The organism is Megasphaera massiliensis (assembly GCF_036305205.1).
Classification (GTDB): domain Bacteria; phylum Bacillota; class Negativicutes; order Veillonellales; family Megasphaeraceae; genus Megasphaera; species Megasphaera massiliensis.
Genome location: NZ_JAXIXE010000005.1, coordinates 1 through 57,671, shown reverse-complemented (window position 1 = coordinate 57,671; position 57,671 = coordinate 1). Strand labels below are relative to the sequence as shown.

At 52.3% G+C, this 57,671-nt stretch carries 48 protein-coding genes and 1 pseudogene (1 of these 49 running past the window's edge); 16 read left to right on the top strand and 33 right to left on the bottom strand.

Features of this window, described 5'->3' with window-relative positions; genetic code table 11:
- Nucleotides 1-927 carry the 3' end of an anaerobic carbon-monoxide dehydrogenase catalytic subunit gene (cooS, locus tag UCI88_RS00855; RefSeq protein WP_256180010.1) on the top strand. It extends 1,260 nt beyond the left edge of the window, so only the last 927 of its 2,187 coding nucleotides appear in the window; the start codon falls outside the window, past its left edge; its stop codon occupies nucleotides 925-927.
- Between the two features lie 114 nt (nucleotides 928-1,041).
- On the opposite strand, the gene UCI88_RS00850 is transcribed toward cooS, so the two are convergent.
- The 5 genes from UCI88_RS00850 to glpK form a co-directional block, all read right to left on the bottom strand.
- Nucleotides 1,042-1,404: a DUF1667 domain-containing protein gene (locus tag UCI88_RS00850; RefSeq protein ID WP_256180012.1), complete on the bottom strand. Its 363-nt coding sequence runs from the start codon at nucleotides 1,402-1,404 to the stop codon at nucleotides 1,042-1,044.
- A 1-nt stretch (nucleotide 1,405) separates the two neighbouring features.
- Nucleotides 1,406-2,674, bottom strand: a complete 1,269-nt coding sequence (locus tag UCI88_RS00845; RefSeq protein ID WP_225068472.1) for an NAD(P)/FAD-dependent oxidoreductase — start codon at nucleotides 2,672-2,674, stop codon at nucleotides 1,406-1,408.
- Entirely contained in the window at nucleotides 2,674-4,134 is a 1,461-nt protein-coding gene (locus UCI88_RS00840) for an NAD(P)/FAD-dependent oxidoreductase (protein WP_256180018.1), read from the bottom strand. Before UCI88_RS00840 ends, UCI88_RS00845 begins: the two co-directional genes overlap by 1 nt.
- Nucleotides 4,135-4,395: 261 nt before the next feature.
- The gene (locus UCI88_RS00835; protein ID WP_083122350.1) at nucleotides 4,396-5,127 is read right to left on the bottom strand and encodes an MIP/aquaporin family protein; all 732 of its coding nucleotides are present in this window, start codon (nucleotides 5,125-5,127) and stop codon (nucleotides 4,396-4,398) included.
- A 17-nt stretch (nucleotides 5,128-5,144) separates the two neighbouring features.
- Nucleotides 5,145-6,650 (bottom strand): glycerol kinase GlpK, encoded by a 1,506-nt coding sequence (gene glpK, locus UCI88_RS00830; protein ID WP_065360249.1) that lies wholly within the window; start codon nucleotides 6,648-6,650, stop codon nucleotides 5,145-5,147.
- A 314-nt stretch (nucleotides 6,651-6,964) separates the two neighbouring features.
- On the opposite strand from glpK, the gene UCI88_RS00825 reads away from it, so the two are divergent.
- Nucleotides 6,965-7,903, top strand: a complete 939-nt coding sequence (locus UCI88_RS00825) for a sugar-binding transcriptional regulator (RefSeq protein ID WP_330023875.1) — start codon at nucleotides 6,965-6,967, stop codon at nucleotides 7,901-7,903.
- Between the two features lie 57 nt (nucleotides 7,904-7,960).
- Here the strand turns inward: UCI88_RS00825 and UCI88_RS00820 are convergent, their stop codons facing one another.
- Genes UCI88_RS00820 through UCI88_RS00805 form a run of 4 tightly spaced genes read right to left on the bottom strand, consistent with a single transcriptional unit; the run spans nucleotide 7,961 to nucleotide 11,353 of the window.
- Entirely contained in the window at nucleotides 7,961-9,364 is a 1,404-nt protein-coding gene (locus tag UCI88_RS00820; protein WP_256180021.1) for an SGNH/GDSL hydrolase family protein, read from the bottom strand.
- A complete protein-coding gene (locus tag UCI88_RS00815; protein ID WP_065360252.1) occupies nucleotides 9,357-10,592 on the bottom strand; it encodes a M48 family metallopeptidase in 1,236 nt (411 codons plus the stop codon). The genes UCI88_RS00820 and UCI88_RS00815 overlap by 8 nt, the downstream gene beginning before the upstream one ends.
- Entirely contained in the window at nucleotides 10,589-10,867 is a 279-nt protein-coding gene (locus tag UCI88_RS00810) for a GIY-YIG nuclease family protein (RefSeq protein ID WP_044502940.1), read from the bottom strand. The genes UCI88_RS00815 and UCI88_RS00810 overlap by 4 nt, the downstream gene beginning before the upstream one ends.
- 6 nt (nucleotides 10,868-10,873) lie before the next feature.
- On the bottom strand, nucleotides 10,874-11,353 hold the full coding sequence (locus UCI88_RS00805; protein WP_044502941.1) for a peptidylprolyl isomerase: 480 nt from the start codon (nucleotides 11,351-11,353) through the stop codon (nucleotides 10,874-10,876).
- Between the two features lie 264 nt (nucleotides 11,354-11,617).
- On the opposite strand from UCI88_RS00805, the gene hcp reads away from it, so the two are divergent.
- On the top strand, nucleotides 11,618-13,189 hold the full coding sequence (gene hcp, locus UCI88_RS00800) for a hydroxylamine reductase (protein WP_256180023.1): 1,572 nt from the start codon (nucleotides 11,618-11,620) through the stop codon (nucleotides 13,187-13,189).
- A gap of 132 nt (nucleotides 13,190-13,321) precedes the next feature.
- Nucleotides 13,322-14,422, top strand: a complete 1,101-nt coding sequence (locus tag UCI88_RS00795) for a M20/M25/M40 family metallo-hydrolase (RefSeq protein WP_256180025.1) — start codon at nucleotides 13,322-13,324, stop codon at nucleotides 14,420-14,422.
- 201 nt (nucleotides 14,423-14,623) lie between these two features.
- Here the strand turns inward: UCI88_RS00795 and UCI88_RS00790 are convergent, their stop codons facing one another.
- The 17 genes from UCI88_RS00790 to UCI88_RS00710 all read right to left on the bottom strand — a co-directional run bounded on the left by UCI88_RS00790 (nucleotide 14,624) and on the right by UCI88_RS00710 (nucleotide 32,273).
- Entirely contained in the window at nucleotides 14,624-15,655 is a 1,032-nt protein-coding gene (locus UCI88_RS00790; protein ID WP_044502944.1) for a YadA-like family protein, read from the bottom strand.
- Between the two features lie 463 nt (nucleotides 15,656-16,118).
- Nucleotides 16,119-17,540 carry a hypothetical protein gene (locus UCI88_RS00785; protein WP_256180027.1) on the bottom strand — a complete coding sequence of 474 codons (1,422 nt, stop codon included), beginning with the start codon at nucleotides 17,538-17,540 and terminating at the stop codon, nucleotides 16,119-16,121.
- 290 nt (nucleotides 17,541-17,830) lie between these two features.
- Nucleotides 17,831-19,579: a pyruvate kinase gene (gene pyk, locus UCI88_RS00780; RefSeq protein ID WP_065360256.1), complete on the bottom strand. Its 1,749-nt coding sequence runs from the start codon at nucleotides 19,577-19,579 to the stop codon at nucleotides 17,831-17,833.
- Between the two features lie 194 nt (nucleotides 19,580-19,773).
- Nucleotides 19,774-21,756 (bottom strand): M13 family metallopeptidase, encoded by a 1,983-nt coding sequence (locus UCI88_RS00775; RefSeq protein WP_256180028.1) that lies wholly within the window; start codon nucleotides 21,754-21,756, stop codon nucleotides 19,774-19,776.
- Nucleotides 21,757-21,822: 66 nt separating this feature from the next.
- Complete coding sequence (gene queC / locus UCI88_RS00770; protein ID WP_065360258.1) at nucleotides 21,823-22,506, bottom strand: 7-cyano-7-deazaguanine synthase QueC; 684 nt, start codon at nucleotides 22,504-22,506, stop codon at nucleotides 21,823-21,825.
- A 30-nt stretch (nucleotides 22,507-22,536) separates the two neighbouring features.
- A complete protein-coding gene (locus UCI88_RS00765) occupies nucleotides 22,537-23,418 on the bottom strand; it encodes a DMT family transporter (protein ID WP_256180029.1) in 882 nt (293 codons plus the stop codon).
- 115 nt (nucleotides 23,419-23,533) lie between these two features.
- On the bottom strand, nucleotides 23,534-24,139 hold the full coding sequence (locus UCI88_RS00760; RefSeq protein ID WP_044502949.1) for a nucleotidyltransferase family protein: 606 nt from the start codon (nucleotides 24,137-24,139) through the stop codon (nucleotides 23,534-23,536).
- Nucleotides 24,136-24,795 carry a selenium cofactor biosynthesis protein YqeC gene (gene yqeC / locus UCI88_RS00755; RefSeq protein WP_256180030.1) on the bottom strand — a complete coding sequence of 220 codons (660 nt, stop codon included), beginning with the start codon at nucleotides 24,793-24,795 and terminating at the stop codon, nucleotides 24,136-24,138. The genes UCI88_RS00760 and yqeC overlap by 4 nt, the downstream gene beginning before the upstream one ends.
- Nucleotides 24,792-25,844: an XdhC family protein gene (locus UCI88_RS00750; protein ID WP_256180031.1), complete on the bottom strand. Its 1,053-nt coding sequence runs from the start codon at nucleotides 25,842-25,844 to the stop codon at nucleotides 24,792-24,794. The genes yqeC and UCI88_RS00750 overlap by 4 nt, the downstream gene beginning before the upstream one ends.
- Before the next feature lie 5 nt (nucleotides 25,845-25,849).
- Nucleotides 25,850-26,890: a sulfate/molybdate ABC transporter ATP-binding protein gene (locus UCI88_RS00745; protein WP_256180032.1), complete on the bottom strand. Its 1,041-nt coding sequence runs from the start codon at nucleotides 26,888-26,890 to the stop codon at nucleotides 25,850-25,852.
- Nucleotides 26,887-27,558: a molybdate ABC transporter permease subunit gene (modB, locus tag UCI88_RS00740; protein ID WP_256180033.1), complete on the bottom strand. Its 672-nt coding sequence runs from the start codon at nucleotides 27,556-27,558 to the stop codon at nucleotides 26,887-26,889. Before modB ends, UCI88_RS00745 begins: the two co-directional genes overlap by 4 nt.
- Nucleotides 27,559-27,570: 12 nt before the next feature.
- Nucleotides 27,571-28,416, bottom strand: a complete 846-nt coding sequence (modA, locus tag UCI88_RS00735; protein ID WP_256180034.1) for a molybdate ABC transporter substrate-binding protein — start codon at nucleotides 28,414-28,416, stop codon at nucleotides 27,571-27,573.
- Nucleotides 28,417-28,456: 40 nt separating this feature from the next.
- Nucleotides 28,457-29,392 carry an MOSC domain-containing protein gene (locus tag UCI88_RS00730; RefSeq protein WP_256180035.1) on the bottom strand — a complete coding sequence of 312 codons (936 nt, stop codon included), beginning with the start codon at nucleotides 29,390-29,392 and terminating at the stop codon, nucleotides 28,457-28,459.
- 4 nt (nucleotides 29,393-29,396) lie between these two features.
- Entirely contained in the window at nucleotides 29,397-30,374 is a 978-nt protein-coding gene (gene moaA, locus UCI88_RS00725; protein WP_044502955.1) for a GTP 3',8-cyclase MoaA, read from the bottom strand.
- Nucleotides 30,364-30,861, bottom strand: coding sequence for a cyclic pyranopterin monophosphate synthase MoaC (gene moaC, locus UCI88_RS00720; protein WP_044502956.1), 498 nt, complete (start codon nucleotides 30,859-30,861; stop codon nucleotides 30,364-30,366). The genes moaA and moaC overlap by 11 nt, the downstream gene beginning before the upstream one ends.
- A gap of 8 nt (nucleotides 30,862-30,869) precedes the next feature.
- Nucleotides 30,870-31,889, bottom strand: a complete 1,020-nt coding sequence (locus UCI88_RS00715) for a molybdopterin-binding protein (RefSeq protein WP_044502957.1) — start codon at nucleotides 31,887-31,889, stop codon at nucleotides 30,870-30,872.
- Nucleotides 31,890-31,895: 6 nt separating this feature from the next.
- Nucleotides 31,896-32,273, bottom strand: coding sequence for a winged helix-turn-helix domain-containing protein (locus tag UCI88_RS00710; RefSeq protein ID WP_044502958.1), 378 nt, complete (start codon nucleotides 32,271-32,273; stop codon nucleotides 31,896-31,898).
- Between the two features lie 217 nt (nucleotides 32,274-32,490).
- Here UCI88_RS00710 and UCI88_RS00705 point away from each other — a divergent pair, with 217 nt between their 5' ends.
- The 4 genes and pseudogenes from UCI88_RS00705 to UCI88_RS00690 all read left to right on the top strand — a co-directional run bounded on the left by UCI88_RS00705 (nucleotide 32,491) and on the right by UCI88_RS00690 (nucleotide 37,637).
- Nucleotides 32,491-33,516 (top strand): molybdopterin-guanine dinucleotide biosynthesis protein MobB, encoded by a 1,026-nt coding sequence (locus UCI88_RS00705; protein ID WP_256180036.1) that lies wholly within the window; start codon nucleotides 32,491-32,493, stop codon nucleotides 33,514-33,516.
- Between the two features lie 116 nt (nucleotides 33,517-33,632).
- A pseudogene (gene fdhF / locus UCI88_RS00700) lies at nucleotides 33,633-35,884 on the top strand (formate dehydrogenase subunit alpha).
- The gene (locus UCI88_RS00695; protein ID WP_256180038.1) at nucleotides 35,877-36,386 is read left to right on the top strand and encodes a 4Fe-4S dicluster domain-containing protein; all 510 of its coding nucleotides are present in this window, start codon (nucleotides 35,877-35,879) and stop codon (nucleotides 36,384-36,386) included. The pseudogene fdhF and the gene UCI88_RS00695 overlap by 8 nt, the downstream one beginning before the upstream one ends.
- A 33-nt stretch (nucleotides 36,387-36,419) precedes the next feature.
- Nucleotides 36,420-37,637 (top strand): molybdopterin molybdotransferase MoeA, encoded by a 1,218-nt coding sequence (locus tag UCI88_RS00690; RefSeq protein WP_256180039.1) that lies wholly within the window; start codon nucleotides 36,420-36,422, stop codon nucleotides 37,635-37,637.
- 2 nt (nucleotides 37,638-37,639) lie between these two features.
- Here UCI88_RS00690 and UCI88_RS00685 read toward each other — a convergent pair whose 3' ends face one another.
- The 6 genes from UCI88_RS00685 to ssnA all read right to left on the bottom strand — a co-directional run bounded on the left by UCI88_RS00685 (nucleotide 37,640) and on the right by ssnA (nucleotide 47,424).
- Nucleotides 37,640-38,356 (bottom strand): formate dehydrogenase accessory sulfurtransferase FdhD, encoded by a 717-nt coding sequence (locus tag UCI88_RS00685; protein WP_044502962.1) that lies wholly within the window; start codon nucleotides 38,354-38,356, stop codon nucleotides 37,640-37,642.
- Nucleotides 38,357-38,377: 21 nt separating this feature from the next.
- On the bottom strand, nucleotides 38,378-39,226 hold the full coding sequence (gene yqeB / locus UCI88_RS00680) for a selenium-dependent molybdenum cofactor biosynthesis protein YqeB (protein WP_256180040.1): 849 nt from the start codon (nucleotides 39,224-39,226) through the stop codon (nucleotides 38,378-38,380).
- A gap of 114 nt (nucleotides 39,227-39,340) precedes the next feature.
- Nucleotides 39,341-42,028, bottom strand: a complete 2,688-nt coding sequence (gene xdh / locus UCI88_RS00675; protein ID WP_256180041.1) for a selenium-dependent xanthine dehydrogenase — start codon at nucleotides 42,026-42,028, stop codon at nucleotides 39,341-39,343.
- Nucleotides 42,029-42,145: 117 nt separating this feature from the next.
- Entirely contained in the window at nucleotides 42,146-43,546 is a 1,401-nt protein-coding gene (gene hydA, locus UCI88_RS00670; protein WP_256180042.1) for a dihydropyrimidinase, read from the bottom strand.
- A gap of 16 nt (nucleotides 43,547-43,562) precedes the next feature.
- Nucleotides 43,563-46,073: an FAD-dependent oxidoreductase gene (locus tag UCI88_RS00665; RefSeq protein WP_256180043.1), complete on the bottom strand. Its 2,511-nt coding sequence runs from the start codon at nucleotides 46,071-46,073 to the stop codon at nucleotides 43,563-43,565.
- A gap of 13 nt (nucleotides 46,074-46,086) precedes the next feature.
- Nucleotides 46,087-47,424 (bottom strand): putative aminohydrolase SsnA, encoded by a 1,338-nt coding sequence (gene ssnA / locus UCI88_RS00660; protein WP_256180044.1) that lies wholly within the window; start codon nucleotides 47,422-47,424, stop codon nucleotides 46,087-46,089.
- Nucleotides 47,425-47,735: 311 nt separating this feature from the next.
- On the opposite strand from ssnA, the gene UCI88_RS00655 reads away from it, so the two are divergent.
- The 6 genes from UCI88_RS00655 (at nucleotide 47,736) to UCI88_RS00630 (ending at nucleotide 54,771) form a co-directional block, all read left to right on the top strand.
- Entirely contained in the window at nucleotides 47,736-48,374 is a 639-nt protein-coding gene (locus UCI88_RS00655) for a helix-turn-helix transcriptional regulator (protein WP_044502968.1), read from the top strand.
- Nucleotides 48,375-48,573: 199 nt separating this feature from the next.
- On the top strand, nucleotides 48,574-49,782 hold the full coding sequence (gene dpaL, locus UCI88_RS00650; RefSeq protein WP_044502969.1) for a diaminopropionate ammonia-lyase: 1,209 nt from the start codon (nucleotides 48,574-48,576) through the stop codon (nucleotides 49,780-49,782).
- A gap of 42 nt (nucleotides 49,783-49,824) precedes the next feature.
- Nucleotides 49,825-51,144: a YgeY family selenium metabolism-linked hydrolase gene (locus UCI88_RS00645; RefSeq protein WP_256180045.1), complete on the top strand. Its 1,320-nt coding sequence runs from the start codon at nucleotides 49,825-49,827 to the stop codon at nucleotides 51,142-51,144.
- A gap of 31 nt (nucleotides 51,145-51,175) precedes the next feature.
- On the top strand, nucleotides 51,176-52,369 hold the full coding sequence (gene ygeW / locus UCI88_RS00640; protein ID WP_065360280.1) for a knotted carbamoyltransferase YgeW: 1,194 nt from the start codon (nucleotides 51,176-51,178) through the stop codon (nucleotides 52,367-52,369).
- A 65-nt stretch (nucleotides 52,370-52,434) separates the two neighbouring features.
- Nucleotides 52,435-53,385, top strand: a complete 951-nt coding sequence (arcC, locus tag UCI88_RS00635; protein WP_044502972.1) for a carbamate kinase — start codon at nucleotides 52,435-52,437, stop codon at nucleotides 53,383-53,385.
- Nucleotides 53,386-53,400: 15 nt separating this feature from the next.
- Nucleotides 53,401-54,771, top strand: a complete 1,371-nt coding sequence (locus tag UCI88_RS00630) for a uracil-xanthine permease family protein (protein ID WP_256180046.1) — start codon at nucleotides 53,401-53,403, stop codon at nucleotides 54,769-54,771.
- Here UCI88_RS00630 and UCI88_RS00625 read toward each other — a convergent pair.
- Nucleotides 54,737-55,627, bottom strand: coding sequence for a LysR family transcriptional regulator (locus UCI88_RS00625; protein WP_044502973.1), 891 nt, complete (start codon nucleotides 55,625-55,627; stop codon nucleotides 54,737-54,739). The two genes, UCI88_RS00630 and UCI88_RS00625, sit on opposite strands and share 35 nt — an antisense overlap.
- Before the next feature lie 108 nt (nucleotides 55,628-55,735).
- Here UCI88_RS00625 and UCI88_RS00620 point away from each other — a divergent pair, with 108 nt between their 5' ends.
- Together UCI88_RS00620 and UCI88_RS00615 are read left to right on the top strand one after the other, a co-directional pair.
- Nucleotides 55,736-56,617, top strand: a complete 882-nt coding sequence (locus tag UCI88_RS00620; protein WP_044502974.1) for a DMT family transporter — start codon at nucleotides 55,736-55,738, stop codon at nucleotides 56,615-56,617.
- A 43-nt stretch (nucleotides 56,618-56,660) separates the two neighbouring features.
- Entirely contained in the window at nucleotides 56,661-57,071 is a 411-nt protein-coding gene (locus tag UCI88_RS00615) for a hypothetical protein (protein WP_256180047.1), read from the top strand.
- Nucleotides 57,072-57,671 lie beyond the last annotated feature (600 nt).

The following is a 57,671-nucleotide window of genomic DNA, read 5'->3' as shown; positions in this document are numbered from 1 at the left end:
CTCGTTCTCGGGACGGGTGCCCTCGACTTGTGGGTTGCCGACGTACAGGATGTTTTCCCATCCATTATGGACGTCGCCCGCTGCTTCAAGACGACCGTCGTCACGACCAGTGATTCTGCACGCCTGCCCGGTGCCGAACACTACGCCTACGACCATCACCATTCCAACATCGAAGATACGGAAAAATTAGCCAGAAAAATCGTCACCCGGGCCATCGAAAGCTTCGAAGCCCGCCGCGACGTTCCGGTCTTCATTCCGTCTTATGAAGTCACGGCCGATGTCGGCTTCAATGCTGAAAACATTGCCGAAGAATTCAACGGTTTCGGCCCCTTTGCCGATGCCCTTAAGAGCGGGCAGATCAAAGGGATCGTCAACATCGTCGGCTGCAACAATCCCCGTGTCGTTTACGAACGGGCCGTCGTTGACGTGGCCGAAGAACTCCTGAAAAACAACATTCTCCTGTTCACCAACGGCTGTGCTTCCTTCCCGCTCTTGAAACTCGGCTTCTGCAGTAAAGACGGCGCCGTCAAAGCCGGTGACTCCCTGCAGAAATTCCTCGGCGGCAAGCTGCCGCCCGTATGGCACATGGGTGAATGCGTCGACAACACCCGCGCATCCGTCGTCTTAGGCGGTATCGCCCAGGCTGCCGGCCATGACATCAAGGACATGCCTTACGGCTTTGCCAGCCCGGAATGGTCCAATGAAAAAGGCCTCGATGCCTCTTTGGCCTTCCGCCTGTTCGGCATCAACTCTTATCACTGCGTCGAACCGCCGGTCCAAGGTTCGACGAACGTCGAAAACTTCTTAAAGCGCGATACCAAAGAAACCCTCGGTTCGGTCATGACGGTCAACGTCGATCCCAAGGCACTGGCAAAACAGATTGTCGCCGACATCGAAGAAAAACGCCGCAAATTAGGCTGGGACTAATCCCTTTCTGTCGCTATTAATGATTTATATATGTAAAACGCCCGCCAAGGAAATTCCTTGGCGGGCGTTTGTCGTATATACAGAGAGAGGATATTTTGATGTTGTTTTATACGCTTACATATCGCGGCTGGCTACGATATCGACGCCGAGGCCTAAGATATCTTTGACGATGACGTCGCCCGTCTTTACCGGAGCTTTGACGTGAACATCGCGCAGAGCCAGGGCGCAGTCGAGGATTTTCCCCTTGGGCAGTGTCGTCTTGGATACGACCGGCAAGAGCGGCAGTTCGCCGCCTTCGATGCTGACCGTCGACGTCAGCATGCGCTGGGGATTGGTCAATTCCTGGTGGGCATACGTTTCGCCGCGAGGACAGGTGTTGCCGGTGACGTTCGTCACTTTACCGTCTTCCAGGGTAACCGTAAGCAAGCAGCCCATAGGGCAGTTGATGCAGTTTAATTGTTTCGTTTCTACGCTCATATTATGCTTCCTCCTTTACGGAAACAGTCCAATCCGCATGATGACCTTTCGCCTTGGCAGCCGGTACGTTGACGGCAATCATTTCACTCGGTTTGGCAACGGGGAGGACTTTCGTCAGCAGCGTATCGTCACCGCTTTTCACAGTAAGGCGAACTTTTTTCATCGGTTTGCGGACACGCATGAAGAGTCGAATCGTTTCCCCTTCAGCCGTAGCGCGGACATGCTGGGGAACGCAGGTTCTGACTTCGTCAACGGCTTCAACGGCGATGTCGGCAACGTCTTCCGGCAGCTGTTCCTGTGCCTTCAGGGCGGCATACTTACCGGCGATTTCCGCTTCTTCCGAGACGAAGTCGACTAAGTCGTGGACGTGGACGACATTGCCGGCAGCAAAGATACCGGGAATGCTCGTTTCACGATGCTGGTCAACGATCGGTCCGTTGGTCAAGGGATGCATGGCAATTCCCAGGCCGCGGGACAATTCATTTTCCGGAATGAGGCCGACGGACAACAGCAGGGTATCGCAATCGATATCGAATTCCGTCCCCGGAATCGGTTTCATATGATCGTCGACTTTGGCTGCCGTAATACCGCTGACCCGGTCTTTCCCGTGAATAGCCGTAATCGTATGCGACAGATACAGGGGAATATCATAGTCATAGAGGCATTGAACCATGTTTCGAGTAAGACCGTTGGAGAAGGGGCAGATTTCCAAAACGGCCTGCACTTTACACCCTTCCAAGGTCATACGACGAGCCATGATCAAGCCGATATCACCGCTGCCGAGGATGACGATTTTTTTGCCCGGCAAGTAGCCTTCCATATTGACCATACGCTGGGCAGCACCGGCTGTGAAAACGCCGGCCGGACGATAGCCCGGGATGCGGATAGCACCGCGCGTCCGTTCACGGCAGCCCATAGTAAGGATGATGGTCTTGCCCTTTACTTTCATCAGGCCGTGTTCCGGGCTGACGGCGGTAACGGTTTTATCCTGACCGATGTTTAAGACCATCGTATCTACGAGGATTTTGATTTCCGGCTTATCTTTGACCAAATCATAACAGCGCTGGGCATACCCGGGACCGGTCAATTCTTCTTTAAAATGATGGAGACCGAAGCCATTGTGAATACACTGCTGAAGGATGCCGCCGGCTTCACGGTCACGTTCGAGAACGAGGATTTCTTTCGCGCCGTTCTGCCAGGCGCTATATGCAGCAGACAGGCCTGCCGGGCCGCCGCCAACGATGATAATATCATAAAGTTGTTCACCCATTATGCCTTACCTCCGCTTTCTTTATTATAGAACATATAAGAATTACGCATTTCTTTCCGGACTTCCGTAACCGGGATGTTCAATTCACGGGCCAAAATCTGAGTTACACGAGGTCCGCAGAAACCGCCTTGGCAGCGGCCCATGCCGGCACGAGTACGGCGTTTGACACCGTCCACAGTGCGGGCCCCGACCGGACGATGGATGGCATCGACGATTTCGCCTTCCGTAATCGTTTCACAGCGACAGATGACGCGGCCGTAACGAGGATCTTTAGCGATAAGGGCTTTTTGGTCCGCATCGAGCATCATGCGGAAGCAGGGCTGGGCCGGACGGCCTTTTTTATAATCGGACTTCGCCGAAGCACCCGTTTCAGATACGATGAGGTCCACCAGCTTTTTGGCAATGGCCGGCGCCGACGTAAGGCCCGGCGACTGGATGCCGGCAGCATGGAGCAGTCCCGTCGTCTTTTCCGAAGGTCCGACGATAAAGTCACCCGTATTGGAAACGGCGCGGACACCGGAAAATTCGGTAATCGTAGCACCGACCGGGATATTGGGGACTAAGCGGCGGGCTTTGTCCAGAATTTCGTCCATGCCGGGAATGGTAACGGCTGTATCATCCTTGTCATCTTCCGGCAGATCCTGGGCGTTAGGCCCTACGAATACGTTGCCGTGCGTCGTAGCACAGACCAGGATGCCCTTGCCCATCTTAGTCGGCGTCGGGAAAATAGGCGAATAAACCAAATCTTTCTGAGCCGTCTTGTCGAAGAGAATATATTCGCCGCGACGCGGTTTAATCGTAAAGCTGTCGTCACCGGCCAGACGGCTGATATCGTCGGCATGAACGCCGGCAGCATTGATGACGTACTTCGTTTCAATCGTGCCTTTATCCGTTTCAACGGCCTTTACGGCACCGTTTTCTACGACGATGTCCGTAACCTTACAGTCACGGATGACTTCGGCACCGTTGATGACGGCATTTTCCGCAAAGGCCAACGCCAAGCCGAAGGGCCAGCAGATGCCGGCTGTCGGGGCAAAGAGAGCCGCTTTGATGTCTTTACTGACATTCGGTTCTTCTTCGCGCATTTCATCGCCGCTGACGATTTTCAAACCGGGAACGCCGTTAGCCTGGCCCCGGGCGAGGAGTTCTTTAAGGACTTCCATCTGTTCATCGTCGAGAGCTGCTACATATGACCCGGACCAACGAATTTCCAAATCTAATTCATCCTTTAATTCATGGTACATCGCATTGCCTTCAACATTCATCAAAGCTTTCATGCTGCCCGTAGGAGCATCGAACCCTGCGTGAAGAATGGCACTATTGCCTTTTGTCGTACCGGCTGCTAATTCCGGTTCCTGTTCAACCAGAACGGCGCGAAGATTATACTTGGATAATTCGTGCAAAATGGCTGTGCCGGTAATACCGCCGCCGATTACGACGACATCTGCTTGTTTTGTCATATTCACAACCTCTTTCTCTGTAAATGCCTTGGAGTACTATCTTTGATGCCCTTATTATATAAGTTCGTGAAAATAATTGCAAGTCTATTTTTACATTTTTTCAATTTAGGGTGATGCTAATTTATCATAGTCAAAAAATAAGCTATGATATATACATTTCTCCTGTTTGAAATTAAGTTCATTTCTATAAGAAATTTTGTAAATTCCTAAAATTATAGGGACCCGTACCGAGTCCCTATAACCGAAATAACCATCATGAAATTAGAATACGTTCAGTGCTGCAGCGACGACGTAGGCAGCGAAGGCACCGACCATCGGAGCGACGACAGGAACCCAGGCATACCCCCAATCGGAACCGCCCTTACCGGCAATCGGCAGGATAGCGTGAGCCAGACGAGGACCGAGATCACGGGCGGGATTCATGGCATACCCTGTAGGACCGCCAAGGCTCATACCCAAAGCCCAGATGAGTACACCTACGATATAGGGCCCGAGGCCGGCAGGAATCTTGCCGACAGCCGGGGAAAAAATCATCCAAATGACGAACATCAAGAAGAAGGACGCGATAAATTCGCAAAGGAAGTTGGCCGGATAGTTGCGGATAGCCGGGGCCGTACAGAAAATGCCGAGCTTCGCAGCCTTGTCTTCCGTTTCAGCCCAATGGGGCAAGTAAGCGAGCCAAACGATAGCCGCACCGAGGCTGCCGCCCAGAATCTGAACGATAGAGGTAACAATAAACTGCGGTACCGAATAGATGCCGATCATGGTTTTCCCTAAGGTGACGGCAGGATTCAGGTCACCCTGCGGTGCTCCCAAGGTCGTCGCCGTAAAGACGCCGAGCATTACGGCAAAGCCCCATGCCGTCGTAATACAGATCCAGCCGCCGCCCTGGCCTTTCGATTTTGCCAAGGTATTGCAGGCACAGACACCGCCCCCGAAGACGATGAGGACCATCGTTCCGATGAATTCACCAAGTAAGTTATCGTATATCATAGCTATGCACCTCTCTGTCAGTCTTCATCACTCAGCCAATGCATTGCGTGTTTGACCGCTTTGCGCCAGCCTTTATAATAGGCACTTGATTTTTCAGGATCCATCGTCGGTTCAAAACGATTCTGAAGTTTCCAGCTCGAGACCAGATCTTCTTTCGAATCCCAGACGCCGACAGCAAGACCTGCTAAGTAGGCCGCACCGAGAGCCGTCGTTTCAATGACCTGAGGTCGATCGACAGGAACGCCGAGGATATCAGCTTGGAACTGCATGAGCATATTGTTGGCAACGGCGCCGCCATCTACCTTTAAAGCGGCCAATTTAATACCCGAATCGGCTTCCATGGCGCCGAGGACATCTTTCGTCTGATAAGCCATGGAATCGAGGGTTGCCCGGACGATGTGAGACTTCTTCGTGCCCCGCGTAATGCCGATAATGAGACCACGAGCATCCATATCCCAGTACGGAGCGCCAAGGCCGACGAAGGCCGGAACAACATAGACGCCATCCGAATCGGGAACCCGTTTAGCAACCCATTCCGAATCGGGAGCCGTATCGATGAGCCGCAGCCCGTCACGAAGCCACTGAATGGCCGATCCGGCGACGAAGATAGAACCTTCGAGGGCATATTCGACTTTGCCGTCAAGGCCCCAGGCAATGGTCGTAACCAAGCCGTTTTTAGAAGGAATGGGCGTCGTCCCCGTATTCATCAACATAAAGCAGCCCGTCCCATAGGTATTCTTGGCCATGCCCGGTTCAAAACAGGTCTGGCCGAAGAGAGCTGCCTGCTGGTCACCGGCAATGCCGGCAATATTGACCATACCGCCGAGGATCGACGGTTCTGTCCACCCATAAATATCGCTCGACGGGCGAACTTCCGGCAGCATCGATTTCGGAACGGTTAAATATTCAAGGAGCTGGTCATCCCACTTTAGTTCTTTAATGTTGAACATAAGTGTACGCGACGCGTTGGAATAGTCCGTAATGTGAACTTTGCCGCCGGTCAACTTCCAAACAAGCCAGCAGTCGATGGTCCCAAAGAGGAGATCGCCCTTTTCCGCCTTTTCTCTGGCCCCTTCAACATTGTCGAGAATCCATTTTACCTTGGTGCCTGAGAAATAAGCATCGATGACCAGGCCCGTTTTTTCACGGAATTCATCGACCAAGCCGCGAGCTTTCAAGTCTTCACAGATTTCCGCCGTCTGACGGGACTGCCAAACGATGGCATTGTACACCGGGTCGCCGGTCTTCTTATCCCAGACGACAGCCGTTTCACGCTGGTTAGTAATCCCGATCGCTGAAATTTCATTGGCCGTCAGATTCGACTGGGCCAAAGCTTCCCGCATAACTTCAAGCATGGTGTGATAGATTTCATTGGCATCGTGTTCAACCCAGCCCGGCTTTGGGAAATACTGGGTAAATTCCTTTTGGCTGACACTGACGATATGCGATTCATTGTCAAAAATAATTGCGCGATTGCTCGTCGTGCCGGCGTCAAGAGCCATTACATACTGCTTGTCCTGCATAATACATTTCTCCTTCCATACATAACATCTGATTTTTCTTTCGCTTATTGCATATAATGCTTTACCTGTTCTCATTATACATCTCTTGCAAATATTTTCAATTATAACTTCACATATTTTCAATTCTTGTATAGTCTTTGTAAAGTCATGTATTTTATGCAAGATATAAGGTATATAAAGGCAGTCTCTTTTTTATTCTACCCTTTTACCTTGCAAAAGGGCCGCTAAAAATGCGATAATAAAGAGAACCTTATTGTACGACTTCTGTTTTGACAACCGTGTTTTTAGAAGCACCATATTGAGGATGAATGCCTATGCAGCACGATAAGAATAAACTGGCCATCAGTGCCGCCAAATTATACTATCAGTCCAATTTCAGCCAAGCTGATATCGCTAAGGAAATGAAATTGTCCCGCCCGTCGGTTTCGAGGCTCCTGCAGTATGCCAAAGACAAAGGCTTTGTACGAATCGAAATCTTCGACCCCATCGAAGACCAGAGCCAGTTGGCTCAAAAGGTAGCTGCAGCCTACGGCCTGCGCGATGTCTGCATCGCCAACGCTCCCATTGAAGATGAAGAAGAAATAAAAAAATACATCGGCCAGCGCGGCGCCGCCTATGTCAATGACATCATTCAAGACGGCGATATCATTGGCGTCGGCTGGGGGACAACGCTGAACAACCTGTCCCATCAACTCATTCCTCACCCCTTAAAGGGCGCCCAAATCGTCCAGCTCGAAGGGGGCATCACCTTATCGACCAGCGAAACCTATGCCAATGAAATCCTGGGGAAATTCGCCAGCAATTACAGTACCATTGCCCAATATCTCCCCCTCCCGGTCTTATTTGATTCTAAGGAAGTCAAGGAAATGGTCTACCGCGACCGCCATATCAAACGCGTCCTCGAGCTCGGCCGCAATGCCAACATCGCCATCTTCAGCGTCGGTACCGTCCGCGACACCGCCCTTTTCTTCCGCCTGGGCTATGCCAATTCACAAGAAAAGAACTATCTAAAAACCCACGCTGTCGGTGACATTTGTTCCCGCTTCTTCGACAAGGACGGAAACATTTCCAGCCAGGAATTGAATGACCGCACCGTCGGAATCGACCTGGATGACCTACGTCATAAAGAATACAGCATCTTACTTTCCGGCGGCGATGGAAAAATAGCCAGTATCCGAGCAGCCTTAAAAGGCGGCTATGCCAACGTCCTCATTACGGACCAGTTCACCGCAAAAAAATTATTATCAGAATAAAAGAACGCCCTGCCGTACTACGGCAGGGCGTTTTGTCATAAGTAAGAGCTCATCAGCCTATTCCCAAGCACTGTCAGGAAGGGCTGTAATATCATCCCAAGCATTGTTAATGGCTCGGGCCATCAGTTCTTTTCCCGGCGGATCCAGATGAAGTCCGTCTAAGGCCAGCTCGGTCTTGAGTTCGCCGTCTTCATCGGCCATTCCGGGTACGATATCGATGTGAACCTGAGTATCGATATAATCGTTGACCTCGGCAATGGACCGCCGCCAATCGTCGGTCGTATCCTGGTCGAAGGCGGCCTTGATATTTTCCGGGTTGAGAGGCGGAATCGTCAGGAATACCGGTTTTATTCCGTTCTCCAGGGCTTGTTTTTTAATCGACCGGAGATCGCCGATGACTTCCCACGACGGGACACCGGCCCGCAGACTGTTCGAGCCGACGAGGACCAGTACGTACGACGGCTTGAAGGGCAGGACATCTTTTTCAAAGCGCTCGGCAGCCATGGCACTCGTATCGCCGCTTTGAGATAAATTAATGGTCGGAAAATTCAAGTACGAAGCGTAGCTGAATTCCCAATCCGTCGGCGAATAGGAAACGCTGCCGCCGCCGTGACTGATACTGTCGCCGAAAATGGCGACTTCCCCGGCTTCGGTCTTGGGACTCAGCTCGAAAGGCACGGCATCGGAATAGCCGCCGATGGCCTTCCCATCTTCATCCAAGGCCCGAACGCGCCAATAAAAAGTCTTATCTCCCCAGCGAGCCTTTTGGTCATACTGCTGGGAATACTCCGGATGGTAGACATCGATGCGGTGGATGGAAGGCCTCGTTCCGTTGGGATTTTCCGGAGCCCCGTCGAGGACTTCTACTTCATAGGACTTGGCACCGGGGACGGCAATCCAATCATACACCGGATAGAGCAGCCATTGACCGGGACCTTGATTAAAAAAAGACAAGGGTATCGGCTTTTCCCTCACCGATTTAAAAATATCGACATAGGTTTCTTCAATATCAGAAAATTCACTGACCGGGCGTCCTTTGAGGTCAAGACCGCGTACCCGCCAGTAAAAGACAGGACCAAAGAAGGTATCGGGCAGCTTCAATTCTAATCCCGTCGTATAGGCCCGCTGATCCTCCATGAACGGCTCATAGGCCGTCGCTCCCGCATCGGAATCACCGTCTTTTTTCAAGATCTGTACATCGTACATCACGGCGCCGTCAACGCGGCTCCAGCGAAGGATCGGATGACCGGCGGCCGGATCCGACTGCGGATAGTGCAGGGTAACTCGGGGCTTTTCCTGAAGGACCGGCAGCTCTTCATTATCGGTCATGGCTCTCTGCCGAGCTTGTTCCAAAATCATATCCACTCCCGGGGAATGCATCGATTGACGAGCTCCGGCAAAGATGCCGACCCCCAGTGTCAGGGCCATGAGGGCCACGACGCAGGCAATCTGCTTATGCATCTTTATCCTTCTTTACTTGATTTTCCTTGGCTGCAGCCTTTTCTTTCGTAGCTTTATACCCGTACTTCTGTGTCCATTCTTTATCTTTCTGCTGAATATCGCCCTTGCTCAGCATCGCCGCTTTGCTGTCAACGGCTCGCTGCAAATTACCGGCAATACTCGTAACGCTGTCACCGGCAGCTCCGGTCATGATATACTGGCCGTTCAGATAGAGTTCATCGCCCCGGGTACTGATGTTCCAGGACGGATCTTTTTTATTGATGGTTTCCGTCAGCACTTTATTGTCTTTTGGCGCTTCGCCATAGACGTCGTGGAAGGACCGTGCCAAATTACCGGCTACGAGGAAGGCCCGGCGGCGCGACGAATAATCGCCCATAGCAGCCGGCGTCACGACAGGCTGAGCATTGACATAGACCGTATTACCGCCGACTTGGACGTGGTTTCCTGACCACTGGCTCATGCGGCCGGCCAATTTTTGAATACGGCTCGACATCTGGGGATGGTTATTCGGGCTGATGACTCGTTTAAAACCTTCCTGCCATAAATCACCGTACTGTTCGTAAACGTACTGCATGGACGAAGCTGCCCCACCGACATTATAAGCCGTGTTCTTGATGATGTTGAAACCCGTTTCATCGGCCTGTTTTTCCTGGTCCATGGTAACGACTTCATTATCGATATAGTTGACAGCTACACTGCCAAGCAGTATATCGAGGACGTTGGCGTTGCCGCCGAGGGCTACGTCGACCAAGGTTGCAATGCCGATACTCTTCAAGACGCCGTTTACGGCATGACGCTTTTCACCGTGCTGCATTTCATGGCTGAGGGTAAAGGCCAGTTCATCATCATTTAAGGCCTCGACCATCCCGCGGTTAATCGAAATAACGCCGCCGACCGTTTCAAAAGCATTGAGTTCCTTCGAAGGATTGACGTATACGTCGTAATTTCGCTTAACGAGTCCCGTCGCCACGAGGTTGCGCTGAATCGTTTCTACTCTCCGGCTGTAGGCTTCGTCGTCAAGAACGCCGGTCTTCGCCTGGGTACTGGCCAGCATCTGTTTCTGATTCTGATCATCCATTTTCATCAGCTGCTGACGGGCCATAGCCATGGAAGCCGCTCCATAAAGCAGGATCTGAGCTGCCGAAGCAGCAGAAACAGCGGCTACCGGAGCCACACAGAGGGTAAATCCGGCCACCATCGTCGTCAGCCATTTTTTCCATCGATTCATAGTGAGTCATCTCCCTTAGGACAAACCGAAAGCTGGTCACGGCAGAGCTGCTCTTTTTTGTCTTTCGACCACTGCTTGATTTCCCATTCCCAATGCATGGCTTCGTGTTTTGTAGGAAAACCCTGGCACCAGGCCAGGGTCACAGGTCGACGGGAACGGGTATACTTAGCCCCTCTGCCATCATTGTGCGCGGCCACCCTTTTAGATACATCGAGAGTCCAGCCGGTGTATAACGACTGGTCGGCACAGCGCACCATATACGTATAATAAATCATGAAGCCTTACGCTTCAGTCGTGATTTCAACGGTATTCAAAACGACATCTTCGAGGGGTTTATCGGCGAAATCCGTCTGAACGCCGCTGATTTTTTCGACAACATCATAATTCTTAACGACTTTGCCAAAGATAGAATGATGATTCTGGAGCCACGGCGTCGGTACGACGGTGACGAAGAACTGAGAGCTTCCCGTGTTGGGGCCGGCATTGGCCATAGCTAAGATACCGGGCTGGCTGAAATCGAGGCCTTCGCCGAATTCATCGGGAATGGTCTGTTTCGAGCCGCCGCGACCGGTACCGGTCGGGTCGCCGCCTTGAATCATGAAGTCGGCAATGATGCGATGGAAAATCGTTCCATCGTAAAATCCGTCCTTGGCCAAGGTTACAAAATTTTCAACGGTAATCGGTGCTTTTTCTGCAAAGAGCTCTACCGTAAAGTCGCCGTTATTCGTTTTAAACACAGCATAGGTTTTATTATCTGACATCGTGAATTCCTCCTATTTACATATCTGTCGAATCTATTATAATATAGATTATATACATCTATATTACCGTAGAAAACCTCATTTCGCAAGCATCGTTTTCGTTTCCAAAAGGAAAGATAATTTTCATTTTGTTGTAAATGCAACGGAAATCCACATCGACTCCTGCTATACTCTACGTATACTCGATAAGAGCTGAAGACATACTAGATAACTTACGTATTCATTCATTTTTTATTGTGATAAAGATAGAGGAGGTTTTTTTCAATGACAAAAGAACAACAGATGTTTTGCTTCCAGTGTGAACAGACCGCTTTCGGTACAGGCTGTACGGGTGGTGCCGGTGTCTGTGGAAAATCGTCGGCTGAAGCCGGCCTTCAGGACAAATTGACCGGCGCTCTGATCGGTCTCGCCCGTACCTGTCAGACCGCCGTTCCGACGGCGCAGACCTACCGGGTCATTCTCGAAGGCCTGTTCACGACCGTTACCAACGTCAACTTCAACACCGAAACGACGCAGGTTATGATCGACAAAGTCCATGCTGAATCGGCCTCTCTTTCGGATTCCCCGGCTGACGACTACGACATGAGCGGCCTGTGGAATGCCGATGAAGACATTCGCTCCTTGAAATCACTCATTCTCTTCGGCATGCGCGGCATGGCAGCCTACGCCTATCATGCCCTGATGCTCGGCAAATCCAGTGACGAACTGGGCGCCTTCTTCATCAAAGGCCTTTCGGCCCTGAGCGAAGACTGGGGAATGGACGAACTGCTTCCTATCGTCATGGAAACAGGTAAAGTCAACCTGACCTGCATGGCCCTCCTCGACGAAGCCAACACCTCGACGTACGGCACACCGGTTCCGACGACGGTTCCCTTGACCATCGAAAAAGGCCCGTTCATCGTCGTTACCGGCCACGACCTTAAAGATATGGAACGCCTCCTCCAGCAGACAGAAGGCAAAGGCATCAACGTCTACACCCACGGCGAAATGCTCCCGTCCCATGCATATCCGGAACTGAAAAAATACAAACACCTCAAAGGCAACTTCGGCACGGCTTGGCAGAACCAGCAGAAAGAATTCGACGGCGTCCCCGGCGCCTTCCTGTTCACGACGAACTGCCTCATGCCCCCCAAGAAATCCTACATCGACCGCGTCTTCACGACGGAAGTCGTCTCCTTTGACGGCGTAACCCATATCGGCGAAGACAAGGACTTCACGCCGGTCATTGAAAAAGCCTTGGAACTCGGCGGCTATAAAGAAGAACAGCACTTCACCGGCATCAACGGCGGTACGACGGTTACGACGGGCTTCGGCCATGGCACGGTTCTGTCCGTTGCCGACAAAGTCATCGAAGCCGTCAAAGCCGGCGCCATCAAACACTTCTTCCTCGTCGGCGGCTGCGACGGCGCTCGCCCGGGCCGTAACTACTACACCGACTTCGTTCAGCAGACCCCGGCCGATACCGTCATCCTGACCCTGGCCTGCGGCAAATACCGCTTCAACGACCTCGATCTCGGCACCATCGGCGGCTTGCCGCGCATCATGGATATGGGCCAGTGCAACGACGCATACAGCGCTATCCAGGTCGCCGTCGCCTTGGCGAAAGCCTTTGACTGCGGCGTCAACGACCTGCCCTTGACCTTGGTCCTCTCGTGGTACGAACAGAAAGCCGTCTGCATCCTCTTGACCCTTCTCTACTTAGGCCTGAAAAACATCTACCTCGGCCCGACAGTTCCGGCCTTCCTCTCGCCGAACGTCCTCAACTACTTAGTTGAAAACTTCAACATCTCCCCGACGACGACGCCGGAAGCCGATTTGAAAAAAATCTTAGGATAATATACACCAAGGCCCTGTCCCATGCGGACAGGGCCTTTTTGCGTCTACCTTATGGAAAATACAGGAATACGAAAAATCATCATTCCCATAGATATGGTATAATAAGGAAAATTCTTACGGGAGATGACATTCATGAACGACATCATTGAAACCTATGTACACCGGAACCAAGACCAGTGGCTGGAGCTCCTCAAAACGATTATTTCCATCCCGTCACCGACAGGCCGGGAACAAGTCAAAGGCAAATGGATCTTACAGTACCTCCACAGTCTGGGCGCCGACGGAGCCTACCGTGATGACAGCGGCAACATCCTCTATCCCTGCCGGCTGAAAAAGGGCCAAAAAGCAGCCTTGTATACGGCCCACATGGATACGGTCTTTGAAAAGTTGTCCGAGATACCGATTCACCAATCAAAAAATATCTTGTCGGCCCCGTCGTGCAGTGACAACAGCGCCAGCATTGCCGGCCTGTTATTCATCATCAAGATGATTTTCGACTTAAAGCTGACACCGCCTCAGGGTATCCTCTTCGCCTTTGACGTCGGCGAAGAAGGCTTGGGCAATCTCAAGGGCATTCGCCAAATCATGACCGACTGGGCCGGCCGCATTTCTGAAGTCGTCGCCGTCGACTGCACCTTCGACACCTTCGTCGCCACGGCCGTCGGCTCCCGGCGCTATGAGGTCACCATCGAAACGCCGGGCGGCCACAGCTGGATGGGCTTTGGAAACGCCAATGCCATCACCGCGGCCGCATCCGTCATCGATTCGCTTTACAGCCTCTCGCTCCCGGCCGAACCCAAGACGACTTATAACGTCGGCACCATCAGCGGCGGCACGACGGTCAATTCCATTGCCGCAAAGGTTCGCTTCACCGTCGATCTTCGTTCGGAAGACGGAACGTCTCTTGACAGCCTCGACAAGGCCTTCCACGCCCTCTTAGAAAAGCCGTCCCGTGATGTTCGCATTTCCTTAAAAAGCATCGGCGAACGGCCGTGCAGTCAAGTCGACCAGAATCCCCTCGTCCGGAGGATTACGGCCATCCGTAAACAGCAGGGCCTGACCACAACCTGCATTGCCGGAAGTACCGATGCCAATATTCCCCTGAGTCAGGGGATCCCGGCCATTTCCTTCGGCTTCTGCCGCAGTCGCCGTGAACACACCTTAGAAGAGTCCCTCGATCTCGATACCTTCCTGCCGGGGATGATGCAGATGCTGGCCTTTATGGGCCTATAACAAAGAAGTGCTCTCAAGGCCCTGACCATCGTAGAAAACTGCTGAAGGCAATCGCAAAGAAAACGCAGATTCACTCAAGATGCATGAGCTAGATGACGCCGCCATCGTTAACAAGGAACAAAAAGCCTGCCGTTCAAACGGCAGGCTTTTGGCATTCGTCTCAATATCGTTGTCAAATAATTATTTCATCCGCGATCTGCATTACTTTATGTTCAATTTATTCTTTAAGTCTTGATTTTCTGCTTCCAACTTGTCAACTTTTCGGCTCAAGGCGTCTAAGCGCTGCAAGACTTCATCAGAGGTACGGATATCGACGGATGTATTTTTTTCGGCTTTCGGGCCGACGCGGAAAGTGACGCCTACGTTACCGGCGGTCTTATGGTCACCATCAAAAGAAGTGGCAGCTCCGAAGGAAAACAGGAGATCCGGATTAGCGTGGTAGAAGCCGCCTAAGGCCATGGCTTGTTTCCCGTCATAGGCACCGCCGGCAGCAGAGATTTCAAAGCCCTTATCGGACTGGAGCGGGTGCAGCCCGGCAAGAGCTGCCGAGACAGCGCCGACCTGATCAATTTCCGTCCCTAAAGAGCGAATATTTTGATGAAGGGAGGCGGAAGCCGACTGGAGCTGGCCTACGGTAGCAGCATCAGTGGCAGCCGTCCCATCGGCAACGTGCGTAATTCGCCGCGTCAAAAGGTCAGATCCGACAGAAACCGTATTTTCTTCATCAGCTACGCTGTTAGCACCGAGAGCGACACTGTTCTTGGCCGAAGTCTGGCTGGCATAGCCCAAGGCCAATCCATTTTCAGCCGCTCTGATGACCTCGGCTTTATATCCAAGCGCGGCTGACTGGACTCCGTTAGCCTTGGCATAAGCCCCGATAGCCGTACCGGTCTTCGACGCATACGTATCTAAGCCGAAATCACTGCGGGCATTGTGAACAACGACGCGGGCCACATCATAATCGCCTTTAAGGTTAGCTGCGTGATTTCCCTTCCCCGTAGCTTCATCCATCCCATAAGGATTATCTTCAGCTGAAGTTTTCGATGTAACCAAGACAGACGCCCCGGCTCGAGCATCGACGCGAGCCGTGTCGGCCGTCGCCCCTTCATGTGTCTGCGTCGAATCACCGACATTAAGAAAAGAACCGTCCCCTACGTAATCCGCTGCGAAAACCATGCTCCCTGTCATAGCTGCAATAACCATGGCTGTACTTATTGCTTTTACCGTCTTCATTCCGCCACATCTCCCATAAATTATAGTATATTTTAAAAATTCCTTTCTTAATATATCACAAACGATACTGTATATCAATACCATTTTACATTTTTTGTTATTACTTTCACATTGTATTTTATGGAGAAATGGGAGAAAGATAGGTGCTAGCGGTACGCAGCAAACTACCGACAGCCATAATTAGGGAAACTTTTCCCGTATGGCCGGCCATTATCGACTATCATAACGATACGTCGATTCGTTTCCTGGCGGTGATGCCGGCGTAGAAGAAAAAAGATTTCTCTCGCATCCGGCAAAATAAAAAGGGTATAAAGGTTGCCCTTTATGCCCTTTTATCGAGAGTATATTTCAATATTTACAAAAAACTTCAACTATTTTTTTACATGACTGCCAAGATCGCATTTAGAAGAGAGTCCCGCAAGACCTTCTTATGAAAAGTCTGCCGTAAAAAGCCTAACCGGGACTATAAAGGCTTTACCTTACCGCCGTCGTCCAGTTTTACCGTCTGTCCCTTAAGCCAGGCATTGGCCTTGTTGCTCTTATCGTAATAAATCGTGTAGCCGTTGCTGTGAATGTTGCCAAGTGTCGTATCCTCGTCCGTCAAAGCTGCGACGTAGGAGTCGCCGGTCACGTTCCAAATCGACGAGGCATCGAGAGAAAGGCTGGCCGATTTAGCCGTGTGCTTTGGATTCATAGCCCCGCTCCACTTCGAGCCGTCTGTCAAGCTGACGGAAACAGTACTGATTTTATTGGCGATGACGTCACCGCTGAGAGTTTGTTTGGCTGCCGTAAATTCAAAGTCACCGCCGTTTGAACCTTCCGTTCCCCAGCGGTCGCTGGCGACTTCGATGAGATTCTTGTTCTTCGGCGATTCAATGACCGTATTGGTCAGGCTGGCAACGGCCTTCGTATTGGTGATGTAGAACATAGCTCCGTCAGAATAGTTGCGAAGCGTCGAATTTTTAGCCGTAAAAGAAGCTGTCCCCGTCCCGGCATCGCCGGAAAAGCTCTGGTAGAGCATGACACCGTGGTTCTTATATCCGGTGAGGGTCGAATCTTCTATGAAGATGGAATTCTTTCCTTCGACGCAGGCGATTTCACTGCCTTTGGCGACACCATGGCTCTTCGTGAGAACGATGTTGCCCGTCGAATAGATGACCGGACTGCCTTCCCCGCTCGTCGAAAGGGTACTGCCCGTGGCGTAGACATTGCCTTCACCCCGGTCGGTCGCCAAGGCCGCGCAGTGAGCCCCTGCCGTCGTAATATCTACGTTTTCACCGTGAATCGTACCGCCGTACGTCGCGTCGAGGCCGCGGGACGAATTGCCTTTGGTATTAATCTTAATGTCTTTAACAGTGACGACTGCATTTTTTCCCGTCGCAAAGACGGCATTGGCCCCTTCGGCATCAGAAGTGACCGTAGAGTCGGTAAGGGACGCCGTACTGTTCGAAACGAGGAGGACGGCATTCTGACCGTTAAAATTACTGCCATCTTCACTGGTCGTATGTCCCGTCTTGGAAAGGCGAACCTGCTTCAGGGTCACGTCAGCGCCTTGTTCTGCCAGGACGGAATTTTCATCGGCCTCATCAGCCGTGATATCCTGATTGACCAGAAGCGCCTCTTTGCCCGTAATCCGCTGCGCAGCGGTAAATTCCGACAAGGATTTTCCCTGCTGTCCCTGAGGCGGCATGCCTTGGGGCGGCATCCCCTGTGGCGGCATCCCTTGTGGAGGCATGCCCTGCGGCGGCATCCCTTGTGGAGGCATGCCCTGCGGCATCGCCCCGTCCGAAAACGGTACATCCAAGGCCGATACGACACCAAATCCTAAAGACATAGACAGGCAGACAGCAGCTGCCAGTTTGGCCATATTCTTCGTCATTTTCATAACCATCATCCTTTCTTGTTTTACCCGATTATATACCTCGTCGATAACACCGAAGTAATGGCCCGTGCACAATACAGTCACAATATAAAAGCAGCCGCAGTGAAGATATGGCAATTTTTTTCACGTCCCAAAACAATATCCTTAGCCCATTTCCTCACCGGTAGTGACATAACAATCACGAAATTAAACCCAAAAACAGTCTTTAACGCAAAACTCCCTCCATAAATCAGGCCTTATAAGGCAGACTCACGGAGGGAGTTTTTAATCATTCACGAAGTATTCTTTATGATTTATCGAGCGTTCGCTGCGCCTCGGAAAATCGTGCCGCGGCTGGCGTCAACGGTGACGACTTCGCCGTTATTCAAGGTATCCGCAGCATGTTCTGCACCGACGACGGTCGGAATGCCGAGAGTGATGGCAACGATGGCCGATTCACTGGTAAGGCCTGCTTCTTCAGATACGATAGCGCTGGCGCGTTTCATATATTCTACAAAGTCAGCACGAGCGGCGCGGAGAACCAGGATGCAGCCGTCCGTGAAGTTCTTCTTCAGGTCTTCCAGAGATTCGGCAACGCAAACTTTACCGATAGCCGAGTTGCGGCCAATGCCGGTACCGCGAAGGAGGACGTCGCCGACAACCTGAACGCGGATCATGTTGGTCGAACCGGCTTTCGCAACAGGGACACCGGCCGTCAAGACGACGAGATCACCGGCTTTGATGAGGTCGTTATCGAGGGCTGCAAAGATAGCATTGTCGACGACAGCATCAGAGTCAACGGCTTCTTTCCCGTTAATGGCCTGAACGCCCCAGTTGAGCTGTAAGCGGCGAACGATGGCTTCGTGCGGAGATACGGCAACGATGGGGCAGTCCGGACGGAATTTAGAAATCATCTGGGCTGTGCCGCCGCGTTCGGTCGAAGCGATGATAGCTGCAGCATGGAGGTCTTTGGCAATCTTAACGACGGCTTTGCCGATGGATTCGGTCGTCGTAGCCGATTCACAATCGTCATCTTCAAAAGGTCTCGACGTAAAGTTGCTTTCCGTAAAGGTAGCGACGCGAGCCATGGTTTCAACGGCTTCTACCGGATAGAGACCGCCGGCCGTTTCGCCGCTGAGCATGATGGCATCGGTGCCGTCGATGATGGCATTGGCAACGTCACTCGTTTCAGCACGAGTCGGACGAGGGTTGTTGCACATCGATTCCAACATCTGAGTTGCCGTGATGACCGGTTCACCGGCTTCATGGCATTTGCGGATGAGGACTTTCTGGAGCATCGGGACTTCTTCTGCCGGTACTTCGACACCAAGGTCACCACGGGCGACCATGATGCCGTCGCTCATCTTAATGATTTCATCAATATTATTGACAGCAGCCTGACATTCGATCTTAGAAATGATCTTCATTTCGCTGTTGTGCTTTTCAAGCAGTTTGCGGATGGTAAGGACGTCTTTGCCGCGCTGAATGAAGGAAGCCGCAATGAGGTCCATATTCATACGGCAGCCAAATTCAATATCGGCAGCATCCGTTTCAGAGACAGCCGGAAGGTTGATGGCGATACCCGGTACGGCAACGCGCTTACGGTCGCTCATCTTACCGCTGTTGAGGATTTTCGTATGAATATCTTCGCCTTCGACGCTGACGACTTCGAGGTTTACCAAACCGTCGGATAAGAGGATATGGTCGCCGGCCTTAACGTCCTGGGGCAATTCTTTATAGTTCATAGAAGCAATCGTTTCGTCGCCTTCTACGTCACGAGCGGTCAAGGTAAATTCATTGCCGGCTTCCATCATGATCGAGCCGTTTTTGAATTTGCCCAAACGGATTTCCGGGCCTTTCGTGTCGAGGAGCAGTGCTACGGGGATTCCCAATTTTTTGGAAGCAGCTCGAACCATGTCGATGCGCTGTTTATGTTCTTCATGAGACCCGTGGGAGAAGTTAAAACGGGCAACGTTCATGCCGGCTTTAATCATCTTTTCAATAATTTCCGGAGTATTAGAACTGGGGCCTAAAGTGCAGACGATCTTGGTTTTTTTTAGCATACAGATATCTCCTTTTCTACTCACATAGACGTAACGATTTACGTTTCTGTTCCCAGTGGTACGATTTTTGTCCCACTAGTGCAATATACGGCTATTGCTCACTTGCGATTGTACCGTATTCCCCCAAATATTGCAAGATAAAAAGAGGGGAGACTTTATAAATTCCCCCTCTTTTTGTTATCTTTTTGTTAGAATTACCAAAGGTGAACCCGCTTCGCGGGTGCCACGTACATTCCGTCTCCCGATGTGATTCCATAGGCTTTATAAAAGCCGTCCGTCGCCGATAAGGCACCGTTGACACGAGCTTCACCAATTGGATGGGGATCGTTCTGGATCAAGTACAGCAGCATTTGATCGGTCATCTTAGTTGCAAAAATAGCCGCAAAGGAATGGTAGATATCGCGCAGAACGGTTTCATCGCCCTTGGCAAGCTCCGTTGCAACCGACAGGCCGCCGCAGTCGGCAATAGCTTCATTACTGACCAACTTCCCATTTTCATGGAGACCCTTGCCGACGGTATAGTTATCGTAATAAGGACCAAAAGCAGCAGACAGTTTCTGAAAGGCCTCGGCATCCTTTTTCGTCCACCAGTTTTTTAATCGTCCTTCACTGTCATACTTACTGCCATTGGGATCAAAGGCATGAGAGATTTCATGGCCGATGACGACGCCGATGCCGCCGAGATTGGCACCGCGCGAAGCCTTAGCATCATAGAACGGAGCCTGGAGGATACCGGCCGGAATGGTGATGCTGTTGTTTTCGGGAATATAGGCGGCGTTGACGTCCTGAGGGGCAAAAGCATACCACTTGTCGGGATTAAAATTCGTCCCCAGAAGAGCATGGACCTGCTGCCGTTCTAAGACGCTGTTATGCATGATATTGGTCAGTAAATCGCCGCCGTCTTGAGGCGCAATGACGTCGGGCATGCTTTCAATGATCGGTTTGTCATCGTCTGCCGGCCCCCCTACAAAGACGCGCAGACTGTTCAGTTTTTCAATGGCCTTGGCCCTCGTTTTGGGACTGAGCCAATCGTTGGCCTCAAGGCGCAGTTTGTAGACGTCCCTAATTTCCCGGATCATGTCCTTGACATCGTCCACGACCGCCGCCGTACTGTGATTTTTCATATAAATCTGACCGACCTCATAGGACAGCAAGAATTGGACCATACGGCTGGCGCCTTCCTTGTCGGTATGAGCTTTGGCAATGCCGAAACGCTGGCGCAAATAGTCACGCTGAAGGTCGCGCAGTTTGATATGAGCCATAGGGGCAAAGCCGTTATATACCTGGTAAACGGCATAACTCTTTAAGAGGTCTAAATTATCGGCCGTATAGAGCGCATCGAAGTGCTGTAAATAATCGGGATTTGACAGGAAAAACTGTTTTTCTTTTGTCAAATCAAGGCCGGCTAATATCGTTTGAGCCCCCATATGGGGCATGAGTTTTTTTAGCTCACCTTGCGATACGAGGCGATTTTGGACGGTCACGTCATTTCGCTGTTCACTGGTCAAGAGATGGTGCCCCAGTTTTTGTTCCATGGCAAAAATAGCTTCGCTGTGGGCTGCCGCCTTATCCGACGTTTCTCCGGCCTCTTCCAAAACGTGGGCAACGTAATCACGATAAGCCTTCCAGGCGCCGGGTTGAGGTTCTTTTTCCAATTCATCTCGCGTAAAAGACGGCTCGGTCACAAGGATTCGGGGAATATAGCGCAGACCGGTTGGAATGCGGTCTGGCATATAGTCGATAAAGACACCGGCCCCTGTCTTTTCACTCACCTTCTGAAGGGCCTTGGTCAACTCGGTCAGATTCCTTGCCTCTTTGATGGGTTCCGTCAAAGCCTTCAGCTTCCCCGGAGCCGTTTCATTTCGTTTTTCATTATCCAAGGCGCTGACATAGATGTCGGCGATTTTCTGTTCCGGAGAGCCTTTCGGATAGGTTCCCTGTTTTTCCGCAATGGCTTCCACCTCTTTCCTTAAGGCCTTTTTATTTTCTAAGGAGCGTTCCGAAAACCACGACCACGAGGCCTCTGTCGGCTCGATTTTCTTTTCCTGTAAGACGCCGTGATTGACAGCCTGATAAAAATTATCCTTCTCTGAGACATCCGCAGCATAGACCGCACCGAAGCCCATGAGACTCATCAAGATGACCGCGGCGAGCTGCCGTTTTATACTGCCCTTCATAAGTGCACCATCCTCTCCAAGATTCAAGGCTCTCCTTTGAGAGCTGCTTTTTGCCACCACCAAAACTTACTGCAGTGCCGGATCCGCAACGCCGTTGGCGGCAAAGGCCGCCGCCCGATCACGACAGGTTCCGCAAACACCGCACGGTTTATCGCCGCCTTCGTAGCAGCTCCAGGTCAGTTCATAGGGTGCCCCCAGGCGCAGCCCTTCTTTCACGACACCGGCCTTATTTAAGGACAATAACGGCGCTTCTAAATGGCAGGTTCTTCCCGATCCTTCATAAATAGCCGTATTCATAGCCGTTTCAAATTCCGGGGTACAGTCAGGATAAGCCCGTCCGGCAGCATCGTCGGCATGGGCTCCGTAATAGATCACTTCGGCGCCGACACTGACGGCAATGGCTGCGGCAAAAGACAAAAACAATCCGTTTCTAAAAGGGACATACGTATCGACCGTCCCTTCTCCTCCCTTTTCTGCCAATTGATCAGCGTAGGATTCCGCGGCGATTTTCTTGTGACTTCCTTGTAAGAGCGAACTGTCGCTTAAAGAAAAGGCCTGGGATAAATCGACTTCTCGATGAGCGACGCCGTAATGAGCCGCAACGTTTCTGGCCGATTCCAATTCCTTGGCGTGCTTCTGTCCGTAATAGGACGTCAGCGCTAAGACGTCTTCTTTCTTATATTTTTCTAAGGCCATGGCCAGACACGTCGTCGAGTCGACGCCGCCGCTGAGCAATACAACACATTTCATAAAAAGCCTCCTAATGGATAATTAAGTTTCTCACAGCTCCCCGGCTGTCACTTTGGCCGTTTTCCCTTGCCGAACGATGCAGACGATACCGATTAAAATCATGACCATGCCGATGAGGGTCATCATCGTCAGCGGTTCATCCAGGACCAAGACGCCGCTGATTACGCCGACGACGGGAACGCCGAGGATGGCGATTGCCGCCTTGGCCGCTTCGATTTGGGTCAACAGATAGTTCCACATGAAAAAGGCCAAGGAGGAAGCCATGACGCCGTTATAGAGCAGACAACCCACGGCCAGTGGCGTCCACTGGATCGTCCCGCTCTCCATAACCGCCGCCTGAATCCCCAGGGCCAAGGCGCCGACGACCATCTGCCACGTCGTGTATTGAATGAGGTTACAGTCATTAGACTTCATGCGGCGGTCCTGAATTTTAACGATAATCCCAGCTGCCGCCCAGGCCGCCGCACCGATCAAAGTCAGTACGACAAGGGATACATCGCCGCCGCTGTCGACATTCATGAGGAGACACATACCGGCCATACTGACGATGATGCCCATGACTTTTCGCCGCGTCAAGTGCTCGCCTAAGAAGAAATGCGCCATCAAGGCCATCCACACGGGCATGCTGTAATTGAGGACGGCGACCAAGCCCGCTCCGAGGGTTACCATGCCGATTTGAATGGCCGCCGTATTGACGGCAATCTGCAAAAATCCCGTAATGGCAATCCACGGCCAATAGCGACGCGGCGGTATCGGCAGTTTCAACCAAAAACAGACCGCCAACAGTACCAAGGCCCCGATAATGAATCGGTAGCAGGAAAAGGTAACCGGCGGAAAAAAGAGATTGGCTTCTTTCATGACGACCCAGTTGAAGCCCCAAACCAGATAAATGGCAGATAATAACTTAATCACCGCACTCCCTCCCATGACAAGTATATATCTCCATTATAACGGTTCGCATCCGATTTGTCGCGGTCAAGATATACCATGTATCTTATAAGTCGATGTATGCCGATAATTTAAATCATTATATGGATAATCTAGTCGTTACCGCAGCCATGTCGTCTCGGGTGTCGACATCGAAGAGTTCGGCCGCATCGCCGGGATGACAGACCCAGGTATGATCCGACTGAATCAGATGACGGCCCCCGACATCACCGGAAAGAGCTAAGAGTTCATCTTTGCAGGAGGCTCGGAACAAGGCCGGGCTGCACCGCCGCTCCCCATTGTGCATACAGCCGACAGCCGTACCGGAGGCGATAAATTGACGCAAAAAGAGAGAAATCGTCTGCCCCGTCAAGAGTGGCTGGTCTGCCGGGAAAAAGCCCCAAACATCCCGGTCGGGATAAGTGCCGACGCCGATTCGAATCGAAGCGGCCATGCCTTCTAAGGCCTGAGGGTTCCAAAGGACGTCGATATGTTTTCTTCGGCAGGCCTCGGCAATGTCATCATGGGCGGTAACGACGGCGACGGAACAGTCAATACCGGACAATGGCAAAAAAGCCTGTGCCCCCTGACACAGGCTGGTAAGCCCATAGGAATATAAAGGTCGGCCCGCTGCCACAGCCGATAGTTTATTGCCTCCGAAACGACGGCCAAAGCCCGACGCCATAAGGATTAACTGTATCTTCACGGTAGATTCCTCGCTTCCTCTTCATAGGCCGTCATACGTCCCGGCCGAGACAGATGCTGCAAGATTCGATGGCCGCACTGAAAGAGAGCTTCGTCATCAACCTGATTCAGGATGACCGTCGTCCGGTCCCAAAAGGAGCCGAGACGAGCTAAACAGCCTTCCTCCATAATGCGGGCCAAGAGTTTTTCTGTAATGACCGCATCGTCCGAAAGTCCTAATAATTCATAGCGAAAACAGGCCTCACCGACAGTCTGTCCCAGTGCCGACAGGCCGGCCAGACAGTAAACGGCATCGCTGTTTTCGGGAATCACCGGTTCATGAGGTCCCATGACCTTCAAAGGCATGCGACGCGATCCGTCGCCTTCGACTAAAACGAGGTCTGAAAGCTCGCAAAGAGCCTCATAAACACCATCGCCGGGATAGGTTATTTTCCCATTATCAAGGGCTGTGCCGACGACGATAATGCCGTCCCTCTGCCACTGCTCCTTCCAGCCCGCCGGCAGGTCACCGGGGACGAATCCCTGTCGCGGCCGCATCATATGAGTCGTCGTAACGACAGCCACTTTTTTTCCTAATTGCCGCGCCTTCAAGGCCCGAAAAAAAATCGTCGTCGTCTTGCCCCCGGCCCCGACGTAGGTCTCGACACGGGCCGTCATAAGGACTTGGGCCGGTGTTTTTCCCGCCCTTCCCGCCTGGCTCGGACGGCGATCATTTCAGCGGCAATACTAATGGCGATTTCAGCCGGCGTTTCCGCTGAAATAGCCAGGCCGATGGGACCATAGCAGGCGTCGATATCGGCTTCGGAAAATCCGTCGGCCAAGAGTTTCCCTTTAACAAAGGCCAATTTGCGGCGACTGCCGATGACGCCGAGATAGTGGGGCCGAATAGGCAGGATCTGCCGCTGAACGTCGTAATCACCGTGGTGGCCGCGGGTCATGACGCAAACGTAATCATCGGCCGTGATGCCAAGGTCTTCCGGCAGTTCCCGATAATCGACCAGACGCACCGCCGCGGCCTGGGGAAATAAATCGCCCTTTGCAAATTCCGGCCGGTCGTCGATGACGATACAGGAAAAATCGATGCCCGAAAGAACGGGGACCAGGGCCTGAGCCACATGGCCGCCGCCAAAGATAAAGACCCGACCCGGCAACGCCAAACGCTCATGATACAGGCAGCCGTCTCCGACATCCGTCATCCCGGCAGGATGACTACGGCACCAGGCGGCATCGATGGACTGTAGGGATGCCATCTTGCCGCAGCCGATCACCGAATCAGTAAGGAGGGCCATGCCCCAATGATTCACGTCGCCGATATCAAAGACCAGCCACGAAGCGGTCTTCTGCTGTAAGGCTGAGATCATCGCTGCCAGTACCTCAAGGACCTTCGGCAAAGCCGGGTCGAAGTACTGGCAAAATACCGTCAATTCGCCGCCGCAGGCAGCATCGATGTCTTCCACGTCATTGGGATGAAGAATAAGACGGCGAAAGTCAGACCGTTTTTCAGCCAAACAGGCTTTGCCGCATTCAATGGCCAAGTGCTCCTGATAGCCGCCGCCGACCGTCCCCATCGTCGTTCCATCAACAAAGACGACCTGATGGCTTCCGATACCGCGCGGCGTCGAACCTTTTCGCTCAACAACAGTCAGGAGAACAGCCGGGCGGCCGGCCTTTAGATTTTCATATAATGCTGTATATATCCGTTCCATAATCATCACCTGTAAAGTAGTAAAATATCGTCACCCCTAAGTGTTAAGCGGTCCGGCAGGATATCGGGCCGATCCGGTTTGGCAAAGCGCCACCAAATATCGGGCGTCGCCAGAGACTGACGGGGATAACGGAATTTAACGATCCATTCAAAAGGCTGTTCAATCTCTTCCGTAATGACGATGGGCAGGGAATTTGCTCCTTCGCCGCCGTGAAATGCGTGCGCTCTGATTCCGATAGCGCAGAGATCGTCCCCGACAGGTCGTCCTTCCGTCTGAAGGGTGACTTGCCAATCGGGGATGAATACCGATTCCGACCCGCTTTTTCTGGCCGAGACGATATTCTTACAGCCCGTCAAAACAGCTGCCGCCCTGGACTGGGGATTGGCAAAGAGTTCCTTTGTCGGCCCGACAGCCGACACCCGGCCGCCATCGAGGACGGCAATGGAATGGCAGAGCTGATAGGCCTCATCGCGGCTATGGGTAACTAAGATAACATCCTTGGGAAATTCTGCCAAGAGAGCCTTCAGTTCCGTAATGACTTTTTCCTTTAAATAACTGTCCAAGGCACTGAAAGGTTCATCCAATAGGAGAATATCCGGTTCATTTACCAGAATTCTTGCCAAAGCGACCCGCTGCTGCTGACCACCGGACAGCTCTGCCGGCTTCTGCCCTTCAAGGCCCGTAAGGCGCATGCGCTCCATCATGGACTTCACCTGCTTCCAAGCCAGGTCCCTTGTCGACGAGCGGACGCCGCAGCGAATATTTTCTTCGACAGTCATGTTGGGAAATAAGGCATAATGCTGAAAAAGATACCCTACCCGCCGCCGGGCAACCGGGACGTCGATGCCTCGTTTACGATCAAAGAAGATCCTCCCTCCGACGGAGATGTGTCCTTCATCAGGCGTTTCAATGCCGGCCACGCACTGCAGTGTTTTGCTCTTCCCACAGCCGGAAGCCCCGAGAATTCCAAGGATACCGCCTTGATGATGAAGGGCTACATCGAGGGTAAAGGACCCCCAGTTTTTATAGACCGAAATATCAATCACGCCGGGCGCCTCCTTTCACGGTTACGCTGTTCAAAGAGGTTGACCGTCATCAAGACGACGGCACTGATGGCGATGTTGACCAAGACCCAAATGAAGGCACTGTACTCATCATTGGTCCGCCATAATTGGTACACCGTCGTCGAAATGGTCGCCGTATGCTTGGGGATATAGCCGATAAGCATGCTCGTCGCCCCATATTCGCCGAGAGCTCTGGCAAAGGCCAGGACCGTGCCGGCCATGATGCCCTGTTTGCAGTAGGGCATGCGGATATGCCAGAAAATAAAGGTGTCCGACAACCCCAAGGTCTTTCCACTCCAGGCCAGTGTTTCATCGAAGCTTTCAAAAGCCCCCCGCGCCGTGCGGTACATGAGGGGAAAGGCGACGACAGCCGATGCCAGGACGCCGCCGTACCAGGTCATGACGAAGCGGATGCCGGCCTCACTGAGAAAGATGCCGACGGGATGCTGAAGTCCAAAGACCAAGAGCAGCAGCCAGCCGCAGACCGTCGGCGGCAACACCAGGGGCAGGGTCAGGACGACGTCGAGAATTCCTTTTAAGACCCGCGGCAGCCGTGCTACATAGTAAGCCAAGGCGATGCCGCTGAAAAAGACGATGACGCAGGCGATAGCCGCAATGCGCAGGCTGTTCCAAAGGGGATACCAATCCATAGTCGACCACCTTTAGCCGACAGGGCTGAACCCGACGCGCTGGAAGATTTTCATCGCTTCGGCACCCTTGAGATAATTCAAGAAATCCTGTGCCTCCTGCGGATGTCGGCTGTTCTTCATGACCGCTGCCGGATAGATGACCTGGCCGCACATCTCTTTCGTCGCTTCGTCAAGGGGCTTCAAATTAGCACTGAAAGCGTCCGTCGCATAGATGACACCGGCATCGGCACTGCCTTCCCGGACTTGAGTCGTGACCTCCTTGACGTTGGAACCGTAGGTAATGTGACCGGCCTCGGCAATAGCCGGTTCATCGAGGTTGTAGAATTTCAAGATTTTCTGCGTATACTGACCGACAGGAACGTCGCTGTTGCCCATAACCAGCCGGATGGAACCGTCTCTTAATTTCGCGGCCATGTCATTGAAATTCTGAATGCCCTTGGGATTTCCTTCCGGCGTGACCAAGACGACCTTATTTTCCAAGAGGTCGATGCGGCTGTCGCTTTTGATGAAATCGAGTTTATCGGGATTATCCTTGCCGTCTTTGGCGGCATCGAGCTGATTCATCTGCTTCTGCGCTGCTGAAATGAACAAGTCGCAGCCGGCGCCGTTTTGAATCTGCGTTTTCAACGTTCCCGACGAATCAAAGTTAAAGGAAATTTCGACATTCGGATGCTCTTTCTGATATTGTTCGGCAATTTGGGTCATCGTTTCCGTCATGCTGGCTGCCGCAAATACCGTCAAATGAACTTTTTCACCATTGCCGGCACCCGGGGCTGCTTGTTTTTCCGCTCCGCAGCCGACCAAGACGAAAGCCATCATCCCAGCTAACACCGCCGCTGCTGCTTTTTTCCATATCATGGTCATGCATCTCCTTTATAAAAATGGCATTTATGTAAATTTACTTGCGAGCGCAGTCAGAAACACCGCCGCGAAGTAAATCCAACCCGTGAGGAATGGTCTCTAAAAAGACATCCATGCACTCTTGGCAAGCCTTAGGACTGCCGGGCAGATTGATGATCAAGGTTTTCTTACGGATCACACTGACGGCCCGGGACAGCATGGCCCTCTGTGTGACCTTCATCGACGCCGCTCGGATGGCCTCGGCAATCCCCGGCACCTGACGGTCGGCAACGGCAATGGTCGCTTCCGGGGTAACGTCGCGCTGGCCAAAACCGGTACCGCCCGTCGTCAAAATGAGATCGACTTGACGCTGGTCTGCCAGTTGGCGCAGATGTTGCTCCAATTCGTCCCGTCCATCGGGGAGGAGAATCGTTTCGACGACGTCATAGCCTTCCTGTTCCAACCTTTTAACGATGACCGGACCGCTTTCGTCTTGGCGCAGTCCCTGAGAGCCCTTATCGGAAAGAGTAATAACCGCTGCCTGGTACGGTCGTTTTTCCCCGCGTTCTACTTCTACCATCTCGTCTCCCGGATGGATGACACCGCCCTCCAGGACTTTAGCAAAGACACCTTCCCGCGGCATAATACAGTCGCCAACGGCTTCATATACCGCACAGTGACTGTGGCAGGCCTTGCCGATTTGAGTGATTTCCAGCAAGACATCCCCGCAGCGAAGCAGGGTTCCTACCGGAAGTTTTGAAAAGATAAAGCCGTCAACGACCAGATTTTCGCCAAAGGCTCCAAATTCCACGTTGCCGCCGCGGCGACGGAAGTCTTCAATGCTTTCAAGCCCCAGCAGACTGACTTGGCGATGCCAGTGACCGGCATGGGCATCGCCTTCTAACCCCCAATCGACCTTAAAACGCCCTTCGGGGATGACGCTTTTGGCGATTCCCCGAACGTCGCTGCTACAAATGGCCTGTATTTTTCCCATTTTCTTATCCTCCGATCTGACTCATCATTTTATGCTCGCTAATGGCCGCTTTCTCACCAAAACAGTGTTTCGCCGGCTTTTCGTAAACGGCCCTCTCGATGGCTTCCGTCAAGGCCTGCTGCATCTCAATCTGAGGGCGTCCGCTGCGGATGATGTTCCGTAAATCGACGCCGTCATCATAACAGAGACAGGGTTTTAAAAAGCCCGTACTGGTCAGGCGCAAGCGATTGCAGGACGCGCAGAAAGCGTGGCTGTTGGCGGCAATAAAGCCGATTCGCCCGTAAAGATACCGGCTCTTATAATAGTCTGCCGGGCCGTTCCCGCGCACTTCATCGGTCGCCGCAAGGTCCGGATAGGAACGGCGCAAGACTTTCAGGCAATCATCGCGAGTGAGTCCGGCCAGGGTCGTCCCAAAACCAATGGGCATGAGCTCGATAAACCGGACGTCGACGGCCAGCGACTGCGCGAGTTCTGCCAATTTTACGATTTGATTTCTCGTTTCAGCCAGCAATACGGCGTTTACTTTGACGTTTACACCTGCTTCTACGGCGGCATGGAGTGCCTTAAGGACGACGGACAAGTCTCCGCCGCCGGTAATCCGTCTGTACTGCTCGGCATCTAAGGTATCCAAACTGATGTTGATCCCGTCAATGCCAAAATCGGACAACGCCGGCAAATCTTTTTCCAGCAGCATCCCATTGGTGGTCATCGTTACCGAGCGGACACCGTCGAGGCCTTTCAAGGCTCGTATGAAATCGACGGCACCTCGCCGAACCAGGGGCTCGCCGCCGGTGATCTTAAAGCGGTCGATGCCCAGCTTCAGCGCAGCTTTACAGACAATCATCATTTCCTCATAGCGTAGGACCGCATCATGGCCGACGCTTTCGACGTCATCCGGCATGCAGTATCGGCAGCGAAGGTTGCAGCGGTCCGTCAGCGACAGGCGGAGATAATCAATGGTCCGCCCCCATCTATCCTTCATGGTCAGAGCCTCCATCGTATTGGAAATGGCCGCTTTTTCCACCTATTTTTTCGACGAGATGAATGTCTTTCAGGCACATTTTTTTATCGACAGCCTTACACATGTCGTAAACCGTGAGTAAGGCCGTCGACACACCGGTCAGGGCCTCCATTTCGACGCCGGTCTTGCCGTCGCACTTAACGGTGCAGCGGCCTTCGATTTCACAGACATCGTCATGAAAAATAAATTCGATGCCGCATTTTGTAAGGTTTAAGATATGGCAGAGCGGAATGAGTTCACTCGTCCGCTTGGCGCCCATAATCCCGGCAACGCGGGCGACGCCGAGGACGTCGCCTTTTTTCATAGCGCCGGCTTTCACGGCATCATAACACTCACGGCTCATCGAAATACGGCCGCAGGCTATGGCCGTCCGCGACGTCACCGTCTTTCCACTGACATCGACCATGACGGCATCGCCATTCTTGTCAATATGTGTAAACGGGTTCACAAGAACACCTACTTTCCAAAACCACAGTTCGGGAAGGTACAGACCGGACAGTTCAGACACAGTCCGCCTTCGCCCAGACGAGACAAATCGGAAGCCTTTACAGGAACATCGGCCATGAGCGACGGCAGGACGAGATCAAAAATCGTCCGTTTGGCATACATGACGCAGCCCGGAAGGCCGACGATAGGTCGATTGTCGTCCGTATAGGCCAGTAAAAACATGGCTCCCGGCAATACCGGTGCGCCATAGGAAACGATGCGGGCCCCAGTGTTTTTAATGGCCAACGGCGTCTGATCATCGGGATCGACACTCATGCCACCCGTACAGAAAACCATATCCATGCCGGCGTCAAGCATCTCCCGGATAGCCGCCGTAATGGCTGCCGGATCGTCAGCCAGGACCTTGTGCATGGCCATTTTCGCATCGAATTCAGCCAGCTTACTTTCAATGACCGGCGTAAACGTATCTTCAATGCGGCCATGAAAGACTTCATTGCCCGTCGTGACGACGCCGGCCCGTTTCTTATGAAAAGGGTGGACATCGAGCAGCGGCAAGGGACCTGCCACGGCCTTGGCCTTGGCCATTTTTTCTTTTTTTATAATCAAGGGAATGATCCGGGTTCCGGCCAATTTATCGCCCTTGCGAACGGTAAAGCCGCCGTGACGGGTAGCAATCATCATCTCGCCTAAGGAATTGACCGCTTCCAAACCTTGACGGTGAATGGTCAGCACACCATCACAGTCGGCAATGAGTTCGATTTTCCCTTCCTTAGGCTCGCTGCCATGCATGTTGGCCCCCATACAGATGTCCCGCAGAATGGCCGCCCCTTCATTTTCATGGTAAACGGTGTCATCATTTTCCCAGATATAGACATGGTCTTTTCCGACCGATAGCAAAACGGGGATGTCCTCCTTGGTGATGATGTGCCCTTTACGAAACACCGGCGCTTTGGTAACGCCGCGGATAATCTGCGTAATATCGTGGCAGAGAATATGACCGACAGCGTCTTCCGTTTTCATCATTTTCATAACGTTCTAGCCTCTCATTTCTCTTAATTTTTGTAATTCTTCATCATTGAATAACTCGCCGAACTGTCGAGCCGCTACAGCTCGGACGGCCTCGTTCATGTGCCGGTAACGCTTGAGTATTTCTTCGGCCTGTCCGGTCAGGACCGACCGTCCCCCGTCTTTTCCGCCGACATAGCGGCGAATGAGGGGAAAACCCCAAATGGCCTCGGCGTCGCGCATGATCGTCCACGCCTTTGAATAAGACATATTCATGTCTCTAGCAGCTCCCTGGAGCGAACCACGGCGGCGAACGCCGTCTAAGAGCTCGGCCACGCCGGGTCCGAAAGCCCGCTTGTCGCCCAACAGACACATGATGACCTTATAGTGAAGCTTTTGCCCTTCCATGAACGCCTCCCTGCATCGTTATTCGCAAGTTCAAATAACGGATAAAAAAAGTAAATCCGGCAGTTCATCGACTGCCATCTTCGACTAAACTCATTATACATTAAAATCTGTTAGCTTTCCATACTTTTTTTGTGGAAACTTCCAGTCAACTTCCTCACCTTATCACATAAAATCATGGTATAATATAATTATATTATAATAAAGGACGTGATAGAGGATGATAAAATATTCACATCGTTTCTCCCTGGGCCTGATTATCCTGGCCGGGGGCGAAAGTTCTCGCATGGGCCACGATAAGGCAACCCTGCCTTGGAACGGAACGGATTTGCTGACCGATTTATTGCTTCGCAGTCAGCGCGCGCCTTTTGCAGAACGCATCGTCTCCATCAACCGGGATTACTCGCCCAAGAACCTGCCGGCCAAGCTCGCCCGTACGGTCCGCACCATCGCCGACAACGTCCAACACTGCGGTCCCCTGGGCGGACTGGAAGCAGCCATGCGCGACGGCGAATGCGACTACTATTTGGTGCTGTCTGTCGACCTTCCCTTTTACGATTTCTCGCCGATTTCGGACATTCTCCGCCCCGTTCGCCGAGCCCCCGAATTGATGGCCGTTATTCCCCGGACAAAAGACGGCCGAGATCAACCCTTAGCCGCTCTTTACAGCCGAGAATTAGTTCCGGCCATTGCCCGGCAGCTTCAGACCGGAAACTACTGTCTACAGGAATTTCTGCAGACGATTCCTACGGCTACCCTGAAATCGTGTCGACCGGCTCTGTACCTCAACGTCAATACCATGTCTGACTACGAAGCTGCCAAAGGCCGTGCCGCCAACAGCCGGCGCAAAATTCCTGTCGTCACCCTGACGGCCCCGAATTCGGGAGATGGAAAAACGACGGCCGCCGAAACGGCCATTGCCGAACTGACACGCCGCGGATACCACGTCGCCTACATAAAAAGCACGCACCACACGGACTGTCGTCCCAAGGCCGGTTCCGACACGGACCGGGCCAGAAGTGCCGGTGCCGTCTCGGCCTGTCTCTGCAGCCCCGATATGATCGGACCGGAAGCGCAAAAAGAAGATGTCATCTTTAATATGACACAACAACAGCTAGCCGATTTAGTTCTTGTCGAAAGTCACAGCCACGGACCATTTCCACAGATCGATATCCAGCAAGCTGATTCCGCGAATATAGTCAATCATATCTTATTCCTCACGGGATACCGTTCGTCGGAAATATAAGCCCTTAGTGATTATGTAATTGCATCTCGCAGACAGAAGTTCTACTATGGTAGCATAGCTTTACATCCTGCCCGTGATGTACAAAAATCAGTTGAACCCAAAAGCGAGGTGTTACTATGAATACTCATAAAAACATTGACACAGTCTGTCCCTACTGCGGGTCAGGCTGTGTCATTACTTGTACGGTAGACACAGAAACGAATCGTGTCATTGAAGCAAAAGGATCTCCGGAAGGCGTCAACAACGAAGGCCGCCTTTGCTTAAAAGGCCTTTATGGCTGGGACTACCTGAATGATCCTCAAATTCTTACCAAGCGAATCCGCCATCCGATGATCCGCAAGGGCGGCAAACAAAGTCCCTTAGTCGAAGTATCTTGGCAGGAGGCTATCGAATACACGGCATCGCGGCTCAAAGCCATCATCAAAGAGTATGGCCCCGACGCCGTCATGGGTGCCGGTTCGTTGCCCGGACCGCGGGCCGAACCGACGCCGTCATGGGTGCCGGTTCGGCCCGCGGTCCGGGCAACGAAACGGCTTATATTACCCAGAAATTCATGCGCGCCGTCATCGGCACCAATAACGTCGACCACTGCGCCCGCATCTGCCACGGCGCCTCCGTTGCCGGCCTTAGCCAATCGGTCGGTGAAGGTGCCATGTCAGTCAGCATTCCGGAAATCGAAGATGCCGAAGTCATTTTCAACATCGGTTACAATGCCCCGGTCTCACACCCTATTGTAGCCCGCCGCATCGTCAAAGCGAAGAAGAAAGGCTGTAAAATCATCTGCGTCGACCCCCGCCTGACGGAAATGGGACGGTTGGCCGATATTTACCTCCCGCTAAAAGGCGGTACCAACATGCTTCTGCTCAATGCCATGGCCCATGTCATGGTAACGGAAAACTTAGTCGACCGCGATTTTATCGAAAAGCATACGACAGGTTTCGATGTCTATGCCGAAGAAATTGCACAGGACAAGTACGCCCCGGAAGCCGTGGCCGCCGCAACCCAGTTAGATCCCGACGCGATCCGCAAGGCCGCCCGCCTCTTTGCTTCCTCGAAACACACCGTAACCCTGTGGGGCATGGGCATTACCCAGTTTTCTCAAGGTGTCGAATGCGTCATTGCCTGCTCCAACCTCAGCCTCATGACCGGCAACTATGGCCATTACGCTACCGGTGTCGGCCCGGTCCGAGGCCAAAACAACGTCCAGGGAACCTGTGACATGGGACTCCTGCCCAACCAGTACCCCGGTTATCAGCCCGTAACGGACGAAACCGTCCGCCGAAAATTCGAAAAGGCCTGGGGTTGTGTCCTGCCTGACAAAGTCGGACTGCCCCTGACCCGCGTCCCGGCCAAGGTCCTCCGTGAAAAGGACCCGAAAAAGCAGATTCATGCTTACTACATCATCGGTGAAGACCCGGCTCAATCGGACCCGGACCTTCCGGAAATCAGACGGACACTCAATGCCATCGATTTCGTCGCCGTTCAAGATATTTTCTTCAACAAAACCTGTGAACACGCCGACGTCGTCTTCCCGGCCACAGCCTGGGGCGAACACGATGCCGTCTACTCCTCCTGCGACCGCCGCTTCCAGCGCGTCCGCAAACTGATCGAGCCGCAGGGCGACTGCAAACCGGACTGGGAAATTCTCTGTCTCTTAGCCACTGCCATGGGCTATCCCATGCAGTACCATAACACGGAAGAAATCTGGGATGAAATGCGGTCTCTCTGTCCCAAATTTACCGGCGCGACCTATGAAAAGCTGGACGCCAATCACGGGATCCAATGGCCCTGTTTCTCGGAAGACCCAAATGATAAGGGAACACAGTACCTCCATAAAGGCGCTCACTTTGCAACAGCCGACGGAAAAGGCCGTTTCTATTACTTCCCGTGGACACCGGTAAAAGAAGTCGAAAGCCCCGATTATCCCCTGTCCTTATCGACGGTCCGCGAAGTCGGCCACTATTCCGTTCGAACCATGACCGGCAACTGTCGCCTCCTCGTTGACCTGGCCGATGAACCGGGATACATTCAGATGAATCCCGACGACTGTCAAAGTCTCGATATTGCCGACGGCGACTTAGTCCGAGTCATCTCTCGACGCGGACAGACCATCACCCGTTGTCAGGTTTCCGACCGAGTCTCTCAAGGCGCCACGTACATGACCTATCAATGGTGGATTGGCGCCTGCAATGAATTGACCATTTCCGCCTTAGACCCCAAGAGCAGCACGCCGGAATATAAGTACTGTGCCTGCCGCGTCGAAAAAATCGACGACCAAAAACAGGCAGAAATGAGTGTAAAAGCCCAGTACGCCGCCATTCGCAGCCGCATGGGAATTCAATCGGAAGGAGGCCTCGGCCATGTTTAATCATATTAAGACAGATCCGGAACTCTGTATCGGCTGTAAGACCTGCATGGCAGCCTGCGTCGCCAGTCACACCGGCAAGGCCTTATTCGCCATGAAACCAAACAGCTTCGACTTTACGCCGCGCGTTCACGTCGTGTACACGTCAAAAATCACCAAGGCCGTCCAGTGCCAACAGTGTCCGAAACCGCGTTGTCTCGACGCCTGCCCTTTTAACTGCATCTCCCTCGGGGAAGATTCCGTCGTCATCGATGAAGACGCCTGTCGGGGCTGCGGCAAGTGTTCTAAGGCTTGTCCCTTTGACGCCATCACCATGACCCGCATTTATCACGGCAATACCAAGGGCCGCCCATTCCGAATCGTAGCTTATAAATGCGACCTTTGTGAAAACACCGAGACGGGAAAACCGGCTTGTATCCCTGCTTGTCCGACAGAAGCCTTAAGTCTCTTCGTCCCTAAAGCCGCCGTTTCGGCAGGTTCCAAGAGGACTCTGACAAAGATATAGTCATTCAAACCAGTATAAAAAGGATATCGAATTATGGAAATCGTAACGATTACCGAAGCAAGGCGCCGTCTCCGCGGCGCCTTGTCTTCCTCCCAAAAAGAAATTGAAACTGTCTCCCCGGAAACTGCCGTCGGCCGCATTACCGCAAAAGACATGACTGCCGCCCATCCCTATCCGCCTTACCGTAAATCGCCCTTCGACGGCTATGCCCTCTGCAGCCATGATCAAAAGACCTACGACGTCGTCGCCACCATCGGGGCCGGCCTCGTCTATGACGGACCGGTTTTGCCGGGTCAGGCCGTCCGCCTGATGACAGGCTGTGCCGTCCCGGACGACTGCGATACCGTCATTCCTCAAGAATACACGGTCCTCCAAAATAATCGGATTAAGGTGACAGAAAGCATTCCGCACGGCAGCAACATCATTCCCGTCGGCGAAGAGTGTCGTGAAGGGGCCGTCATCATCCCCAAGGGAACGAAACTGACAGCCGGCGCCGTCTCCGCCGCTGTCGGCATGGGAAACGCCACCTTTCCGGTCTTCGCCAAAACGAAAATCTTGTTCCTGACGTCAGGAAGGGAGTTAGTCCTCCCCGGTCAGAAGCGACACGACGGGCAGATTTACAACTCCAATGCTTACCTTTTCCGCCCCTTACTGGAAGCGCAAGGTGCAGCCGTTACCTTCTATCATGTTTCAGATGCGCCGGAATGCCTCGACGCCGAAACGGAAAAAATCCGGGCCTTAAGCCGTGACGCCGACCTCATCATCAGCACCGGCGGCGTATCAGTCGGTCTCTACGACACGATGCCTCAAATCTACGAACGCATCGGTTCCGTCCGGCTTTACAACCGCATCACCATGCGTCCCGGTTCGGCCTCATACGGCGGCGTCATCCAAAGGGATACCGGCAAGCAAACGATGGTCCTCGGCCTATCCGGCAATCCGTCTGCCGCCTTCAACGCCTTCGTGCTCCTGGCCCTCCCCATCGTCCGCCAAATAAATGGTGAAAAAAACAGAGACTTGCCGATCGTCACCTGTCGATTAAGCCATGCCATTCACAAGGAAAATCCCGTCGACCGCTTCGTCCAAGGGCACATTTCCTTTGAAGATGGTAAGGCCGTCTTTACACCGAATACGACTCTCACGTCGAGTGCCCTCTTAGGCCTTGCCCACGTCAATGCCCTGGGCTGCATCAAAAAAGGAACGCCTCCCTTGCCGGAAGGCGCTCCCATCGACGCGATTTTATTATTTTGAGATTACCACCTAATCCGTTCCCCGTGAGCAAAGACCTTAAACGAATCGGGACGCAGCCCACAGACGACGGTAATGCCGTATTTCTCTGCCAAAGCCACGCCTAAACTGGTCGGCAGGGCCCGCGAGGCCAAGAAACGGACGCCCAGGCCGTGGACCTTTTCGATAACCGACTGCGGCACGCGGCCGCTGAATACTAAAACGGCCTGACTGACGTCGATATGGTTCATTTCAACAAAACCGCGCAGTCTGTCGAGAACGTTATGGCGGCCGATATCTTCTGTGTAGACGAGGATTTCGTCGCCCTTTACTAAGGCTCCTTCATGGACGCCGTGCGAGGCATGGTGGGCCGTCGATAAGCTGTCTAAAAGTCCGCCATAAGAGCAGAGCTGCTGTGCCGATATCGGATTAAACGGTTCGTCTCTCGGTGCTTCCACGACGCCTTCCCGGGTCGTCACCCAAGCCGCCCCGTCATGCAGGCTGACGTCAGATAAAACTCTGCCGCCGGCAACCTTCCCCTCAGCCAAACAATAGCCGGCTGCCAGAACATCGACGTCTTCCGGCGAAGATATGAGGGTACTGACCCTCACACCATCGAGATAAAGCGGCGTCATGACCTCAATGGCAATGGCCTGCTTTTTGGGCTCCGCCCCCTGATGATAATCGACATAGGATAAATCCCGGCATGATGCAAAATGGAGTGCATCTTCTTCTCTTTCCATTTAAAACCCCTCGATTCTTATTTAAAACAAATCATCTCGCCCCAACCAAAGGAGGGCCGTCAATACGGCGCCGCCCAAGCTTCGTGCCTTATCCGAAATGGTAAAGCAGTTGTGGTACTCATGCTCACGCGGGTCGATATCGGCAATCTTAAATCCCCTGGACGCGTAATAGCCGTCGCGAATCAAGCCCCTTACGAGTCCCGTTAAGGACGCCGGCACGGGAATTCCCGTCGCTTCAGTAATCGCCATTCCGTCGGGAATCGGTACATCCGTCAGGACAGCCATAGGCTGTCCTTTTTTTACGCGGTCGCCAATGCGGACCAAGCCATAGACGAAACCTGCGGCGTCACTGTGGATGACCCGCTCTTTGCCATAGCCGGCAATGATCCCCGGTATGCCCGTATTGGCCGCAGCCGTGCCTTCACGTATGATGCGCCCTAACCGATGGCCTCGCTTCGTTTCAATGACGGCATCGACATCGCGGCCGGCCGTAAATCCCGGACCTAAGGCCACGGTATGTCGCGCCATGCCGCGGTTCGTCCCCAAGTTTTTCTTAGCCAAAATGGCATCGACGACGCCCCAGGGTTGAAGCATGTGAATGCTCTTTCCCTCAGGATCGACGAGAAGAGGTATTTCCTGACGCCCCCAAACCGTCGATAACTCATCGATCGACCGACATCGTCGACAGGTCATATTTTCTACGACAGCCTGTCCGTCATAGACGGCTTCACAGAGAGATACCTGCCGGCGAATCGCCGACGGTCGGTCTGCTTCTAAGATGAGGACGCGAAAACCGGCCTGAAATAAAGCTTGGACGACACCGGTTGCCAAATCGCCGCCGCCGCGAACAATAATCAACGTATCCTTCATAACAATCCTTTCTATAAAAGCCCCTCATCCTGCCAAGCAGGTGAGGGGTTTTATTGATTTCTTCCTATTTTAATTATACTGCATTTTAAGCCCATCGTCAGGACTTTTAAAGGCTTATTTCTTTCGGCTGTACGGCGTTCCTTCCAAAGGAATGGCCGTTTGGAACTTACCGTTCCACCTATAGTAAGCGCCGGCAACAGCCGGTGCTGTCGGAATCGACGTGATTTCACCGACGCCGATGGCCCCGTAAGCGACATCGACGCCTTCCTTTTCAATGGCAATGGCTTCGACATCCGGCGCCTTGTCGGCCCGCATCAATCCCAAGGTGCCGTACTTGGCCGTAGGCTTACAATGATCGAGAGGATACTGTTCACTCAGGGCGTAGCCGCAGCCCATGATCGTCCCGCCTTCAATCTGTCCTTCTAAACTCTTGCGGTTGACGACGCGGCCCACGTCGTGGGCGGCGACCATTTTCCGAATCGTCCCGTCTTCATTCAGGATGCAGACGTGGGTTGCATAACCATAGGCAACGTGTGATACGGGATTGGCCACGTCAGCCCCCATCTTATCGGTTTTACCAAGATATTCGCCGATATATTCCCGACCGTTCAGAGCCTCCAAATCGCCGCCTGTAAAGCGAACCTGCGCCGTTGTCGGCGATTCCTGCTCAACCGTAACACCTTCCAAGTAATCACTGGGCCGGCTTGTCCCTTCGTAGGTCAGGCCGTTGACACGGAACAAGTCCCGCCGCAAATCCTTCGCAGCTCGCCGTGCGGCTTCCCCGGTCAGTGTCGTCTGACGGGACCCGGACGTCGTACCGGCATCGGGGGATGTAGCCGTATTTGGCATATGCCATTTAATGGCTTCAATGGGAAGGCCGGCTGCTTCGGACACGATCTGCACCAAAACAGTACCGACGCCTTGGCCGATACAGGAAGCCGACGAATAGACATGGACCCGGCCGTCACTGACGGCAAGACGGCAGCGGCCATAGTCGGGAAGGCCGACACCGACGCCGGAGTTCTTCAAGGCGCAGGCGATGCCCACATAAGGGCCGCTCTGATAGTAAACGTCTTTTACGGCTTCCAGCGTTTCGACAAGTCCCGTCGCAGGGTCGGCAATCTGCCCGTTGGGCAGGACTTCTCCCGGACGGATGGCGTTGCGGTATCGAATTTCCCAGGGATCGATGCCGGCCATTTCAGCCAGTTTATTTAAGTTTAATTCCGTTGCAAAAATAGTTTGGGTTACGCCGAACCCTCGGAAGGCCCCGGCCGGCGGATTATTGGTGTAAACGGCTGTTCCTTCGATATCGATGGTCTGATAATTATACGGGCCGGCGGCATGGGTACAGGCTCTTTGAAGAACCGGGCCGCCGAGGGAGGCATAGGCTCCGTTATCGGTGACAGCAACGAGTTTCATCGCCGTCAGTTTCCCATTTTCATCACAGGCCGTCGTCAAATCCATACTGAACTGATGGCGCTTCGGATGGATCAGAATGCTTTCCTGACGCGTCAGCTTCACTTTACAGATTCGTTTACTGACATAGGCAACGAGGGCCGCCAAATGCTGGACCGTCACGTCTTCTTTCCCACCAAAGCCGCCGCCGACAAAACAATTTTCCACGACTACTTTTTCTTCCGGAAGGCCCAACATCAATGCCGTTTCCCGCCGCGTGTCGTAAATCCCCTGATCCGACGAGTAAATGAAGACGCCGTCATCGAAGGGCATGGCGACGGCACATTCCGGTTCTAAGAAGGCGTGTTCCGTCCAAGGCGTTTCGAAATGATGGGTTACCTTATATTTCGACGCCGCAATGACGGCATCGGCGTCACCGCGAACTAAATGTTCATGAGCCAGTATATTCGTTCCTGCCGAAGGATGGACCAAAGGCGCTCCTTCCGCCAAAGCTTCGGCAGCACAAGTCAACGGCGGCAGTTCTTCATATTCGATGTCAACGAGCTTCTTCGCTTCTGCCAGTATCTCCGGCGTTTCAGCGGCCACCATAACGATGGCGTCGCCTAAATAATGAGTCGTCGTCCCGACGGGAATGAGCGTGTCCCAATCGACCTTTAAATGGCCGACCTTGACCGAACCGGGAATGTCCTCGGCCGTCAGCACACAGACGACACCGGGCAGGGCCTTGGCCTTTTCCGTATGGATGGCCTTTACAATCGCTCTCGGATAGGCACTGCGAATGGCGCTGCCGTAACACATGCCAGGTAAATCGACGTCATCTAAGTCATCGGTATACTTCCCCGTCCCCAGCACCTTGGTCCTGACGTTGATTCTCTGGCAATGATCGCCGACGCCGCGATACCCGCCGACGACGGGAATGGGCGTATCGTTCCGCAGGATCTCCGCTGCCAGGGCAATGCCATCGATGATTTTCTTATAGCCCGTGCAGCGGCAAATATTGTTTCGTATCGCCGCCGTAATCTCCAGCCTGGTCGGCGTCGGGTTGACGTCGATGAGGGCCTTGCCGCACATGACCATGCCGGGAATGCAAAAACCGCATTGGACGGCACCGACTTCACCAAAGGCATAGACGAAGACGTCTTTTTCTCGCGGTGACAGTCCTTCGACGGTCACGATGTGCTTACCCTCAAGGCGACCGGCTTTCTGCACACAGGCCTTGGTCGCCTTGCCGTCAATGATGACCGTGCAGGTCCCGCAGGCGCCTTCACTGCAGCCGTCCTTGACGGATTTCAGCCGCAGGTCACGGCGCAGAATATCGATTAATTTACGCTCCGGATCGACGGCCACTTCCTGGCCATTAATCCATAATTTACAAATCCTATCCATAACAGTTCCTCTTTCCGCCCATCCCGGACTTTCAGTGATACGTCTGTCATGGCTGCCATTTCGCCTGAAATGCCTCAAGCGAGGGAAAATACCAGACAGGAAATGATACTTATAACTCTATAATCTAATGATGCTCTCATAGGGCACGACGCGCTTTCGGGGAAGCAGCCGTCCATATCCGCTCTGCCCTAAGAATACGTTGTCTTGGGCAATGATCTGTCCCCGCAGGAATACTTTTGAAATAGTGCAGTCTGTCGTCATCCCCTCATACGGGGAGTAGCCGCAGGTCGTATGGAGATTGTCCTTGCGGATCGTCCGCTTCCGGGACGGATCGATGAGGACGATGTCGGCATCACTTCCCGGCAAGAGCGTTCCTTTCTTCGGGTAGAGACCAAAAATTTTGGCCGCATTAGTACTGGTCACGCGAACGAATTGACCGAGCGAAAGACGACCTTTGACGACGCCTTCACTAAATAGCAGGGGCATCCGTTCTTCTACACCGGATACACCGCCGGGGCAGCTGCGAAAATCAGCGGCATGGGCCTGTTTTTCTTCTACCGTAAAAGGGCAGTGATCCGTCGCAACGACCTGAACCGTCCCGTCCCGCAGGGCCTGCCACAAGGCATCGTTATCGACCTTTTTCCGTAACGGCGGAGCCATCATGTATTTAATGCCTTCCAAAGGCCCGCCCTCTGTAAATTTATCTTCTGTCAACAGTAAGTACTGCGGGCACGTTTCAGCATATACATTCCGCTGCCCTTCTTGCCGGCTAAGGCAAATGCGGTCCACACTTTCATGAGCCGACGTGTGAACGATGTAAACGGGGGCATCGCCACAATCCCGGGCCGCGGATAAGACCCCACTGACTGCCGATGCTTCGGCCTCATTAGGGCGCGTCCGAGCTTGACCGATGGGGCTAAGTTCATCTGGAGACAAGGCCTGTCGCAGGTAATTTGTCATGCCATCGCTTTCGGCATGGACCGTGAGCAGTCCTCCATGGGATTTCATCACCGGCAAAATTCTCATTAAATCAGCGTCTCCCATGGGGTAACCGTACGTCGTATAGGCCTTAAAACTCGGAAAGCCTTCTTCAATCAGTTCGGACAACTCACGTAAGACCGCCTCATCGACATGTTGGAATACACCATGGAAACTATAGTCGACGGGACACGATTCCGCCAGCAATTTATACTGCTCAAAAGGATATCTCAGCGAACAGCCTTCAGGGCCAAAGGCCATGTGGTCGATGATAGTCGTCGTCCCGCCGCAGGCTGCAGCCACACCACCGCTGTAAAAGTCGTCACAGGCTCTATACTGAGGCGACTGCTGCAAATCCATGTGGGTGTGCGGATCGATACCGCCGGGGCAGACATACATCCCATCAGCATCGATGACTTCTTCACTGCCACGATGAAGGCCTCCGCCGATAGACCAGATTTTCCCATCGCGAAGGGTGATATCCGCTTGAAAGTGTTCTTCGCCAAAGCAAACCGTTCCACCTTTGATGACATAATCCATGATGTTTCCTTCTTCCTTACTTCAGTAATAGATAATCGTAATCTTTAACGACAGCCTTCATGAACCCGCGAAGTTCTTCGGGGATGGTGTCTTCGTCCGAACGGAGCGTCGTCGTCAAAATCCGCCCATCGAGCCGGACCTTACAGAATCCGCTTTTTTTATCGATGACGGCAAAACCTTGGTTTTCACTGTTCATGAAATCGTCTTCATTGGCAAACAAGGTGAATTTATCCATGTACGGCGCCCCGCCCCAGGGACAGAAGGTCCGGCAGTTTCCGCATTCGTTGCACATAGCATCGACGTGGAGAATCTGCCGCTGCAAATGGCCCGGAACTTCAATGGCGACGTTGGCTCGATTGGGACAGACTTCGGTACAGACCTCACAGATGCTGTCACAGTGGAGACAACGTCCATCACAGCCGGCAGCCGGCGGCGGCGCTAAAAATCCTCGTGCATCGTAAATGGCGTTTACATCCGGCAGCAGCAGCGTATCGACGCTGGTAAGTCGTCCTAAAATCTGTTCAGCGGCCTGCTTTCCGTCGGCAATGCATTCTACGACAGACGTCGTCTTTCCGTAATGGCCATCACCGATGACGGTCAATCCGTCGATGTCACCGGCAGCCGATGTGCCGATTTTCCCCTTCACACCGCAAGCGGCTAAGACGTAATCAAAAGAGTCCAATTCATCGAGGGAGGAAATGACATTGTCGGAGACGATACGCACCCCGAGTTTTTGAATCAATGCCACGTCTTTATCGATGGCTTCCGCTGAAATCTGGTTTTTCTTTTCACAGAGGAAGGTCCGTACCATGCCGCCCGGTGCCGGATTGTTATCGAATACAGTGACCGTTATGCCTCCGCGGGCTAAGAAGTAAGCTGCAGACAGACCTGCCGGACCACCGCCGATGACGGCTGCCGTTTTACCGATCGGCACCGGAGCCGAAAGAGATTCCATGACGCCGTCAAAACCTTTTTCAGCAGCTATCAGCTTATTGCGCCGAATTTCGACAGCCTCTTCATAGAAGTTTCGCGTACAGCTGTTCATACACGTATGGTAACAGACCGTCCCGGTAATAAAAGGCAGGGGATTCTTTTCCATGATAATCTGAAGGGCTTCCACATATTTTCCCTCAGCTACTAAATCCATGTAAGCCGTAATATCCTGATGGATGGGACAGGTTTCGATACAGGGGGCCATGAAACAGTCCATCAACGGCAATTCTCGTCCGTTCTTTCGATGTTGGAATTTCGGATCCAAGCGGGCATAGTGGCTGTCGCCGGACGCCGCCTTCAATAAAGCATCGAGTTTACCGACGTTTACACCGTTAAATACCTGCCCCGACGTTTCCTCAAAGACTTGGGCTAACTGCACTAAGCGTTCATAGCCGCCGGGCTTCAACAGAGTCGTCGCTACCGTCACCGGCCAGATACCGGCCCCTACGATATCGCCGATATTGTGGACATCGGCGCCGCCGCTATAGGAAATTTGCAGATTTCCATCGAAGGCTTCACTCAGTTTCTTGGCTACATTCATGGCCAGGAAGAACAAGGGCTTGCCGGACATATACATTTCCGTTCCCGGAAGTTCATGCCGCGTAATGGAAACCGGAAAGGTATTGGTCAATTTTACGCCAAAAGTCCGTCCTTCAGCTGCGCCGACACCTTGAAGCCGCTTCAAAAGGGCAAGGGCATCGTCATACTGTAAATCGGCCTTAAAGTGGCTGTCATCGAAAACCATGTGATCATAACCTAAGGTATCCATGCAGTTTCGCACAAAGTCATACCCGAGGAGGGTCGGATTACATTTCACAAAGGTATGGACCTTCTTTTCCTTCAATAAGTAGCCGGCAATTCGTTCAATTTCATCTGGCGGACAACCGTGCATCGTCGATACGGTAATCGAATTGCAAATATCAGCGGGGATGGCTTCGACGTCTTCTCGACTCAGTTTCCGGAATCGATCTAAATGATGAAGCAGCCACGATTTACATTCATTGAAGATGGCCGTGTGAGACGCATCCTTCAGGTTTTCTATGAAGGAGTCAATTTTCGGCGTCTGTATGCCGGCTAAATCATAGCCGACGGACATATTGAACTGCATCCCGTCAAATCTTCCAAGTCCGTATTCAACGGCCATGACATGGACTAAGAACCAAGCTTTTACATACTCTTCAAAGGCCTTAGGAACGGTCAATTCCGTCGACCATTCGACGTTATAGCACTCATCATCGGCCTTGATACAGGGTTTAGGAACGGGCAAATCTTCGCCGTCGAGCTGCTGTACCGTCTTTAATTCAAAGAATCTGGCCCCGGCAGCATAAGCGGCAGCAATGTTCTGCGCCAACTGTGTATGAGGCCCGGCAGCCGGCCCGAAGGGCAGTTCCACGGGTCTGTCAAAAATTTCATAGGGACGCTGAGTCCCTGCTTTATATTGATGGTGAACGCCAAAAATCGTACCGCTCGGCGCTTCCCGTAATATCCAATTCATTAAATTCCCGAAGGGAATCGATGTCATACGATCACTCACGATATATTCCTCCTTACAAATAGCCATTAATGCGCCCGGCCAAAACGGCGGCACCTTCACGAATCTTAGCCATTAATGCCGGTTCGTCGACAGCGGTCAGTTCCCGATCTTTCATGAGAACTTTGCCGTTGGCAATGGTCGTAACCACATTGCGCCCGGTCATGCCAAACAAGATATGGCCGTTGATGTTTTCTTCATTCATCGGCGTCGGTGCCGTATAATCAAGAACGATGACGTCAGCTGCAGCCCCTTCCTTCAAGACGCCTAAAGGGGCCTTAAAGTAGCGGTTAGCTATGACAGCATTATTTTCAAACAACATCTTCGGGACTTCCGCCCAGGCAGCCGTCGCATCACAGAGATGATGTTTATGCAGGATATTGGCCACCTTATAGGACTCGATCATATCATGGGTGTAACCGTCCGTTCCCAAGCCGGTCAGGATTCCGCGATGAACCATCTCCATCGTCGGCGGGCAGCCGCAGGCATTGCCCATATTCGACTCAGGATTGTGAACGACCATCGTATCCGTTTCTTTGATGAGATCCATCTCGTGGCTATTGACGTAGATACAGTGACCGAGAAGAGTCTTCGGTCCAAGGATATTCCAATCATAGAGACGGTCGACGATGCGCTTGCCATGTTTCTGTAAGCAGTCATGCAGATCTTCAATTCCTTCAGCGACGTGGATGTGATAACCTACCTCGTCCGGTTTGTGTTCTGCCGCCAAGGCTAAGGTCTCATCGCTGAGCGTAAACTGCGCGTGCATACCCATCATACCGGCCAGCATATCCGTCGTATCTTGCTGAGTGTGACGGATCCAGTCTTCATTTTCCAAGACCGCCTGCCGCGCCTTATCGAGACCGTCCCGGTCAGACACTTCATAGCACAGACAGGAACGAACGCCCATTTCTTGTGCAGCCTGTCCGATGGCAAACAGGCTGTCCTTGATTTCGCCGAAGCTGGCATGGTGGTCAAAAATCGTCGTCACGCCGTTCTTAATGCATTCCACGTACGTCGCCATAGCACTCAAGTACGTCAGGTCATTCGTCAAATGGCGGTCAATATTCCACCAAAGCCCGTCCAGGATATCTAAAAAGCCTTGCGGCGCATAACCCTCAATTTGAAGGCCTCGGGCCATAGCGCTGTAGATATGTTCATGCGTATTAATAAAGGCCGGCAGGATGACTCCGTCTTTGGCGTCGATAAACGAGGCTTCCGGAAAATGCTTGCGCAGATCTTCGGTCCGGCCTACACCACAAATTTTTGTCCCGTCTATGGCAACGGCACCATCAGGAACATATGGATTGTGCATATCTCGCGTCACGACATGTCCATTTCCTACGATAATCATATAAACCCCTCCTTCGTCGTATAAAACACTGACGACGCTGTTATCAATTGTGTTTTTATCATATCGTCATTGTCGTTTATGAATCTACCTTAATACTACCGTCTTGTGATGTATCTGTCAAACTTTTTTGAGCCTAAAAAATTTTGTTGTTAATTTTATTATAGCCTGCCGTTAAGGATGATTTTTTGACATATATATTTTTTCCAATAATCGTTACTTTCTCCTAAAAATATGGTATAGTAACATTACCTAAAAAATATTTAGCAGAACAGCTAATAATCTGTTTTCTGTCATAGAGAGAGGTGTCTTTTATGTTAGACGATGCCGTCCTTAACTTTTTACGCCATTTAGCCAAAGGGCTGGCCGACCAGTTCGGACCAAACTGTGAAGTCGTCATCCACGACCTGAGTGACAATTACAAAGAAAATTCCATTGTAGCCATTGAAAACGGCCATGTTTCAAACCGAAAAGTCGGTGACGGGCCGTCTCTTGCCGTTCTAGACGCCCTGCGAAACGACCCGCAAAACGTCGAAGATCACGCCAGCTACCTTACCAAGACCAAAGACGGCCGCATCTTAAAATCGACGACCATCTACATTCGCAATGACGAGCAAAAAATCATCGGCGTCTTCTCGATCAACTACGATATTACCGAGCTGATTATGATTGAAAACGCCATAAAACCCTTGGTATCGGTCGACTCCAAAGAAAAGGCCAGCCCCATTCCGCAGAATGTCACCGACCTCCTCAACGATCTCATCGAAGAGTCGACGCGTCAGGTCGGCAAACCCGTTCCCCTCATGACCCGCGAAGACAAAATAAAGGCCATTAAGTTCTTAAATGACCGCGGCGCCTTACTCATCACCAAGGCCGGCGATAAGATTTCCAAACACTTCGGTATTTCAAAATACACCTTATATAGTTATATAGACAGCAGCAGCGAATCGTAAAAGAGGCCGTAAGGTCTCTTTTTTATTATGCCTAAAACCGATAGCCTTCTTTCTTCTCTTGCAAAAAAAGTGTAGCAACCAAATAGATTTTTAGGCTTGTCCTATTGCAAATCCGCATACTCATGTTATACTTTAGGTATACAAAAACTTTTAGATTGTCTAAAATATTTTTTTCAGTTTATTTTAGGAGGTACGGATTATGAAAAAGGATATGAAATGGGCCATGAATCATTTGCCCAAATCAGATGATAAAAATCTCCCCATCATGAGCCTCAGTGAAATCGAAAAGGCCCGAGCTTTCCATCAGAGCTTCCCTCAGTACAGCGAAACACCGCTTACGCGCCTCGATCAGATGGCTCACTACTTAGGCTTGGGTTCGATTTTTGTCAAAGACGAATCGTATCGTTTCGGCCTCAACGCCTTTAAAGTCCTAGGCGGCTCCTACTCCATGGCCAAGTACATCGCCAAAGAAACGAATCGCCGGATTGAAGACATGCCTTACCAGGTGCTGACGTCTGATGAGCTTCGAAAGGATTTCGGACAGGCGACCTTCTTTACGGCAACCGACGGCAATCACGGCCGCGGCGTCGCCTGGGCGGCACAAAAGCTGGGACAAAAAGCGGTCGTTCACATGCCCAAGGGTACGACCCAAACCCGTTTGGAAAACATCAAAAAGCTGGGTGCTGACGTCGATATCTTAGAACTCAACTACGACGACTGTGTCCGTCAAGCCGCCAAGGAAGCCGCGGAAACGCCGCACGGCGTCATGGTTCAGGATACAGCCTGGGACGGCTACGAAGAAATCCCGTCGTGGATCATGCAGGGCTATGGGACAATGGCCATGGAAGCGGGCGAACAGTTGAAGAAAGCCGGCGTTGAAAGACCGACGCATATCTTCGTTCAAGCCGGGGTCGGCTCTCTGGCCGGCGCCATCGTCGGATATTTTGCCAATCTCTATAAAGACAATCCGCCGAAATTCATCGTCGTAGAAGCCTCGGCCGCAGACTGCCTGTATAAAGGTGCGGCAGCCGGTGACGGCAAGCCCCGCATCGTCGGCGGCGACCTCAACACCATCATGGCCGGCCTTGCCTGCGGAGAACCGAATACCATTTCCTGGGACATCCTCAAGAACCACGTCACGACATTTATTTCTGCCGATGATCCGGTCACGGTCCGCGGCATGCGCCTGCTGGCAGCCCCCTTAAAAGGAGACGCTCCTATCATTTCCGGCGAATCCGGTGCCGTCCCCTTTGGTGCCTTGGCCACCATCATGCTGTCTGATGAATGTAAAGAACTGCGCAGTCAATTAGGCCTCGATGAAAATTCCCAAGTGCTCGCTTTTTCAACAGAAGGCGATACCGATCCGGAACGCTATAAAAACATCGTTTGGCGAGGCTTAGACAAATAAAATACCTCACAAGAGAATCATTATATAAAAGGAGAGAATACCATGACTGTAAATTACGCTAAGATTAAAGAAGCAGCTCAAAATTACGAAAAGGATATGACCCGTTTCCTGCGGGACATCGTAAAATACCCCGGTGAAAGCTGTGACGAAAAAGCCCATATCGACCGCATTGCCGAAGAAATGAAAAAACTTGAATTCGACAAGGTTGAAATCGATCCCATGGGCAACGTCCTCGGCTATATGGGAACGGGCAAGACCCTTATCGGCTTCGACGCCCACATCGATACCGTCGGCATCGGCAATAAGGGCAACTGGAACTTCGATCCCTATGAAGGCTTTGAATCGGACACGGAAATCGGCGGCCGCGGCACATCGGACCAACTCGGCGGCATCGTATCGGCCGTTTACGGGGCCCGCATCATGAAAGACTTAGGCTTACTGTCCGATGCCTATACGGTTCTCGTTACCGGTACCGTTCAGGAAGAAGACTGCGACGGCCTCTGCTGGCAGTACATCATCAACGAAGACAAGGTTCGCCCGGACTTCGTCGTCTCGACGGAACCGACCGATGGCGGCATCTACCGCGGTCAGCGCGGACGCATGGAAATCCGCGTCGACGTCCAAGGCGTTTCCTGCCACGGTTCTGCACCGGAACGCGGTGACAACGCCATTTACAAGATGGCTGACATCATCCAGGATATCCGTGCCCTCAATGAAAATGACGCCGCTGACACGACGGAAATCAAGGGACTCGTAAAAATGCTCGACAAGAAATATAACCCGGAATGGGAAGAAGCCAACTTCCTCGGCCGCGGCACCGTTACCTGCTCACAGATTTTCTACACCTCCCCCAGCCGCTGTGCCGTTGCCGACTCCTGCTCCATTTCCCTCGACCGCCGCATGACAGCCGGCGAAACGTGGGAAAGTTGTCTCGACGAAATCCGCGCCTTGCCGAGTGTTAAAAAGTACGGCAAAGACGTCAAAGTCAGCTTATACGACTACGCCCGCCCGAGCTATACCGGCCTGACATACCCCATTGAATGCTACTTCCCGACCTGGGTCATCCCCAAGGATCACAAAGTTACGACAGCCTTAGAAGAAGCCTATACGGGCCTCTTCGGAAATAGCCGCATCGGTTCGGCTGAAACGGAAAAAATGCGAAAAGCCCTGCCCCTTACGGATAAATGGACCTTCTCGACGAACGGTGTTTCCATCATGGGCCGTAACGGCATCCCCGTCATCGGTTTCGGTCCCGGCGCGGAAGCCCAGGCCCATGCTCCGAATGAAAAGACTTGGAAACAGGATTTAGTGACCTGCGCCGCCGTTTACGCTGCCTTACCATCCGTTTACACCAGCAAATAAGTTTAATTCACCTAAAAGGAGAGACACTCTGATGAAAACATTACAGGATTATATCGATAAATTAAAGGCCCTCAACTTCAAAGAAATGTATGAAAACGATTTTTTCCTCACCTGGGATAAGACCGACGACGAATTGGAAGCCATCTGGGTTTTAGCCGACGCGCTTCGTTTCATGCGGGAACATAACATTTCTACCAAACTCTTTGAAAGCGGTCTCGGCATTTCCATCTTCCGTGACAACTCGACGCGTACCCGCTTTTCCTTTGCCTCGGCCTGCAATCTCTTAGGACTCCAGGTTCAGGACCTCGATGAAAAGAAGAGCCAGATTGCCCACGGCGAAACAGTCCGCGAAACGGCTAACATGATTTCCTTCATGGCCGACGTCATTGGTATCCGCGACGACATGTATATCGGCAAAGGCCATGCTTACCAAAAAGAAGTCGTCGACGCTGTTACCCAGGGCTATAAAGACGGTATTCTCGAACAGAAACCGACCTTAGTCAACCTCCAATGCGACATCGACCATCCGACCCAATGTATGGCCGACGCAGCTCATATCATCCACGAAATGGGCGGCCTGGAAAACCTGAAAGGCAAAAAAATCGCCATGACCTGGGCCTACTCTCCGTCATACGGCAAACCCTTGTCCGTTCCTCAAGGTGTCATCGGCCTCATGACCCGTCTCGGCATGGACGTCGTCTTAGCCCATCCGGAAGGTTACGAAGTCATGCCCGACGTCGTCGACGTCGCCAAAAAGAATGCTCAGCAGTCTGGAGGATCCTTCCGCATCACCAACGACATGGCCGATGCCTTCAAAGACGCTGACGTCGTCTATCCCAAGAGCTGGGCTCCCTTTGCCGCCATGGAAAAGAGAACCAATCTCTACGCCGCCGGTGACCAGGCCGGTATCGATGCCTTAGAACAAGAGCTGCTGGCGCAAAATGCCCAGCATAAAGACTGGTGCTGTACGGAAGACATGATGAAGACGACAAAAGACGGCAAAGCCATGTACCTTCACTGCCTGCCGGCCGATATCAACGGCGTCAGCTGTGAAGACGGCGAAGTCGAAGCCTCCGTATTCGATCGTTACCGCGATTCCCTCTACAAAGAGGCCAGCTATAAACCCTATGTCATCGCCGCCATGATTATGCTGGCGAAATGTGAAGACCCGGCAGCTACCTTAAAAGCATTAGAAGAAAAAGGTACTGTCCGTAAACTGAAATAAACCTGCAGCCGTGAAAGGGGCCGGTCCTCTGGGCCGGCCCCTCTTTTCATAAAAGGAGCATTATTATGACTCAAAAAAAGAAGCGCATCGTCATCGCCCTCGGAGGAAACGCCTTGGGCAACACTCTCCCCGAACAGATGATGGCCGTCAAAACGACGGCAAAAGCTATTGTCGATCTCATCCAAGAAGGTTGTGAAGTCATCGTTTCTCATGGAAACGGCCCGCAAGTAGGCATGATTAATCACGCCATGGCCGCTTTGAGCCGGGAAGATGCCAATCAGCCCAATACGCCCTTATCGGTCTGTGTCGCCATGAGCCAGGCCTACATCGGCTATGATTTGCAGAACGCATTACGTGAAGAAATGCACAATCGTGACATCTTCGATATCCCTGTCGCCACCATGGTTACCCAGGTCCGTGTCGATCCGGAAGACCCGGCCTTTAAGAGCCCGACAAAACCCATCGGCCATTTTATGACCAAGGAACAAGCCGAACACGCCGCCAAAGAATACGGCTACATCGTCAAAGAAGACGCCGGCCGCGGTTGGCGCCGTGTCGTCGCTTCCCCCCTTCCCCGTGAAATCATCGAAATCGGTGCCATTAAAACCCTCGTCGATTCAGGACAGCTGGTCATCGCCTGTGGCGGCGGCGGCATCCCCGTCATCCATCAGGGCAATCACTTGAGAGGCGCCAGCGCCGTCATCGACAAGGACTTTGTAAGTGAACTCTTGGCCGAAGACCTCCACGCCGACTACTTGATTATCCTGACAGCCGTCGAAAACGTCGCCATCCGCTTCGGGACACCGGAAGAACAGGCCTTGCACGATATCACGCCGGAAGAAGCCCGGACCTATATGGAACAAGGCCACTTCGCTCCCGGTTCGATGCTGCCCAAAGTCCAGGCAGCCGTCAAATTTGCCGAGTCCCGTCCGGGACGCACGGCCCTCATTACGTTACTGCAAAAGGCAAAAGAAGGCATCCTTGGAAAAACAGGTACCCGCATTCACCAGCCTTAAAGGAGGTGCACCATTGTGGAAAAGCTACCGATTTCAAACACCCGCAGCGCCTCACTCTTTGCCATGGACGGCATTCCCCATTTCTTTGAAGCCCTGCCCTTAGCCTTACAGCACGTCGTGGCCATGATTGTCGGCTGCGTCACACCGGCCATCATCGTCGCCGGTGCAGCCGGACTCTCCCAGCCTGACCGAGTCGTACTCATTCAGGCCTCCCTTATCGCAGCTACCATCGGCACGATTCTTCAGCTCTATCCCCTGGGGAAACGCACGGGACTTCACTTCGGCGCCGGCCTTCCGGTCATCTTCGGCGTCAGCTTTGCCTACGTTCCGACCATGCAGTCTCTCGCCGGTGAATACGGAATCGCCGCCATCTTAGGTGCTGAAATTTTCGGCGGAATCTGCGCCATCCTGGTAGGGCTCAGCATCCATCGCATCCGGAAATTCTTTCCGCCCCTCGTTGCCGGGACCGTCGTCTTTACTATCGGTCTCTCCCTCTATCCCATTGCCATAAACTATATGGCCGGCGGCGTCGGAACCCCGACCTACGGCAGCTGGCAGAACTGGGTCGTCGCCTTATTTACCCTAGTTGTTGTGATATTTTTCACTCATTTTGCCAGCGGTCTCCTGCGCCTGGCCTCCATCCTGGTCGGCATCGTAGCCGGATATCTACTGGCCTTGGCCATGGGCATGGTACAATTTGACAATGTCATGAACGCCGGGTATTTTGAAATGCCGCGGATACTGCACTTCGGATTAGAATTCGATCCTGCCGCCTGTATCGCCATTTCGATCCTATTCGTCATCAATTCCATCCAGGCCATCGGCGATTTTTCGGCCACTACATCAGGCGCCATGAACCGCCAACCCACGTCAGACGAACTCCACGGAGCCATCTTAGGCTTAGGCGCTACCAGCATCTTGGGATCCGTCCTGGGCTTTTTACCGACAGCCTCATTCAGCCAGAATGTCGGCATCGTCACGACGACAAAAGTCATCAACCGGGCCACCTTGGCGCTGGCAGCCATCATCATCCTCATCGCCGGCATCGTTCCCAAGTTTTCCGGCCTCTTGACGACGATTCCCTATGCCGTTCTCGGCGGAGCCACCATCCCGGTCTTTGCCTCCATTGCCATGACCGGCATCAAACTGGCCCTGTCTGACGGTGCTACACCGCGCAACATGGCTATCGTCGGACTGGCCGTCGCCATGGGCATGGGTCTTTCGGCAGCCCCGGAATCACTCTATCTCTTCCCGGCCTGGGTCACGACGATATTCGGCAAAGCCCCCGTCGTTTTGGCCTCTATGATTGCCATCAGCCTCAACCTCATCTTACCCAAAAGACACGGTTCTCCTAGTGAGTCGTCATCGGCAGCCGCATCTGACTGATGCCGTCCTTGACGTATTTTATGAATTTTTTGACAGCGGGAGCCGCCATATCCCGACTGGGAATGGCAATGCCGATGGTAATCGTATGGACCGGATCCATCGGTAAAATAGCCACCTTCCCCTGCCATTGAGCCGTCATAAGGCGATTATTCATGCTGACCCCCAAACCGGCTTCTACCATGCGGTACGTCGTGTAATTATCAATCGCCGTATAACGAACCTTGCAGGAAATATTCTCAGCTTTCAAGAGCAAGGCCGAATCCGTATCCTGTTGGGGCAGCGATTCAATAAAGGATTCATTCGCTAACTCCTTCAAGGGATAGGCTTTAGCCTTGGCCAAGGGATGATTTTCCGGCAGCCACATAACCATTTCATCTTCACACAAAGGAATCCAATCTCCCGAAAAAGGGCGCTTCGTCGTAATGCAACAGTCGAAGCGCCCTTCTTCGAGCCCTTCATACATCGACTTATTGGCACATTCTTCAATATGGACGTGAACGGAAGGATAGGTCTGTTGAAAGGCCTGAATGATTTGGGGGAGCCAGTTCGCAGCGACGCTGAAATAAGAACCGATATAAATGTCACCCGCCGTCAGACCGCGAAGCTGGGCACTGTATTGAAGTATCGTCTCTTCATCGCGAATGAGTTGCCGCAAGAACGGCAAGACAGCCGTCCCTTCACGTGTCAGATAGACGCCTTGGGCCGTTCTCCCTAAAAGAGGAAAGCCAATTTCCTTTTCAAGGGACGTAACGGCACGCATGACCCCGGACGGAGTATAACCCAGCCGTTCCGCTGCCGCAGAAAAACTACCGGCTCGAACGACTTGCAAGAGAAGTCTGCATTTTTCCGTATTCATAAAAATCACCTTTGCTTTTTTATCAATTCCTCATATATTATTTTGCTATTCTCTCCATGCTGATTATAGCGTATCATAAAAGTAAGAAAAAAGTAAGGAGGTTTTTGTATGAAACAGGGAACTGCTGAATTATTACTCCTCACAGTTATCGTCTCACGAAGCATTTCTTATCTATTATCAAAAATCGGCCTCCATGGGGTACCTCCCTTAGAATTACTGGCTATCCGCTTTTTCCTGACTACCATCATTTTACTGATTATTTTTCATAAGCGGCTGCCAAATATCACACCGGCCCTTTTCAAGGCCGCCGGCTTGTTAGGAACGCTGCTCTTCGCTTGTATGGCCTGTGAACTGATCAGCTTAACGACAATTCCGTCTTCAACGGTTGCATTCTTGGAAAATACGTCTGTCGTCTGGGTCCTCCTGCTCATGGCCATCCTCAATCGCCAGTGGCCGGGAAAACAAGTATTGTTGGCAACGACACTGCTCTTTATCGGCATCGCCTGTCTCACGCTCCAAGGGGCGGCCCTCAGTCTGGAACCAGGTGAAATCATCTGCCTGACCGGGGCTCTCTTCTATACCGTATGGATCTGCCTGACAGCCCGCCTGGCTCGAGAGCATGATCCTTTATTGCTGGGAATCCTACAGATGGGATTTCTCGCCGTTTACAGTACCACTGCCAGCCTGCTGTTTGAAGTGACCGTCATCCCCACCGATACGACAACGTGGTTGGCAATCATCACCTTAGTCCTCATCTGCTCCGTCTTCGGATTTACCTTCCAGCCCGTAGCTCAAAAATATACCAGTGCTGAAAAAGCCGGCTTATTTACGGCCTTGAATCCCTTAATCGCATCCGTTCTCGGTGCATTTTTCCTCAATGAAATGTTTACAACGACTCAATTAATCGGAGCCATCTTCATCATCACAGGAATCATCCTGGTTCAATTACCGAATAAAATTCTCTGTAAACTACATTCCTATCCAAACTAATACCCTTAAGTAAAAATCAACGAATTATGAAGGAGCTATACCCATGAAAAAATATATTGTCCTCTTAATGCTGGCGTTAGCCCTTCCCGTTTTGACGACGCCCCCTGCCTTTGCTGACCCGGAGACTGCCATACAGGAATCTTCCGTGTTTTCTGATTTATACGGCCTGCGCCGCACTCAGGAAATGACGGTAATCAGTCCCGATGACGCTGTCAGCCATTCCTTTTACGGCCTAAAAATCGGCGATAAAAAAAGTGACGTCATAAAGACGCTTCGTCCGGCCTTTACCCTTATGTACGAATTAAAAGCCATTGGGCCTGCTTATTTATTGAGTGATGTCGTCTATCCCGACTACTATCTGACCGTATCCTTTGATGACAAGGACCGGGTGTCCATGATCGTCTATCAGGAAAATAAGAAGTACCACATTATGACTGATAGTTTAAATTCCTAGGCGCTACTCCGTTTGATAGCCATCTCGTCAGATCATTAAATTTGTCTCCCATTTTTTATCTCCTTTTATTCGCTCTGCTAAGTAATTACAGCAGGGCATATATATGGAAGAAGCACTGGCATTCGTCAGTGCTTCTTTTTCGTTAGTTAGGGGGAATTTGTATGCATTGGTCGCGGCAATCTAAAAAAGGACTTTATAAGCAAAGAGTGCTTCTCTCTAGTTATCTGGCAGTGTCCTGTCCGGTGAAGATGATAGTCCTCTGGGATAAAGACTAATGGAGCTGATAGAGACAGTCGGGTCGTCTTTCGACACCCGTCGTTTAAGGCTCGTTATGGCTGAAAGCGTCTGGCTACTGGCCTTCCGGTGTCCCGCCTGGGAAAACCCGATAGGTCTGGTTACGACAGTCTAGTCGCCTCCGGCATCCGTCTGATAATGCTCGATAGGTCTGAGGGCTTCTGACTAGTAGCCTTCCGGCTTCCTGTCAGGGAAAAATCCTAATTGAACTGAAAGCGGCAGTCCTGTCGCCCTTGGCATCCGTCTTAAGAACTGCCTCATAGGCAAGATTTCATCAGCCTTGTCGCCTTCGGCATCCATTCTGAG

Coding starts and splice junctions, on each gene's coding strand:
- UCI88_RS00850 (WP_256180012.1), bottom strand. CDS start 1,404: ATGAGCGTAGAAACGAAACAATTAAACTGCATCAACTGCCCTATGGGC.
- UCI88_RS00845 (WP_225068472.1), bottom strand. CDS start 2,674: ATGGGTGAACAACTTTATGATATTATCATCGTTGGCGGCGGCCCGGCA.
- UCI88_RS00840 (WP_256180018.1), bottom strand. CDS start 4,134: ATGACAAAACAAGCAGATGTCGTCGTAATCGGCGGCGGTATTACCGGC.
- UCI88_RS00835 (WP_083122350.1), bottom strand. CDS start 5,127: ATGATATACGATAACTTACTTGGTGAATTCATCGGAACGATGGTCCTC.
- glpK (WP_065360249.1), bottom strand. CDS start 6,650: ATGCAGGACAAGCAGTATGTAATGGCTCTTGACGCCGGCACGACGAGC.
- UCI88_RS00825 (WP_330023875.1), top strand. CDS start 6,965: ATGCAGCACGATAAGAATAAACTGGCCATCAGTGCCGCCAAATTATAC.
- UCI88_RS00820 (WP_256180021.1), bottom strand. CDS start 9,364: ATGCATAAGCAGATTGCCTGCGTCGTGGCCCTCATGGCCCTGACACTG.
- UCI88_RS00815 (WP_065360252.1), bottom strand. CDS start 10,592: ATGAATCGATGGAAAAAATGGCTGACGACGATGGTGGCCGGATTTACC.
- UCI88_RS00810 (WP_044502940.1), bottom strand. CDS start 10,867: ATGATTTATTATACGTATATGGTGCGCTGTGCCGACCAGTCGTTATAC.
- UCI88_RS00805 (WP_044502941.1), bottom strand. CDS start 11,353: ATGTCAGATAATAAAACCTATGCTGTGTTTAAAACGAATAACGGCGAC.
- hcp (WP_256180023.1), top strand. CDS start 11,618: ATGACAAAAGAACAACAGATGTTTTGCTTCCAGTGTGAACAGACCGCT.
- UCI88_RS00795 (WP_256180025.1), top strand. CDS start 13,322: ATGAACGACATCATTGAAACCTATGTACACCGGAACCAAGACCAGTGG.
- UCI88_RS00790 (WP_044502944.1), bottom strand. CDS start 15,655: ATGAAGACGGTAAAAGCAATAAGTACAGCCATGGTTATTGCAGCTATG.
- UCI88_RS00785 (WP_256180027.1), bottom strand. CDS start 17,540: ATGAAAATGACGAAGAATATGGCCAAACTGGCAGCTGCTGTCTGCCTG.
- pyk (WP_065360256.1), bottom strand. CDS start 19,579: ATGCTAAAAAAAACCAAGATCGTCTGCACTTTAGGCCCCAGTTCTAAT.
- UCI88_RS00775 (WP_256180028.1), bottom strand. CDS start 21,756: ATGAAGGGCAGTATAAAACGGCAGCTCGCCGCGGTCATCTTGATGAGT.
- queC (WP_065360258.1), bottom strand. CDS start 22,506: ATGAAATGTGTTGTATTGCTCAGCGGCGGCGTCGACTCGACGACGTGT.
- yqeC (WP_256180030.1), bottom strand. CDS start 24,795: ATGACGGCCCGTGTCGAGACCTACGTCGGGGCCGGGGGCAAGACGACG.
- UCI88_RS00750 (WP_256180031.1), bottom strand. CDS start 25,844: ATGGAACGGATATATACAGCATTATATGAAAATCTAAAGGCCGGCCGC.
- modB (WP_256180033.1), bottom strand. CDS start 27,558: ATGGATTGGTATCCCCTTTGGAACAGCCTGCGCATTGCGGCTATCGCC.
- modA (WP_256180034.1), bottom strand. CDS start 28,416: ATGATATGGAAAAAAGCAGCAGCGGCGGTGTTAGCTGGGATGATGGCT.
- UCI88_RS00730 (WP_256180035.1), bottom strand. CDS start 29,392: ATGGGAAAAATACAGGCCATTTGTAGCAGCGACGTTCGGGGAATCGCC.
- moaA (WP_044502955.1), bottom strand. CDS start 30,374: ATGAAGGATAGATGGGGGCGGACCATTGATTATCTCCGCCTGTCGCTG.
- UCI88_RS00715 (WP_044502957.1), bottom strand. CDS start 31,889: ATGAAAATGATGAAAACGGAAGACGCTGTCGGTCATATTCTCTGCCAC.
- UCI88_RS00710 (WP_044502958.1), bottom strand. CDS start 32,273: ATGGAAGGGCAAAAGCTTCACTATAAGGTCATCATGTGTCTGTTGGGC.
- UCI88_RS00705 (WP_256180036.1), top strand. CDS start 32,491: ATGATAAAATATTCACATCGTTTCTCCCTGGGCCTGATTATCCTGGCC.
- UCI88_RS00695 (WP_256180038.1), top strand. CDS start 35,877: ATGTTTAATCATATTAAGACAGATCCGGAACTCTGTATCGGCTGTAAG.
- UCI88_RS00690 (WP_256180039.1), top strand. CDS start 36,420: ATGGAAATCGTAACGATTACCGAAGCAAGGCGCCGTCTCCGCGGCGCC.
- UCI88_RS00685 (WP_044502962.1), bottom strand. CDS start 38,356: ATGGAAAGAGAAGAAGATGCACTCCATTTTGCATCATGCCGGGATTTA.
- yqeB (WP_256180040.1), bottom strand. CDS start 39,226: ATGAAGGATACGTTGATTATTGTTCGCGGCGGCGGCGATTTGGCAACC.
- xdh (WP_256180041.1), bottom strand. CDS start 42,028: ATGGATAGGATTTGTAAATTATGGATTAATGGCCAGGAAGTGGCCGTC.
- hydA (WP_256180042.1), bottom strand. CDS start 43,546: ATGGATTATGTCATCAAAGGTGGAACGGTTTGCTTTGGCGAAGAACAC.
- ssnA (WP_256180044.1), bottom strand. CDS start 47,424: ATGATTATCGTAGGAAATGGACATGTCGTGACGCGAGATATGCACAAT.
- UCI88_RS00655 (WP_044502968.1), top strand. CDS start 47,736: ATGTTAGACGATGCCGTCCTTAACTTTTTACGCCATTTAGCCAAAGGG.
- dpaL (WP_044502969.1), top strand. CDS start 48,574: ATGAAAAAGGATATGAAATGGGCCATGAATCATTTGCCCAAATCAGAT.
- UCI88_RS00645 (WP_256180045.1), top strand. CDS start 49,825: ATGACTGTAAATTACGCTAAGATTAAAGAAGCAGCTCAAAATTACGAA.
- ygeW (WP_065360280.1), top strand. CDS start 51,176: ATGAAAACATTACAGGATTATATCGATAAATTAAAGGCCCTCAACTTC.
- arcC (WP_044502972.1), top strand. CDS start 52,435: ATGACTCAAAAAAAGAAGCGCATCGTCATCGCCCTCGGAGGAAACGCC.
- UCI88_RS00625 (WP_044502973.1), bottom strand. CDS start 55,627: ATGAATACGGAAAAATGCAGACTTCTCTTGCAAGTCGTTCGAGCCGGT.
- UCI88_RS00620 (WP_044502974.1), top strand. CDS start 55,736: ATGAAACAGGGAACTGCTGAATTATTACTCCTCACAGTTATCGTCTCA.
- UCI88_RS00615 (WP_256180047.1), top strand. CDS start 56,661: ATGAAAAAATATATTGTCCTCTTAATGCTGGCGTTAGCCCTTCCCGTT.